The organism is Hydrogenophaga sp., from assembly GCF_018780385.1.
GTDB lineage: Bacteria > Pseudomonadota > Gammaproteobacteria > Burkholderiales > Burkholderiaceae_C > Hydrogenophaga.
Window position 1 is genome coordinate 1 of record NZ_JADMJO010000043.1, and the last position, 57,671, is coordinate 57,671.

General features: G+C 63.7%; 50 protein-coding genes and 4 pseudogenes (1 of these 54 running past the window's edge). 27 read left to right on the top strand and 27 right to left on the bottom strand.

The window, feature by feature from the left end; translation table 11 throughout:
• The first annotated feature begins 103 nt into the window (after positions 1-103).
• On the top strand, positions 104-883 hold the full coding sequence (locus IV113_RS15410) for a methyl-accepting chemotaxis protein (protein WP_291086714.1): 780 nt from the start codon (positions 104-106) through the stop codon (positions 881-883).
• A 21-nt stretch (positions 884-904) separates the two neighbouring features.
• On the opposite strand, the gene IV113_RS15415 is transcribed toward IV113_RS15410, so the two are convergent.
• From IV113_RS15415 to IV113_RS15435, 5 genes are all read right to left on the bottom strand, one after another.
• Positions 905-2,101 (bottom strand): CoA transferase, encoded by a 1,197-nt coding sequence (locus IV113_RS15415; RefSeq protein ID WP_056278389.1) that lies wholly within the window; start codon positions 2,099-2,101, stop codon positions 905-907.
• A 2-nt stretch (positions 2,102-2,103) separates the two neighbouring features.
• Positions 2,104-3,132 carry a tripartite tricarboxylate transporter substrate binding protein gene (locus IV113_RS15420; protein WP_291086717.1) on the bottom strand — a complete coding sequence of 343 codons (1,029 nt, stop codon included), beginning with the start codon at positions 3,130-3,132 and terminating at the stop codon, positions 2,104-2,106.
• Between the two features lie 61 nt (positions 3,133-3,193).
• Positions 3,194-4,342: an acyl-CoA dehydrogenase family protein gene (locus IV113_RS15425; protein ID WP_056278394.1), complete on the bottom strand. Its 1,149-nt coding sequence runs from the start codon at positions 4,340-4,342 to the stop codon at positions 3,194-3,196.
• Between the two features lie 44 nt (positions 4,343-4,386).
• A complete protein-coding gene (locus tag IV113_RS15430) occupies positions 4,387-5,319 on the bottom strand; it encodes an FAD-binding protein (RefSeq protein ID WP_291086719.1) in 933 nt (310 codons plus the stop codon).
• Between the two features lie 12 nt (positions 5,320-5,331).
• On the bottom strand, positions 5,332-6,081 hold the full coding sequence (locus IV113_RS15435) for an electron transfer flavoprotein subunit beta/FixA family protein (protein ID WP_291086721.1): 750 nt from the start codon (positions 6,079-6,081) through the stop codon (positions 5,332-5,334).
• A 94-nt stretch (positions 6,082-6,175) separates the two neighbouring features.
• Here IV113_RS15435 and IV113_RS15440 point away from each other — a divergent pair, with 94 nt between their 5' ends.
• On the top strand, positions 6,176-7,120 hold the full coding sequence (locus IV113_RS15440) for a LysR family transcriptional regulator (RefSeq protein ID WP_291086723.1): 945 nt from the start codon (positions 6,176-6,178) through the stop codon (positions 7,118-7,120).
• Positions 7,121-7,124: 4 nt separating this feature from the next.
• Here the strand turns inward: IV113_RS15440 and IV113_RS15445 are convergent.
• The 16 genes and pseudogenes from IV113_RS15445 to IV113_RS15520 all read right to left on the bottom strand — a co-directional run.
• Positions 7,125-7,429: pseudogene (locus IV113_RS15445) on the bottom strand (aminotransferase class III-fold pyridoxal phosphate-dependent enzyme); the annotation flags it as partial.
• Between the two features lie 71 nt (positions 7,430-7,500).
• Positions 7,501-7,917, bottom strand: a complete 417-nt coding sequence (gene panD / locus IV113_RS15450) for an aspartate 1-decarboxylase (protein WP_056278406.1) — start codon at positions 7,915-7,917, stop codon at positions 7,501-7,503.
• A gap of 11 nt (positions 7,918-7,928) precedes the next feature.
• Positions 7,929-8,954, bottom strand: coding sequence for a biotin synthase BioB (bioB, locus tag IV113_RS15455; protein ID WP_291086725.1), 1,026 nt, complete (start codon positions 8,952-8,954; stop codon positions 7,929-7,931).
• Positions 8,955-9,039: 85 nt separating this feature from the next.
• Positions 9,040-9,828: a citryl-CoA lyase gene (locus tag IV113_RS15460; RefSeq protein ID WP_056278412.1), complete on the bottom strand. Its 789-nt coding sequence runs from the start codon at positions 9,826-9,828 to the stop codon at positions 9,040-9,042.
• A 36-nt stretch (positions 9,829-9,864) separates the two neighbouring features.
• Positions 9,865-10,710 carry a CoA ester lyase gene (locus IV113_RS15465; protein WP_236944073.1) on the bottom strand — a complete coding sequence of 282 codons (846 nt, stop codon included), beginning with the start codon at positions 10,708-10,710 and terminating at the stop codon, positions 9,865-9,867.
• Positions 10,707-12,071 (bottom strand): MmgE/PrpD family protein, encoded by a 1,365-nt coding sequence (locus IV113_RS15470; protein WP_056278598.1) that lies wholly within the window; start codon positions 12,069-12,071, stop codon positions 10,707-10,709. Before IV113_RS15470 ends, IV113_RS15465 begins: the two co-directional genes overlap by 4 nt.
• Positions 12,072-12,087: 16 nt before the next feature.
• Positions 12,088-13,266 carry a CaiB/BaiF CoA-transferase family protein gene (locus IV113_RS15475; RefSeq protein ID WP_069047327.1) on the bottom strand — a complete coding sequence of 393 codons (1,179 nt, stop codon included), beginning with the start codon at positions 13,264-13,266 and terminating at the stop codon, positions 12,088-12,090.
• 11 nt (positions 13,267-13,277) lie between these two features.
• Positions 13,278-14,435: an acyl-CoA dehydrogenase family protein gene (locus IV113_RS15480; protein WP_056278421.1), complete on the bottom strand. Its 1,158-nt coding sequence runs from the start codon at positions 14,433-14,435 to the stop codon at positions 13,278-13,280.
• Between the two features lie 51 nt (positions 14,436-14,486).
• Positions 14,487-15,269 (bottom strand): enoyl-CoA hydratase-related protein, encoded by a 783-nt coding sequence (locus IV113_RS15485; protein WP_056278424.1) that lies wholly within the window; start codon positions 15,267-15,269, stop codon positions 14,487-14,489.
• A 31-nt stretch (positions 15,270-15,300) separates the two neighbouring features.
• Positions 15,301-17,283, bottom strand: a complete 1,983-nt coding sequence (locus IV113_RS15490) for an acetoacetate--CoA ligase (protein WP_056278426.1) — start codon at positions 17,281-17,283, stop codon at positions 15,301-15,303.
• Positions 17,280-18,503 (bottom strand): CoA transferase, encoded by a 1,224-nt coding sequence (locus IV113_RS15495; RefSeq protein WP_056278429.1) that lies wholly within the window; start codon positions 18,501-18,503, stop codon positions 17,280-17,282. The genes IV113_RS15490 and IV113_RS15495 overlap by 4 nt, the downstream gene beginning before the upstream one ends.
• 14 nt (positions 18,504-18,517) lie before the next feature.
• Positions 18,518-19,306, bottom strand: a complete 789-nt coding sequence (locus IV113_RS15500) for an enoyl-CoA hydratase-related protein (RefSeq protein WP_056278432.1) — start codon at positions 19,304-19,306, stop codon at positions 18,518-18,520.
• A gap of 208 nt (positions 19,307-19,514) precedes the next feature.
• Positions 19,515-21,107, bottom strand: a complete 1,593-nt coding sequence (locus IV113_RS15505) for an AMP-binding protein (protein ID WP_291086736.1) — start codon at positions 21,105-21,107, stop codon at positions 19,515-19,517.
• A gap of 99 nt (positions 21,108-21,206) precedes the next feature.
• The gene (locus tag IV113_RS15510; protein ID WP_069047330.1) at positions 21,207-22,145 is read right to left on the bottom strand and encodes an FAD-binding protein; all 939 of its coding nucleotides are present in this window, start codon (positions 22,143-22,145) and stop codon (positions 21,207-21,209) included.
• The gene (locus tag IV113_RS15515) at positions 22,145-22,894 is read right to left on the bottom strand and encodes an electron transfer flavoprotein subunit beta/FixA family protein (RefSeq protein ID WP_291086739.1); all 750 of its coding nucleotides are present in this window, start codon (positions 22,892-22,894) and stop codon (positions 22,145-22,147) included. The genes IV113_RS15510 and IV113_RS15515 overlap by 1 nt, the downstream gene beginning before the upstream one ends.
• Before the next feature lie 64 nt (positions 22,895-22,958).
• The gene (locus tag IV113_RS15520; RefSeq protein WP_291086741.1) at positions 22,959-23,564 is read right to left on the bottom strand and encodes a TetR/AcrR family transcriptional regulator; all 606 of its coding nucleotides are present in this window, start codon (positions 23,562-23,564) and stop codon (positions 22,959-22,961) included.
• A 151-nt stretch (positions 23,565-23,715) separates the two neighbouring features.
• Between IV113_RS15520 and IV113_RS15525 the strand changes: the two genes are divergently transcribed.
• From IV113_RS15525 to IV113_RS15635, 23 genes and pseudogenes are all read left to right on the top strand, one after another.
• Complete coding sequence (locus tag IV113_RS15525) at positions 23,716-24,852, top strand: acyl-CoA dehydrogenase family protein (protein WP_291086743.1); 1,137 nt, start codon at positions 23,716-23,718, stop codon at positions 24,850-24,852.
• 78 nt (positions 24,853-24,930) lie between these two features.
• Positions 24,931-26,139, top strand: a complete 1,209-nt coding sequence (locus IV113_RS15530; protein ID WP_056278449.1) for an acetyl-CoA C-acetyltransferase — start codon at positions 24,931-24,933, stop codon at positions 26,137-26,139.
• Between the two features lie 45 nt (positions 26,140-26,184).
• On the top strand, positions 26,185-28,317 hold the full coding sequence (locus IV113_RS15535; RefSeq protein ID WP_056278451.1) for a 3-hydroxyacyl-CoA dehydrogenase NAD-binding domain-containing protein: 2,133 nt from the start codon (positions 26,185-26,187) through the stop codon (positions 28,315-28,317).
• Between the two features lie 51 nt (positions 28,318-28,368).
• Positions 28,369-29,988, top strand: coding sequence for a carboxyl transferase domain-containing protein (locus tag IV113_RS15540; RefSeq protein WP_056278454.1), 1,620 nt, complete (start codon positions 28,369-28,371; stop codon positions 29,986-29,988).
• A gap of 8 nt (positions 29,989-29,996) precedes the next feature.
• Entirely contained in the window at positions 29,997-31,958 is a 1,962-nt protein-coding gene (locus IV113_RS15545) for an acetyl/propionyl/methylcrotonyl-CoA carboxylase subunit alpha (protein WP_056278457.1), read from the top strand.
• A gap of 55 nt (positions 31,959-32,013) precedes the next feature.
• Positions 32,014-33,189 carry an acyl-CoA dehydrogenase family protein gene (locus tag IV113_RS15550; RefSeq protein ID WP_291086747.1) on the top strand — a complete coding sequence of 392 codons (1,176 nt, stop codon included), beginning with the start codon at positions 32,014-32,016 and terminating at the stop codon, positions 33,187-33,189.
• The gene (locus tag IV113_RS15555) at positions 33,186-34,346 is read left to right on the top strand and encodes an acyl-CoA dehydrogenase family protein (protein WP_291086749.1); all 1,161 of its coding nucleotides are present in this window, start codon (positions 33,186-33,188) and stop codon (positions 34,344-34,346) included. The genes IV113_RS15550 and IV113_RS15555 overlap by 4 nt, the downstream gene beginning before the upstream one ends.
• Positions 34,318-35,286 carry a MoxR family ATPase gene (locus IV113_RS15560; RefSeq protein WP_069047335.1) on the top strand — a complete coding sequence of 323 codons (969 nt, stop codon included), beginning with the start codon at positions 34,318-34,320 and terminating at the stop codon, positions 35,284-35,286. The genes IV113_RS15555 and IV113_RS15560 overlap by 29 nt, the downstream gene beginning before the upstream one ends.
• Positions 35,270-36,724 carry a VWA domain-containing protein gene (locus tag IV113_RS15565; protein WP_056278469.1) on the top strand — a complete coding sequence of 485 codons (1,455 nt, stop codon included), beginning with the start codon at positions 35,270-35,272 and terminating at the stop codon, positions 36,722-36,724. Before IV113_RS15560 ends, IV113_RS15565 begins: the two co-directional genes overlap by 17 nt.
• 37 nt (positions 36,725-36,761) lie before the next feature.
• A complete protein-coding gene (locus tag IV113_RS15570; RefSeq protein WP_056278472.1) occupies positions 36,762-38,402 on the top strand; it encodes an MBL fold metallo-hydrolase in 1,641 nt (546 codons plus the stop codon).
• A gap of 38 nt (positions 38,403-38,440) precedes the next feature.
• On the top strand, positions 38,441-38,932 hold the full coding sequence (locus IV113_RS15575) for a PaaI family thioesterase (protein WP_082586013.1): 492 nt from the start codon (positions 38,441-38,443) through the stop codon (positions 38,930-38,932).
• 31 nt (positions 38,933-38,963) lie between these two features.
• Positions 38,964-40,745: an acyclic terpene utilization AtuA family protein gene (locus tag IV113_RS15580; protein ID WP_056278478.1), complete on the top strand. Its 1,782-nt coding sequence runs from the start codon at positions 38,964-38,966 to the stop codon at positions 40,743-40,745.
• A gap of 43 nt (positions 40,746-40,788) precedes the next feature.
• On the top strand, positions 40,789-41,982 hold the full coding sequence (locus IV113_RS15585) for an acyl-CoA dehydrogenase family protein (RefSeq protein ID WP_056278480.1): 1,194 nt from the start codon (positions 40,789-40,791) through the stop codon (positions 41,980-41,982).
• A 144-nt stretch (positions 41,983-42,126) separates the two neighbouring features.
• The gene (locus IV113_RS15590; protein WP_235501463.1) at positions 42,127-42,873 is read left to right on the top strand and encodes a TetR/AcrR family transcriptional regulator; all 747 of its coding nucleotides are present in this window, start codon (positions 42,127-42,129) and stop codon (positions 42,871-42,873) included.
• Complete coding sequence (locus IV113_RS15595) at positions 42,840-43,088, top strand: hypothetical protein (protein WP_291086755.1); 249 nt, start codon at positions 42,840-42,842, stop codon at positions 43,086-43,088. Before IV113_RS15590 ends, IV113_RS15595 begins: the two co-directional genes overlap by 34 nt.
• 338 nt (positions 43,089-43,426) lie before the next feature.
• A pseudogene (locus IV113_RS15600) lies at positions 43,427-43,657 on the top strand (ATP-binding protein); the annotation flags it as partial.
• Positions 43,658-43,824: 167 nt separating this feature from the next.
• Positions 43,825-44,667, top strand: coding sequence for an FCD domain-containing protein (locus IV113_RS15605; RefSeq protein WP_291086757.1), 843 nt, complete (start codon positions 43,825-43,827; stop codon positions 44,665-44,667).
• A gap of 236 nt (positions 44,668-44,903) precedes the next feature.
• Positions 44,904-46,196 (top strand): CoA transferase, encoded by a 1,293-nt coding sequence (locus IV113_RS15610; protein WP_291086759.1) that lies wholly within the window; start codon positions 44,904-44,906, stop codon positions 46,194-46,196.
• Positions 46,193-47,386 carry a thiolase family protein gene (locus IV113_RS15615; protein ID WP_291086761.1) on the top strand — a complete coding sequence of 398 codons (1,194 nt, stop codon included), beginning with the start codon at positions 46,193-46,195 and terminating at the stop codon, positions 47,384-47,386. The genes IV113_RS15610 and IV113_RS15615 overlap by 4 nt, the downstream gene beginning before the upstream one ends.
• Positions 47,383-47,544, top strand: a pseudogene (locus tag IV113_RS15620) (DNA-binding protein); the annotation flags it as partial. The gene IV113_RS15615 and the pseudogene IV113_RS15620, both read left to right, overlap by 4 nt.
• Before the next feature lie 21 nt (positions 47,545-47,565).
• On the top strand, positions 47,566-47,823 hold the full coding sequence (locus IV113_RS15625; RefSeq protein WP_291086780.1) for an OB-fold domain-containing protein: 258 nt from the start codon (positions 47,566-47,568) through the stop codon (positions 47,821-47,823).
• A gap of 15 nt (positions 47,824-47,838) precedes the next feature.
• Complete coding sequence (locus IV113_RS15630; RefSeq protein ID WP_291086763.1) at positions 47,839-48,312, top strand: MaoC/PaaZ C-terminal domain-containing protein; 474 nt, start codon at positions 47,839-47,841, stop codon at positions 48,310-48,312.
• Positions 48,313-48,339: 27 nt separating this feature from the next.
• Positions 48,340-49,497 (top strand): acyl-CoA dehydrogenase family protein, encoded by a 1,158-nt coding sequence (locus tag IV113_RS15635; protein ID WP_291086764.1) that lies wholly within the window; start codon positions 48,340-48,342, stop codon positions 49,495-49,497.
• 78 nt (positions 49,498-49,575) lie between these two features.
• Here the strand turns inward: IV113_RS15635 and IV113_RS15640 are convergent, their stop codons facing one another.
• The 5 genes from IV113_RS15640 to IV113_RS15660 all read right to left on the bottom strand — a co-directional run bounded on the left by IV113_RS15640 (position 49,576) and on the right by IV113_RS15660 (position 55,039).
• A complete protein-coding gene (locus tag IV113_RS15640; RefSeq protein WP_291086767.1) occupies positions 49,576-50,940 on the bottom strand; it encodes an MmgE/PrpD family protein in 1,365 nt (454 codons plus the stop codon).
• A complete protein-coding gene (locus IV113_RS15645; RefSeq protein WP_291086769.1) occupies positions 50,937-51,899 on the bottom strand; it encodes a tripartite tricarboxylate transporter substrate binding protein in 963 nt (320 codons plus the stop codon). The genes IV113_RS15640 and IV113_RS15645 overlap by 4 nt, the downstream gene beginning before the upstream one ends.
• Before the next feature lie 63 nt (positions 51,900-51,962).
• The gene (locus IV113_RS15650; RefSeq protein ID WP_291086771.1) at positions 51,963-52,316 is read right to left on the bottom strand and encodes an NIPSNAP family protein; all 354 of its coding nucleotides are present in this window, start codon (positions 52,314-52,316) and stop codon (positions 51,963-51,965) included.
• Complete coding sequence (locus IV113_RS15655) at positions 52,313-54,052, bottom strand: FAD-dependent oxidoreductase (protein ID WP_291086773.1); 1,740 nt, start codon at positions 54,050-54,052, stop codon at positions 52,313-52,315. Before IV113_RS15655 ends, IV113_RS15650 begins: the two co-directional genes overlap by 4 nt.
• Before the next feature lie 9 nt (positions 54,053-54,061).
• Positions 54,062-55,039: a tripartite tricarboxylate transporter substrate binding protein gene (locus IV113_RS15660; protein ID WP_291086775.1), complete on the bottom strand. Its 978-nt coding sequence runs from the start codon at positions 55,037-55,039 to the stop codon at positions 54,062-54,064.
• Between the two features lie 224 nt (positions 55,040-55,263).
• Here IV113_RS15660 and IV113_RS15665 point away from each other — a divergent pair, with 224 nt between their 5' ends.
• Positions 55,264-56,592 carry a hypothetical protein gene (locus IV113_RS15665; RefSeq protein WP_291086777.1) on the top strand — a complete coding sequence of 443 codons (1,329 nt, stop codon included), beginning with the start codon at positions 55,264-55,266 and terminating at the stop codon, positions 56,590-56,592.
• Between the two features lies 1 nt (position 56,593).
• Positions 56,594-57,028 carry a CoA transferase gene (locus IV113_RS15670; RefSeq protein ID WP_363318627.1) on the top strand — a complete coding sequence of 145 codons (435 nt, stop codon included), beginning with the start codon at positions 56,594-56,596 and terminating at the stop codon, positions 57,026-57,028.
• Here IV113_RS15670 and IV113_RS15675 read toward each other — a convergent pair.
• Positions 57,025-57,671, bottom strand: a pseudogene (locus IV113_RS15675) (IS5 family transposase); it runs 116 nt beyond the window's last position. The gene IV113_RS15670 and the pseudogene IV113_RS15675 sit on opposite strands and share 4 nt — an antisense overlap.

Sequence of the window (57,671 nt, forward strand, 5' to 3'; positions counted from 1 at the left end):
CGAAATTCATCGTCTCAGCTCACGCTGCAGCGGGTGTTTTGCAGACCTTCCTTAAGGCTTCAGTGCGCGTGTTCTTTTTATCCTTTTGAAGAGATTGTTACCCATGACCCGATTCACCCTGCGTCAGAAATTTCTATTCGGAATGGTGGCCGTACTCGCGGTGTCACTGCTGGTGTTGTTGGGCGGACGCTACCTTTCCAAGGCCGCGCGGTTCCACCACCTTGAGCGCGATCATTTGGCGGCCGTCATGCAGCTGACACTCGCGATGCAGCGAGCGGCCCCTGGTGACACGGTCCCGGCGGTCGGCAAGGACGTATTGCTCAAGGCGATCGAGCGTGGGCAGTGGGTTGCATCGCAGGTCGATGTCGAGTTGTTCAAGGTCGAGCAGGGGCTGTTCCGCTTGCTCGGCTTCAGCGACATCATTAACTTGCCGATCAAGGACATTCGCGATCTGGAGCGCATGCGCAAGATCATCGAGGCCGAACCTGGCAGGGCCTTGAGCCCGGCGCTGGTCGAACGACTGCGGCCCGACATGGCGGTCGTGCAGGATAACTCCGATCGTTTCGCTCCGTTGGTTGCCGAGGCGGTAGGCTTCATCCAAGTGCTTGTTTTCAGTATCAACCTGCTGGGAGGCCTGGTGCTGCTAGCCTCCTTTTGGGCCATCCGCAAGGCGGTCCTCGGGCCGCTGGAGGAGGCGCTGGGGCTGGCGGGGCGCATTGCCAAGGGTGACCTCACGGGGCAGATCGTGACGAGTTCGAACGACGAAGTCGGGCGCTTGATGGCCGCCCTTGCAGACATGCAGGGCAGTTTGTCCAGGATGGTTGCCCATGTGCGCCAGAACTCCGAGAGTCTGGACACAGTAAGACTAGATAATTCCTCATGAATTCGCTTGTGCGTAATTGGCTCATTGTTGAACCGCTGCCTCAGACAACAACGCTCGGATGTGTTCGTCGGAATAGCCAAATTCGCGCAACAGTTCCACCGTGTTCTCCCCCAATTTGGGTGCATGGTGCCTCTTTTCCGGCACTGAGTGCGACCACTCAGTAGGGATGCTTACATCTAGCATTTCCCCTTCGCTTGGATGAGTGACCTGCTGGATGTATCCGGTTTCCGCAAGATGAGGGTCGGCCAGGATGTCGTCAATGCTGTACATGCGTGCTGCGGGAATATCTGCGTGCTCCAGCAGCGCAAGCCACTCCCCAGTGCTTCGTGTTCGAAAGATTTCGCCGAGAAAGCCGTAGACGTGGTCAATGTGCTCGAGGCGCTTGCCCTGGCTGCTGAAGCGCACGTCCTGCGCAAATACCTCGGACTTGCCAATGGCATCGAAGAAGCTACGCCAATGCTTGTCGTTGTACACCAGGACGCAGATATGGCCATCGCTTGTCTCGTAGGGTCGGCGATCACGTGCGAGACTACGTTGATATCCGGAAGGTCCCGTCGACGGTCTATAGAGGTGCCCGGCAAGGTGCTCACCAAGCACTATGGAAAGCATGCCTTCAAACATGGGCACATCAATCCGCTGTCCAATGCCGGAACGCTCGCGATAGAACAGTGCAGCGGTGATGGCGTTGCACAGTTGCAGACCGACCACGCGGTCGACCAATACCATGGGGGCATACCGGGGCGTCTCTCCAGTGGCCTGCCCCGTAAGCCAAGGGATGCCGCACATGCCTTGGATGAGATCGTCGTAGGCGGGTTTTGCGGCGTAGGGGCCACGCTGACTGAATCCGTAGGCGCCAGCGTAGACGATCTTCGGAGACACCTTCTTCAGGTCTTCGTACCCGAGGCCCAGGCGAGCCATAGCCTGCGGCCGGATGTTGTAGAGCAGCACATCTGAGCTGGCTGCCATGTGCAGCAGCGCGTCGCGACCTGAAGGCTTCTTGAGGTCGAGAACGATGGAGCGCTTGTTGCGGTTGGTCGTCAGGTAGAAGTGGCCCATGCCAGGATTTCGCATAGGGCCGGCTTGACGCATCACGTCCCCGCCAGGCGGTTCGACCTTGATCACATCGGCACCCAAGTCAGCCAACTGCTGGCTGGCATATGGGCCCATGATCACACTCGTCAGATCGAGAACGCGAATGCCAGAAAGAGGTCCGCTCATTTTCAATCGACTTTCGCGCCGGAGAGTTTGACGACCTTTCCCCACTTGTCATACTCGATGTTCATGAAGGACTTGAACTCGGTGGGGGGCAAGGTCCATGCCTCGTAGGCCATGCCACGAATGGCCTGCTGAAGTTCTGGGGTCTGCATCGCTTTGAGAGCGGCCTGATACAGCCGGTCGACGACGGGTTGAGGGAGTTTGGCGGGGGCCACCAGACCGAACCACAGGTCGCTACCCGCTTCGTCGAAGCCTGGCACACCGGACTCGCGCATGGTGGGCACGTCGGGCAGATAACTGCTGCGCTTGACACTGGTCACGGCAAGCGGCCTGACATGGCCGGCACGGATTTGAGGCAGCGAGGTGATGGGGATATCGAACATGGCCGAGACGCTGCCGCCCATGACGTCCACCAGGGCGGGTGCACTGCCCTTATAAGGAATGTGCTCGAGCTTCGCGCCTGTCAACGCTTTGAGCAGCTCTCCGGAGAGGTGGTTGGTTGCGCCGTTGCCGCCCGATGCGTAGTTGGCCGAAACACCACTGCGCTTGGTCCATGCAATGAACTCGGCCAGCGTGTTGGCTGGCACCTTGGGGTTGATGACCAGCACGTTGGTGTACGAAACGATGGGAGTGATCGGAGTCAGATCGGTGCGCGGATCGTAGGGGTGGCGTGGGTAGAGGTGTGGATTGATCGCGGTCGTGCCGGTGTGAGCCATTCCGATGGTGTAGCCGTCGGGTGCTGCCTTGGCCACCCCGTCGATGCCGATGCTGCCTCCGGCCCCTGGGCGGTTGTCCACGATGATGGGCTGGCCGAGCACTTCCCCCATGCTCTTGGCGAGGGACCGTGCCAGTACGTCGGTCGGCCCGCCTGCAGAGAATGGCACGATCATACGGATGGGCTTTGATGGGTAGTCCTGCGCAAAGCTCGCAAGAGGGACGGCGAGAAACAGGCCAGAAAGGGTGAGGCCCAGCAAGGTTCGAATCGGGGTCATTGTCTTGTCTCCTAGGGTTATGGTCTTGTCGCGGCGAATCAAGGTTATGGGCTTCTTTCATGTGCTCATGAATTCGCCCTCCTGTTGGTGTTGCGTGTGATCCTCAGGCGTGCTCGCGGAGCAGTTCGCGCGCGATGATGAGCTGCATGATCTGGCTGCTTCCCTCGTAGATGCGAAGCAGGCGCGCGTCGCGGTAAAGGCGCTCGATGGCGTATTCCTTGATGTAGCCATTGCCTCCGTGCACCTGCAGCATGCGGTCGGCGATGCGGCCTGCCGCCTCGGTCGCGTAGTACTTGCAGCATGCGGCCTCCTTGGTGGTCTTCTTTCCAGCATCTTTCTCCCGCGAGGCCTTCTCGACCATGGCGCGCGCAGCGAACAGCTCGGTTTGACTCTCAGCCAGCATGGACTGGATCATCTGGAAATTGGCAATGGGCTGGCCGAACTGCTTGCGCTCCATCGCGTAGCGCGTTCCTTCGTCAAGAAGGCGCTCGCACAGTCCGGTGGCCACTGCGGCCATGTGCAGCCGTGCGTGGTCCAGCGACATCATCGCGTTGCGAAATCCCGTGCCTTCCGCGCCGAGCAAGGCGCTGGCGGGAACACGGCAGTTCTCGAAGATCACGTCGGACTCATGAGAGCCCGCGAACCCCATCTTCTTGTACGGCTTGGCCACAGTGATGCCGGGTGTGTCACGATCGACCAGAAAAGCGGAGATACCCTTCGAACCGACCTCCTTCGGAGCCGTGCGCGCGAAGACGGTGAACACGCCGGCATGGATGGCGTTGGTGATGAAGCGCTTGGTGCCGTTGATGACGTAGTGATTGCCATCGCGCACAGCTTTGGTGATCAGAGCAGCGGAATCGGAGCCGGAGTCGGGTTCGGTGAGACAGAAGGACGCCATCATCTCGCCGGTCGCGAGTTTGGGCAGGTACTTTCGCTTCTGCTCTTCGGTACCATCGTTGACGATGCCCAACGTGCCCACGCCATTGGTGGTGCCGAAGTAGGAGCGGAAGGCGGGCTGCGCGTAGGCGATTTCGAAAACGAGGCTTGCCTCCTCGAACATGCTGAGGCCGAGGCCCCCGTATTCCTCGGGGATGGTCATGCCGAAGAGGCCGAGTTCCCGCAGGCCCTTCACCACGTGGGGGGGAATCTCCTGCGTCTCCTCCACCACCGTCTCGGCGGGTAGAAGCACCTCGCGCGTGAAGCGGCGGGCGGCATCGATGAGAAGCTCGAGTGTCTGTTCGCGTTCTGTCATGGGTATTTCCGTGGAGTCGTTCGTAAAGAGAGAGGATGTAAATTTCAGACCACTTTGATCAACTCGGGCACGGCCACGAACAGATCGGCCTCCAGGCCGTAGTCGGCCACCGAGAAGATCGGGGCCTCGGGGTCCTTGTTGATCGCCACGATGACCTTGGAGTCCTTCATGCCGGCCAGGTGCTGAATGGCACCCGAGATGCCCGCGGCGATGTAGAGCTGCGGGGCCACGATCTTGCCGGTCTGGCCCACCTGCCAGTCGTTCGGTGCGTAGCCCGCGTCCACCGCGGCGCGGCTGGCACCCAGTGCTGCGCCCAGCTTGTCGGCCAGCGGCGTCATCACCTCGTTGAACTTCTCCGCGCTGCCGAGTGCCCGGCCACCGGAGACGATGATCTTGGCCGCCGTGAGCTCGGGGCGGTCGCTCTTGGCGATCTCGCTGCCCATGAACTTGGACTTGCCGTCGTCGGCGGCTGCTGCTGCCGTTTCCACCGTGGCGCTGCCACCGGTGGCCGCTGCGGGGTCGAATCCCGTGGTGCGCACGGTGATCACGTGCGTGGCGTCCAGGCCCTGCACCGTGGCAATGGCGTTGCCGGCGTAGATCGGGCGCTCGAAGGTGTCGGCTGCGATGACCTTGGTGATGTCGGAGAGCTGGGCCACATCGAGTGCGGCGGCCACGCGCGGCGCCACGTTCTTGCCGCTGGCGGTGGCGGGGAACAGGATGTGGCTGTAGTTGGCCGCGATGGTCAGCACTTGGGCTGCCACGTTCTCGGCCAGGCCGTGTTCGAAACCCGGGGCGTCGGCGTGGATCACCTTGCTCACGCCGGCAATCTGTGCGGCGGCAGCGGCAGCAGCCCCGGCGTTGTGCCCGGCGATGAGCACATGCACCTCACCACCACATTGGGCAGCGGCGGCAACCGTGTTGAGCGTGGCGCCCTTGATGGAGGCGTTGTTGTGTTCTGCAATAACGAGTGCGGTCATGACATGAATTCCTTAAATGACTTTGGCTTCGTTCTTCAGCTTGTCCACCAGGGCGGCCACATCGGCCACCTTGATGCCGGCACCGCGCTTGGGCGGCTCGCTGACCTTGAGCGTCTTGATGCGCGGGCTCACGTCCACACCGAGGTCTTCGGGCTTGAGGATGTCCAGCGTCTTCTTCTTGGCCTTCATGATGTTGGGCAGCGTCACGTAACGCGGCTCGTTCAAACGAAGGTCGGTGGTGATGACGGCGGGCAGCGTGATGGAGAGCGTCTCCAGACCGCCGTCGACTTCGCGCGTGACGGTGGCTCTACCGTCAGCGACTTCCACCTTGCTGGCGAAGGTGGCTTGTGGCAGGCCGGCCAAGGCGGCGAGCATCTGGCCGGTCTGGTTGCAGTCGTCGTCGATCGCCTGCTTGCCCAGGATGATGAGACCGGGTTGTTCCTTGTCCACCAGGGCCTTCAAGAGCTTGGCCACGGCCAGGGGCTGCAGCTCCACGGTGGTCTCCACCAGGATGGCGCGGTCCGCACCAATGGCCATGGCGGTGCGCAGGGTTTCCTGGCACTGGGTGACACCGCAGGAGACGGCGATCACTTCGGTGACCACGCCCTTCTCCCTCAGGCGCACGGCTTCTTCCACCGCGATCTCGTCAAACGGGTTCATGCTCATCTTGACGTTGGCGATGTCCACGCCACTGCCGTCGCTCTTCACGCGCACCTTGACGTTGTAATCCACCACGCGTTTGACGGGGACGATGACCTTCATGTTGGGTTGTCTCCTGTTGATATGGACTTCACTGTACGAATCGATAGATTCCACGTCCAATACCAAATGAGACGTCAGTGATATCCTTTTGATAATGAACTTCCGGCAGATCACCCAGTTCCTGGCCGTGGTGGAAACGCAGAGCTTTCGCAAGGCGGCGGAACGGCTGCACATTGCGCAACCGCCCCTGTCCACGGGCATCCGGCGCTTGGAAGCAGACCTCGGCGCACCACTTTTCGAGCGCAGCAAGCGCGGCGTGCGTCTTACCGACGCAGGTCGTGTCATTCTGGTGGACGCGCAGCAGATTGCCTTCCATGCTGAGCAGTTACGCAGCGCTGTCGTCGCTCTGCGTAACGGCGTTGGCGGGCGATTGCGCATTGGCTTTGTAGGCTCCGCCACCTATGCGATGCTGCCACGCGTACTGCCGCTTTTTCGCGAGCGCTACCCGAATGTGGTGCTCGACTTGCGCGAAGGCACGACCACACAGATACTTCGCGACCTGGAGGCTGGTGCGCTGGACCTAGGGCTCGTTCGATACCCCGTGGCAGAAGCCACACCGATCGAAATCAGACCGGTGGAATGGGACAGGCTGGTGGTCGCCTTGCCGATGCACCATCCGCTGACCCGGCGCAAACGCGTGGCGCTATCGGACTTGGCCAATGAAGCTTTCATCATGTACTCAGCGTCGAGCGCGGTAAACCTTAGAGCACAGGTGATGCTGGTCTGCCAGACCGCTGGCTTTACTCCCCGGGTCACGCAGGAAGCCGTGCAGGTTCAGACGTTGGTCAGTCTTGTGGAAAGCGGCATCGGGGTGGCATTGGTCCCTGCAGCATGCAGCACAGGTTCCACCAGGCGAGTGGAGTTTCGCGATGTGTCGTCAGAAGCATCGCTCGCGGTAGCGCTCGGCGTGGCAATGCAGCCGAGCGCCGACGGTAGCGCTGCACAGCGTTTCCGGCAGATGTTGGAAGAGAACCCTCCTCAAAACGGTGACACTGTTCTTTTGCGTCGCCGAAAGCCAGTTCCGCGCGGATCACTTTGACGCTCTCGGTGGCGCTGGCGCCGTCGCTCCCGTTGAAGGCGTGGCCCAGGCCAGTGAGCGCAGCCAGGCGCTCGGACAGTTCAACCGCCGGCCCGTGGGTGAAACCAGCCAGCATCACGTGGTCGAGCGTGTGCAACTGATCGATCAGCGCGGTGCGGATGGCGGGGTGGTTGTGCCCGAACAGGTTGACCCACCAGGAGCTGATCGCATTCAGATGGCACCAGCCTCCGTGGTCGCGCAGCCACACTCCTGGGCCCGCGCCACGGGAATCAGCGGCAGCGCAGCACCCTCGGACGCGTGCAGCTTCATCTGGGTGCAGGGGTGCCAAACCCCAGCCGGGCTGCGCTAGCGCCAGGCGTCGTTGGCCGACACAGGTAGCATCAAAGCTCGGCGCCTAGGGGCAGGATGACCGGATCGCCGGACTGCGGACCGGCGGGCTCGCTGCGGGTCTCGACGATGCGGTTGGCGGCGTCGGGGAACACCAGCTTCGGCACGGCCTCGTCGAGCTTGTCTTCATGGACCATGCCGAAGGCCGCGATGATCACCAGGTCGCCCACACTGGCGCGCCGGGCGGCCGAGCCGTTGAGCGAAATGATGCCGCTGCCGCGCGGCGACTTGATGGCGTAGGTGATGAAACGTTCGCCGTTGTTGACGTTCCAGATGTGCACCTGTTCGTTGGGGCGGATGTTGCTCGCCTCCAGCAGGTCTTCGTCGATGCCGCAGGACCCTTCGTAGTGCAGCTCGCAGTGGGTGACGGTGGCGCGGTGGATTTTGGATTTCAGCAGGGTGCGAAACATGGTCGTGGTCCTCAGGCGCCCATAGTGTGGCGCGCATGCAGGCCCAGGCGCTGCATCAGCGCCCGGTCGCGTTCGATGTCGGGGTTGCCGGTGGTCAGCAGCTTCTCGCCATAAAAGATGGAGTTGGCGCCGGCCGCAAAACACAGGGCCTGCACCGCATCGCTCATCTGCTGGCGCCCGGCCGACAGGCGCACCCGGGCCCGCGGCATGGTGATGCGGGCGACCGCGATCATGCGCACGAACTCCAGCGGGTCCAGTTCGGCCTGATCGGCCAGCGGCGTGCCTTCGACCTTGACCAGGTTGTTGATCGGCACCGATTCGGGGTAATCGGGCGCCAGGTTGGCCAGCTGGGCGATCAGCGCCGCACGCTGCACCCGCGTCTCGCCCATGCCCACGATCCCGCCACTGCAGACCCGGACGCCCGCCCCGCGCACGCGTTGCAGGGTGTCGAGCCGGTCCTGGTAATCGCGCGTGGTGATGATGTCGCCGTAAAAGTCGGGGGCGCTGTCCAGGTTGTGGTTGTAGTAGTCGAGCCCGGCGTCGCGCAGGGTTTCGGCGTGGCCCTCGTTGAGCATGCCCAGGGTGGCGCAGGCCTCCAGGCCCACGTCCTTGACCGCGCGCACCAGCTCGGCCACGGCTTGCACGTCGCGGTCCTTGGGCGCGCGCCAGGCCGCGCCCATGCAGAAGCGTGTGGCGCCGGCCGCCTTGGCGCGCACGGCCGCGTCGCGCACCTCTTCCACCGCCATGAGCTTGCTGGCCGCTACGCCGGTGTCGTAGTGCACCGACTGCGGGCAGTAGCCACAGTCTTCCGGGCAGCCACCGGTCTTGATCGACAGCAGCGTGGCAAGCTCGACCTCGGTCGGGTCGAAGTGCTCGCGGTGAACGGTCTGCGCGCGAAACAGAAGCTCGGTAAACGGCTGATCGAACAGCGCCACTACGGCTTCGGTCGACCAGGCTCCCACGCTCGATGCCTCGGCAGTCTGCGAAGGTGATTGCACCCAGTGAATGGGTTCTTCTCTCAGGATCGTGTCATTCATCGCGCAATACTCCAGTGGTGTCCAGCAAAATTCAATCGATAGATCGACGCGGGCGCATCGTGCCTGCAAGGCCAGCCACAGCGCTTCAGGCGCCTTGCGGCCTGATGTGCTGGGTGGCCTCGTCTTCGACCCGCTGCCAGATCTCGACCGCCATCGGGTTCTTGCTCTCTTCCAGGATGTGCCCCACCAGCCCGATGGCACGCGCCAGGACGCCGATGCCGCGCACGATTTTCCATGGCAGCCCGAGTTCGCAGCTGATGGCGCCGATGGCGCCGGTCGCGTTGACGGGAAGCGACTTGCCAGCGGCGCGTTCGGCCTCGTCGCAGATCAGTTGTTCCAGGCGGATGTAGTCGCCGGAAAAGCCGTTGTCTTTGGCGATCTGGAACAGGCGCGGGGCACGCGGATCGACCGGCTTGTGCAGCGGATGGCCGAGCCCCGGAATGATCTGGCCACGCTCTCGGTAGGCCGCCACGGTTTCGCGCGCAATGCGCTCCAGATCGGCGTCGCGTGTGCCCGGCGGCAGCGCCTCGTACAGCATTTTGGCGGTGCCTTCGGTGCTGCCGACGAACACGCTGCCCAGGCCGCACAATCCGGCCGCCACCGCCGCCTGCAGCGATTCGGGCGCACCGGCGTAAGTCAGTCGCGCGACCAGCGCACTCGGCGTGATGCCGTGTTCGACCAGCGTCACCGCGATCGCGTTGAATACGTTGGACTCCTGCGGCGTCGGCATGCGCCCGACGATCTGCAGGAAGGCCATATCACCCAGGTTGAGATGGCCAAGAATTTCGTCGGGCAGGCTTTTGCCGTGCACCTCGATGCGGTCGGGGGTACTCCACGCAATGTCGGAGCGGATGGGTTTGTTCTTGCGGGTCATGAGAAATTCCAGTCGGTTTGGGGTGGGCTTAAAAAATCAGGCGCTCAGACCCGCGTCGCGCAGCACGGCTTGTGCACGCTGGTACACCGGCAGATCGACCATCTGGCTGTCAACCGCCACAGCGGAACCACCCGCCGTTTCAAATGCTTTGCAGACGCGGCGCGCCCAGTCAAGCCGTTCGGGGGTCGGCGTGAACACCGCCTGGACGATGGCAAGCTGCTTCGGGTGGATGCACAGCTTGGCACCAAAGCCGAGTCGACGTGAGCGTTCAGTGTCCGCCTGCAAGCGTTGCAGGTCCTCGATCGCGGTGCTGACACCATCAACTGGCGCGGCCAGCCCGGCCAGCCGCGAGGCCAGCACCACTTGTGAGCGGAAAGCCAGCAGCTCTGACTCCGCGCCATCGGGCGCACAGTCAATGCCCAGATCGAGCGCCAGATCGACGCTGCCAAAAGCCAGGCGGATCACGCCCGGCACGCTCGCAATGCTGTGGATTTCCCTAAGTCCGCGCGCCGACTCGATGATCGGCAACACGTCCTTATAGGTGATCTCGACCACGGTGCACACGGCATCGATACCCTCGGCCTTGGGCAGCATCACCGCCGCCACACCAGGATGGCGACACAGTTCGAGATCGTCTTCAAACCAGGGCGTGCCAGCGGCATTGATGCGCACAACCAGCGGTGCCGACGCATCAAGCGCCGCCGCCAACGCGTCGCGTGCGCTCGCCTTCGCCTCGGGGGCAACCGCGTCTTCCAGATCAACAATCACCGCGTCGGCGCCGCTGGCGCGCGCCTTGGCAAAACGCTCAGGCCTGTCTGCGGGCACAAAAAGATAGGCACGCGGCAGGACATGGAGGCCGGGGGTGCTGGTCGCCATGCTCATGCCGCCAACCAGCGCTCGATGTGCGGCGCCTCGGCGACCGCCCAGACGCGCGCGATCAGTGCCTCCACCTCTGCAGGCGTGGCCCCCTTGCCGTAGGCCGCCAGGCGCTGCGCCTTGTCTTCCAGCTCGGCACGTGTCAGGGTGTTGCCAGGGTCGCCTTTGGGCTCATCGACCCGCGCGCCAAAGGTGTGGCCATCGCGCGTGCTCACCGTTACCTTGCCGATCCAGCGCTGCGGGTAGGCCTTATCGACCTCGGCGTCGAGCTGCATCGTCACGCGGTCGCGCAAGGCGGCCACGCGCGGCGCGAGGTAATGCGCTTCAAATTCATTCAGCCCGGCAAAGCCGTATTCGGCGGCCAGCGCCAGCACCGTGCCCATTGAGAATTTGGCCTGGTGCACGGTGGCGGGCACGGTGACGCGGCCCAGCACGTCGATGGCGCCCTGGTGCACATGGGTGGTCACCGCGGCAATATCGTCGGCCTTGAGCCCATGCGTCTGCATCAGCGCCAGCAGCGCGTCGGCGCTGGGGTGGGTGTGGCGGCACGAGGCGTGGTATTTGAACGAGGTTTCCGCCGTGGCCCAGCGCTGGCCCAGGCGGTCGGTCAGGCGCGCCGGATCGGCGTCGTTCGACATGCCCGCAGCCATGCCTTGCGCGCCTTCCAGAATCTGGCGCGCGCCGGTCAGCCCCTCGCGCGCCAAGTAGGCGCAAGCCAAGCCGCTGGACGCCGCATGCGCGGTGTGCAGTTGCTTGGAGTCGGCGGCGTCGCGCAAAAACTCCCACAGCCCGGCGGCTTGTGTGCCGGCGCTGCCGAAGGCATGCAGCATGGTGGTCGCATCGAGCTTGAGCAGCCGTCCGGCCGCCGCAGCGGCGGCCAGCGTGCCGGCGGTGGCCGTGGTGTGAAAGATGCGGTAGTGCGAGCGGCCCAGGAACTCGCCCACCCGAATGCCGACTTCATAGCCCGCCACTACGGCGGCCAGGAACTCGCGGCCGCTGGCACCGATGTCCTGCGCGATGGCCAGCGCCGCCGGGAACACGACGGCTGCGGGATGAAACACCGAGCCGTTGTGGACGTCATCCTGCTCGGCGAAATGCGAGGCGGCCGCGTTGACCATCGCAGCGAAATGGGGCGAGGTGGTGCGGCGCGAGATCAGCACCTCGGCGCGGCCGGAGGCCGGCCCCATGGTGCGGGCATAGGCTTCGATGGCCTCGACCGGCCGGGCGCCCTTGCCCGCCAACGCGGAGGCGTACCAGTCGAGGAACAGGTCTTCGGTTCGGCGCAGCACCGGCGCCGGAATGGTGTCGAATGACAGATCGGCGGCAAAGGCAGCCAGCGTCGCGCTCGGGTTTGTATCTGGGGTCATGGCATCGATCTCGCAGTCAGATGGCTTGGTCTGCACGCAGCCGGGCGATGTCAGTCTCGCCGTAGCCGAGCTCGGTCAGGATGGCTTCGGTGTGCTGACCCAGCGCAGGCACCGGCCCCATGGGCGGCGGCGGCTCGCTGCCCTGGACGTGGTGCGGCGGGTACAGCGCCGGCAGCGTGCCGCCTGGCGAACCGATCTCGGTCCAGCGCCCACGCGCCGCGAGTTGCGGGTGCTTCCACAGGTCGGCCATCTCGTTGAGCTGGCCGTTGGCGATTTGCGCCGCATCCAGCCGCGCCACCAGTTGCGCCGCGGTCAGGGTGGCGCAGACACCTTCGATGATGCCGCGCAGTTTCTCGCGCTGGGCCAGCCGGTTGGCGTTGCCCAGGTACTGTGCGGTCAGCTCGGGCAATTGCAACACCTGGTTGCAGAAGGTGGCCCATTCGCGGTCGTGCTGCACCGCCAGCACCACCTGCTTGCCGTCGCCGCAGGTAAAAGGGCCGTAGGGGTAAATGGCGGCGTGCGAGGCGCCGGCACGCAGCGGCGGCGGCTGGCCATCCAGCGTGTAGTAGAGCGGGAAGCCCATCCATTCGGACATGGCTTCGAGCATGGAGATTTCGAGCCGCTGGCCACGCCCCGTGCGCCCGCGCTCCAGCAAAGCGGCCAGCACGCTGCTGTAGGCGTACATGCCAGCGGCGATGTCGGCAATCGACAGCCCGGCCTTGGATGGCGTCTCCGGCGTGCCGGTCACCGACACAAAACCGGCTTCGCTCTGGATCAGCAGGTCATAGGCTTTTTTCGCGGTGTAGGGGCCGCCGTCGCCGTAGCCCGAGATGTCGCACACCACGATGCGCGGGTTGACCGGCGCCAGGCTGGCATGGTCCAGTCCCATGCGCGCGGCAGCACCGGGCGCCAGATTCTGCACCAGCACGTCGGCGCGCTCCACCAGCTTTTGCAGTACGGCGCGTGCGGCCGGGTGTTTGAGGTCGAGCGTCAGGCTTTCCTTGGAGCGGTTGCACCAGACGAAGTGGGAAGCCGAGCCGTGGGCCCGGCTGTCGTAGGCGCGGGCGAAGTCGCCCTCGCCCGGACGCTCGACCTTGATGACGCGCGCGCCGAGATCGGCCAACTGGCGGGTGCAGAACGGCGCGGCAATCGCGTGCTCCAGCGTGACAATCAGCATTCCTTCCAATGGACGCATGGCAATTTCTTTCAGAATGAGCGCGGCAACTCGAGCACATGCTCGGCCACGTAACTCAGAATCAGGTTGGTGGAGATCGGCGCCACCTGGTACAGCCGGGTTTCGCGGAACTTGCGCTCGATGTCGTATTCGCAGGCAAAGCCAAAGCCGCCATGGGTCTGAATGGCGGTGTTGGCCGCCTCCCAGGAGGCTTTGGCGGCCAGGTACTTGGCCATATTGGCCTCTGCGCCACACGGTTGGTGGGCGTCAAACAGCTCGCAGGCACGCCAGCGCATCAGGTCAGCGGCTTCGGTCTCGATGTGGGCCTCGGCCAAGGGAAACTGCACGCCCTGGTTCTGCCCAATCGGGCGGTCAAACACGCGGCGCTCGCGGGCATAGCGGGCGCTGCGCTCGACGAACCAGCGGGCGTCGCCAATGCACTCGGCGGCAATCAGCGTGCGCTCGGCGTTCAGGCCGTCCAGGATGTACTTGAAACCTTTGCCCTCCTCGCCGATCAGGTTCTCGGCCGGGATTTCGAGGTTGTCGAAGAACAGCTCATTGGTCTCGTGGTTGACCATGTTGCGGATCGGGTTCACCGTCATGCCCTGGCCAATGGCCTGGTGCAGGTCAACGATAAAGATCGACATGCCCTCTGACTTGCGCTTCACATCCTTGAGCGGGGTGGTGCGTGCCAGCAAAATCATCAGATCGGAGTGCTGAATCCGCGAGATCCAGACCTTCTGGCCATTGACCACATAGCGGTCGCCCTGCTTGACTGCGGTGGTCTTGATCTTGGTGGTGTCGGTGCCTGTGGTTGGCTCGGTCACGCCCATGGACTGCAGGCGCAGATCGCCGCTGGCGATTTTTGGCAGGTAGCGGCGCTTTTGCTCGTCCGAGCCATGGCGCAGCAAGGTGCCCATGTTGTACATCTGGCCGTGACAGGCGCCGGCATTGCCGCCGCAGCGGTTGACCTCTTCCATCACCACCGAGGCTTCGGCCAGACCCAAGCCAGCTCCGCCGTACTCCTGCGGAATCATCACCGCCAGCCAGCCGGCCCTGGTCAGCGCGTCCACACACGCCTCGGGGTAAGCACGGGCATCGTCAATCTTGCGAAAGTACTCGTCAGGGAAGCGTTTGAAAAGATCGCGCAGCGCGGCACGCAACTCGGGGTAACGTTCTTGGTTCATCATTTTCAGTCTCTAAAAGTTCCCCGCCGAGCCGCGCAGGACAAAGGTTACCGGTTAGCGGAATTTGCTGAAGTCGGGCTTGCGTTTCTCAAGAAAGGCGCTGGCCCCTTCCTGCTGCTCGCCGGTACTGAAATAGTTAGGTGCCACTTCCTGGATCAGGTCGTTCATGTCCTTGCCCATGATCGGGGCCATGTGGTGGTAGAACGAACGCTTGACAATCTTCAGGCAGGTCGGCGACAGCGACAGCAATTCGTCGCAGTACTTCTGCACCTCTTCGTCGAGTTGGGCCATGGGCACCACCGAGTTGGCCAGACCCCAGTCGAACGCCTGCTTCGCGCTGTAGCGGCGGCACAGCATCCACAGTTCGCGCGCCCGCTTGTGGCCAAGCACATTGGCCGCGTGCGAGACGATGTAGCCACCGGCCGGTGAGCCGACGCGTGGCCCGTTCTGACCAAAGATCGCATGCTCGGCGGCAATCGTGAAGTCACAAAAGTAGGCAATGTGGTGACCGGCACCAATGGCATAGCCGTTGACGCGCGCGATCACCGGCTTGGGACATTCGGCGATCTGGCGGTTGAAGTTGAATTCCAGGTCCTGCAGGCCGCTCTTGCCACCTTCGCCCTTTTCCCAGTTGACATCACCGCCGACACAAAAGGCGCGCTCGCCAGCACCGGTCAGCACGATCACGCCGACCTTCGGATCGTCGCCGGCCTGGGCCAGCAGTCGCTCCATGTCCTTGATGGTGTCACCAGTGAAAGCGTTGAGCGTCTTGGGCCGATTGATGGTGATGGTGGCAACGTAATTTTTGACGTCGTAAATGACTTCCTGATCGCTCATGGTGTTTCTTCGTGATATTGGTTGGGGGAAACTATCGGGTCTGCGTGGCACGCACGCGCGCAAACTCAAGAAACCAGTCAAGGCTGGCGGGGTTGGCCAGCGCATCGCGGTTGACCACTTTGTCGATGGGCTGGCCGAGCAGCAGCTTCTTGATCGGCAGTTCGAGCTTCTTGCCGGTGAGCGTGCGCGGCACCTCGGCCACGGGAAACACCTCGTCCGGCACATGGCGCGGCGACGCGGCCGCGCGGATGGCGCTCTTGATGCGCCCGATCAGCGGCGCGTCCAGCGCCACGCCCTGGCGCAGCACGACGAACATCGGCATATAGCTTTCGCGCCCCAGAAACTCAAGATCGACCACCAAACTGTCGAGCACTTCGGGCAGCGCCTCGACCACGCTGTAGATGTCGCTCGTGCCCATGCGCACGCCGTGGCGGTTGATGGTGGTGTCGCTGCGGCCGTAGATGATTGCGCCGCCGCGCGGTGTGATGCGAAGCCAGTCGCCATGCCGCCAGACGCCGGGGTACATGTCGAAATAACTGTCCAGATAGCGCCGGTTGCCGGGGTCGTTCCAGAAGTAGAGGGGCATGGACGGCATGGGCGCGGTGCAGACCAACTCACCCACCTCGTCCACGACCGGCTGGCCCTGCTCGTTGAAGGCCTCGACGCGCGCCCCGAGGCAGCGCCCCTGCATTTCTCCCACGACAACGGGCAGGGTCGGCACGCCGCCGACGAAGGCCCCTGCGAAGTCGGTGCCGCCGGAGATCGGGTTGATCCAGACATCGCGCCCGACATGCTTGGCAATCCACTGGTAGCTTTCCAGGGACAGTGGCGAGCCGGTCGAACCCACGGTGCGCAGCGGCCCCAGCGCGCCCACCTCGCGCGGCTCTACGCCTGTTTTCTGGCAGGCCGCATAAAACGCCGCACCGGCACCCAGAAACGTCACGCCGACTTCCCCCGCGAAGCGCCACAGCGTGGTGTAGTCGGGCCAGGCCGGGGCGCCGTCGTACAGGCAGACCGTCGCCCCCACCAGCAAGCCACCCACCTGGCAGTTCCACATGATCCAGCCCGTGGTGGAAAACCAGTGGAAGCGGTCTTCGGGACCGAGGTCGTTGTGCAGGCGCATCAGCTTGACCTGCTCCAGCACGATGCCGCCATGGCCGTGCACGATGGGTTTGGGCAAGCCGGTGGTGCCCGATGAATACACCACCCACAGCGGGTGGTCGAAAGGCATTGACTCAATGCGCAGTTCAGCTGGGCCGCTGACCACCTCGCTCCAGAGCACGCCACCGCGCAGCGCGCCCACGCTGGCGCTGCGCTCCAGGTAGGGCAGGAGCACGCAGCGCTCGACGCTGGGCAGCCCGTCGAGCAGCATGGCCACGGTGTCGCGCCGGTCGAAGCGCTTGCCACCCCAGCGGTAGCCATCGACCGCGATCAACACCTTCGGATCGATTTGCCGGAAACGGTCCAGCACCGTGGGCGCCCCCATGTCGGGCGAGCACACCGACCAGATCGCCCCCACGGAAACCGTGGCCAGAAAAGCCACGATGGATTGCGGAATATTGGGCAGGTAGGCCACCACGCGGTCGCCCGGCCCCACGCCCGCTGCGCGCAGCCACTGCGCCAGCGCCGCCACTTGGTCCTGCAGCGTGCGCCAAGACATGTCCGCCCGCTCGCCCGCTTCATTGCGAAAAACGATGGCCGGTCTGGCATCCGTAGCGTGCCGGAACACCTGCCGCGCATAGTTGGTGCGCGCGCCCACAAACCATTGCGCGCCCGGCATCTGCCGATCGCTCAGAACCGGGCCATTCCAGTCGTCGAGCGGAAGCTCAAAATAGCCGACGATGGCGCCCCAGAAACCCTCCAAGTCATCCACGGACCATTGCCACAAGGCCTCGTAGCCGGCAAAGCGCACGCCTTTTTCGCGTTCCAGCCATTGTTGGAAACAGGTCAACTCGGCACCCGCGATGCGATCCGCGCTGGGGATCCACAGAATGTCGGGCGAAGTTTTGCTCATGGTTTCCCTACTGCTGCGGTTGCCATGGCAGTTTCGTGCAGGCGCACGACCCCGTCGCGCACCAGTTGGGCAATCTCCGGCCCACCATAGCCCAGTTCGCCCAACACCGGCCCGGTATGCTGCCCCAGCGCGGGAGGTGCCAGCATGTCACCGATCTTGCGCATGCCCGCGGCAAGCTGCGCCGGAAAAGGGATTAGCGGCAGCCCCGGCATCTCAGGATGCTCCACGAAACGGGCGACCAGCACCGGGTCGGCCATGGCCTCGGACACCGTGTTCACCGGACCACAGGGAATATCGGCGGCCTCGAAGGCTGCCACCCAGGTAGCCGCCGAACGGGTGATGAAAATCGCCTCCAGTTCAGCCAGCAGCGCCGGCCGGTTGGCAATGCGCACCGCATTGCGCTGGTAACGCGGATCGTTGAGCCACTCCAGCCGCTCGATGACGGCGCAAAACCGCTTGAACGCACCTTCATTCACCACCGACACGCTGAACCAGGCACCGTCGGAGCCTCGAAAGTGACGGCTCGGCACAGCAATCGGCAGGTTCACCGCACGAACCGGCTCGCGCTGCTCAACCGCATATTCACCCACCTTGCTGGCAAGAAAATTGAACATGGTGTCCACCAGGGACAACTCCACGCGCTGCCCCTGGCCGGTCTGCTGCCAATGCATCACCGCGGCCAGCACGCCCAACGCGCCGCACATGCCGGACGCCACATCGATGATCGGCAAGCCGATACGAACCGGTGGATTGCCCTCTTCCCCGCTGGCGTAGAAGGCCCCCGTCATGCCCTGCACCACGCTGTCGACCGAGGGCCTGAGCCGGTAGTCGCCCTGCTCACCGAAGGCGCTGACCATGTAGTACACCAGCGTCGGGTTGATGCGCCGCACCGCGTCGTAGGTCAGCGCATGTGTCTCGGCAAAGTCGGGGCGAAAGTTGTGCACCAGAACCTGGGCTTTTGAAATCAGCCGCTCCAGCACCGAGCGCCCGGCAGGGGTGCGTATGTCCAGCGCGATCGACTCCTTGCCCCGGTTGCAGGTCATGAAAGCGACGCTGGAGTCGCCATAAAACGGCGGGCCAAAATGCCGCCCCTCCTCGCCGGTGATCGCCTCGACCTTGATGACGCGCGCGCCCAGATCGGCCAGCACCATGGCCGCGTAAGGCCCGGCAATCAAGCGGGACAGATCGATGACGGTGATGCCACTCAGAATGCCTTGCACGGCGCCGCCCTTTTTTACTTGCTGGCGCGCGAGCGGGTGCGGAAAGCCGCAATGCCGGCGCGATGCTCAGGCGTGTCTTCGAGCACCGCCATGTGCGAGGACACCATGTCCAAGTGCGTGGCGAGCGCCATGGTCTGGCTTTGGTAGACGGCGCGGCGAAAAAAGCGTACCGCCTGCTGCGGCTTGGCGGCAATGGTGCGCGCCATATCGTAGGTGGCGGTCATCAGTTCGGCATCGGGCACCACGCGATTGACCATGCCAATGCGTTCGGCCTCTTCCGCCCCCACCACGCGACCGGTCCAGAACAACTCAAGCGCGCGCGCGGTGCCAATCAGGCGCGGCAAGTACCAGGCACCGGCATCACCAGCCATCAGTCCGATGTTGATATAACTCTCGGCAAGCGTGGCTGAGCTGGCCATCAAACGGATATCGCACATCAAAGCCATGTCGCAGCCAGCGCCTCGCGCAGCGCCGTTGACAGCGGCAATGACCGGTTTTTCCATCCGCTCCAGCGTGAGCGCAATGCGATGCACGTGGCGGTACAGAAAATCCTTGCGTCCCATGCTGTCCATTTCGCTGAATTTGGCCATCTCCTCGAAATCGCCGCCGGCACAAAAAGCACGACCGGCACCGGTGACGACGATGACCTTGACTCGCTCATCAGCTTCGGCCTGCTCAAGTGCTGCGCGCCAAGCATCCACCATCTCAAGATCGAAGGCATTGAGCTGATCGGGCCGGTTGAGGGTCAGGGTCGCAATGCCGTCGGCATCAACCGCAAGCAAGATGGCAGGAACGACGGACATGGAAAACCTTTCTGACGGTGGGATGAACAAGGATCAAGGATCAAGGGCGACTGTCCGCGCCTGCCGGAAACCGGCTGGTTTCGATAAAGGTCATGCGAACATATTGACAGAACGGTGGTTAGTTAGGACCTCAAGCCGAAGCACGCCTTGCAAGCAGCCTGGTCACAGGCGCGGGCGTGTGTTGCACACCCCATGACCTTCCCGACACCTATCGTTCAATGTCCTCGTACAGGGCGCGATAGCTGTCACGCAGCGGATGCTTTTGAATCTTGCCGGTGGAGGTCATCGGCAAGGCATCGACGATGCGGATCGCCTTGGGCACCTCAAAGCCACCGAGATGCTCCTTGCAGTGGTTGATCAACTCGGCCTCGTCGGCCTGCGCCCCTGGCTTGAGCACCACGAAGGCGGTGACCGCCTCGACCCAGCGCGGGTGCGGCAAACCTACCGCCGCCACATTGGCCACCGCCGGGTGGCGCAGCAACGTGGCCTCGACCTTGATGGACGGCACGTTTTCGCCGCCGGTCTTGATCATGTCCTTCTTGCGGTCCCTGAACATCATCTGGCCATCGACCCACATGCCGAGGTCACCGGTGTGGTGCCAGCCGAAAGCGCGTGCCTCGGCGGTGGCTTCGGGATTTTTGTAGTAGCCCTCCATCACGTTCGGACCGCGGTGCACGATCTCGCCGACCTCGCCGGGGCCGAGCAGCTGGCCCGCGTCGTCCATCACCGCCGTGTCGTTGATCAATGCACTGACGCCCCAGTAGGAACCAAAGCGTTTAAGCTGCTCTTCGGGCCGGAAGGCCATGGTGAGCGGGTACATCTCGGTCTGGCCGGTGGCCAATGAGTAATTCGGGCAGAACTCGGCGATCAGGCGGCGCAGCAGGGTCTCGGCCATGGGCGCCATGGCGTACACGCACATGCGCAGGCTCGACAGGTCGCGCCCCGGGCGCGAGGGATGATCGAGCATGGCCTGGTGCATCAGCGGCAAGCCCACCAGCAAGGTCACCCGTTCACGCTCGATGGCGTCGAGCATGGCGGCGGGTTCGAAAGCGCGCATCACAATCACCGTGCCGCCGCCCGCCAGCACGCCGCACATCAGCGTGTGCTGGGCGCAATGAAAGAGGGGCAGCACGGCAATGTTCACGGCATCGCGCCACACCCCCAACTCAAGCGCGTTGTTCATCGCTGCCATCACCACCGACAAATGGCTTTGCATCACCCCTTTAGGGCGGCCGGTGGTTCCGCTGGTGTACATGATCTGGGCTACGTCGCGGTCATGAATTTCGACCTCGGACTCAGTGGCAGACTGCGCAGCAATCGCTGCAGCGAAGCTGCAGAAAGCCCCAGCCCCCTCGCCTTCCAGCACCCATCCGCGACCGGGCTGCGCCTCGATGGCTGCACGCAACTCCGGGCGCACCAGCAGAGCGGCATCCACCAGCAGGAAGCGCGCCTCAGAGTGGTCGATGATGTAGCGAACGTCATCCAGCCCCAGGCCGGTGTTGATCGGCACCCAGATTAGGCCGGCGCGATGGATGCCGAACATGGCCACCAGGAACTCAAGCGAGTTATTGCATAGCGTGGTCACGCGGTCACCTCGCACCAAGCCAGCGGCCAGCAAGGCATTGGCGCAGCGGGTCACGCGCTCATCGAGCTCACCGTAGCTCATGCTCTGATCGCCGAGCACGAACGCCGTCTTGGCGCGGTCTCGCGCTGCCGAGCGGCGCAGGAAGTCGCCGATGGCCACGCGGGCAATTGCGCCAGGGGATGGCACATCAGCGATGACGGAGGTTGATGGGCTCATGATCGATGTCTCCTACTTTTTGAATTGTTTGGCCGGTGCCGCCGACCATACTGCCAGGAACAGGCCTGGCCTCTGCTTTACCTCGGCATCCGCTGCAACCTATAACGCAGTCACCAATTCGGGCACCGCTGTGAACAGATCCGCCACCAGCCCATAGTCGGCCACCTGGAAGATCGGCGCTTCGGCGTCCTTGTTGATCGCAACGATCACCTTGCTGTCCTTCATGCCGGCCAGGTGCTGGATGGCGCCCGAGATGCCAACCGCCACGTACAACTGGGGTGCCACGATCTTGCCGGTCTGGCCGACCTGGTAGTCGTTGGGCGCGTAGCCGGCGTCGACGGCGGCGCGCGAGGCGCCGATCGCCGCGCCAAGCTTGTCGGCCAGCGGCTCCAGCACGGCGTGAAACTTGTCGGCCGCGCCCAGTCCGCGTCCGCCCGATACGATGACCGATGCAGCGGCGAGTTCCGGGCGCTCCAGCTTCACCACCTCACGCCCGACCAGGGTGGTCAAGCCGAGATCGCCAGCCGCGTCCAGCGTCTCGACCGCTGCCGTGCCGCCCGCACCGACCGGGTCGAAGGCGGTGGTGCGAATGCTCAGCACCTTGATGGCATCCTTCGATTGCACGCGGGCCAGCGCGTTGCCGGCATAGAACGGGCGCAGGAAGGTGTCGGGCGACTCGATCGCGATCACGTCCGACACCTGGGAGGCGTCCAGCAAGGCCGCCACGCGCGGCAGCACGTTCTTGCCAAAGGCGGTGGCTGGCGCCAGCACATGGGTGTAGCCGACATCGGCGCGCACGCGTGAGCGCACCAGCTCGGCCAGGTTCTCGGCCAGGTGGGCCTCTAGGTGCGCCGCGTCAACGTGCAGCACCTTGCTCACGCCCGCAACCGCCGCCGCAGTCTGGGCCACGGCAGCGCAGTTGCGGCCCGCCACCAGCACATGAATGTCGCCGCCGATGCGCGTGGCGGCGGCAATCGTGTTCAGCGTGGCCGCTTTGAGTACGGCGTTGTCGTGTTCCGCAATGATCAGGGTTGTCATCAGATCACCTTCGCTTCTTCTTTGAGTCGTTTGACGAGTTCGGCCGGGTCGGCCACCTTGATGCCGGCCTTGCGGGTCGGCGGCTCGCTGACGTTCAGGGTCACGGTGCGTGGCGCAATGTCGATGCCGAGCTCGGCCGCCTTGATCACCTCCATCGGCTTTTTCTTGGCCTTCATGATGTTGGGCAGCGTGATGAAGCGCGGCTCGTTCAGGCGCAGGTCGGTCGTGATCACGGCCGGCAGCTTCATGGCCAGGGTTTCCAGGCCACCGTCGATCTCGCGAGTGATGGTGGCCGTGTCGCCGCTGATCTGCACCTTGGAGGCGAAGCTGGCCTGGGCCCAGCCCATCAGCGCGCCAAACATCTGGCCAGTCTGGCCAGCGTCGTCATCAATCGCCTGCTTGCCGAAGATGGCGAACTGCACACCTTCTTTTTGGGCCACATGCTGCATCAGCTTAGCCACCGCGAGCGGTTCGAGCGCGGCGTCAGTTTCAACCAGCACGGCGCGATCAGCGCCGATGGCCATGGCGCTGCGCAGCGTTTCCTGGCAAGCCGCCGGGCCACAGGAAACAACGATCACTTCAGAAGCGACACCGGCCTCCCTGAGGCGCACCGCCTCTTCGCATGCGATCTCGTCGAAAGGGTTCATGGACAACTTCTGGTTCGCGAGATCGACTCCCGAACCGTCGGACTTGACGCGGGCCTTGACGTTGTAGTCCAGCACCCGCTTGACGGCGACCAATATCTTCACTTTATCTCCATGTGACTAAAATAAACAATTGAAAACGGTAAGATGGAAGCCGAATCCGGCCCGTTCAATCACTGCTCACTCCCGATGCGGCCACACGAGGAAACAGCATCGCGTACATGCGCTGCGCCAACGCATCGATGTCCAGACGCCCGCCAGGCCGGTACCACTGCGCCGTCCAGTTGAGGGCACCGAGAACTGTCTGGCGCACCAACACGACATCTGTATCGACCAGGCCCAGCGCCGCAGCCTCGCTGATCGGCGTCATCCACAAGGTCTCGTAGGCGTCGCGCGATGCCATCACCCGGGTCTGGGCGGCCGGCGAAAGGCTGCGCCACTCATAGAGCAGCACGGTCATGGCGTCGAGCCTCGTACCCAGCAAAGCCTTCAGGTGGCTGCGCACCATCGACAGCAGCCGCTCGGGCAAGCGAACTTCGCCAGCCAGCCCGTCGCGCACCGACCGCATGATGTCGCGAACACCCTCCTCCATGATCGCCACCAGCAGATCCTCCTTGGTCGCGAAATGGTAGAAGAGCGAGCCTGAAGTCATGCCCATGGCTTGGGCAATCTCGCGCACCGAAGTGCGCTCAAAACCCTGGCGCCGGAACCGGCTCGCCGCGGCCGCCAGGATCGCATCTCTGCGCGAGAGTGGGTTGTCTTGCTCCTTTGCCATGCCGTATACTATATCATCTAACAAGCGTTTGGTCGATTGGTTTTTCTATCGTGCGTTGGGTGCTTCCGGCGCTTTCCCACGTGGACGAGCAACTCTTCGCGACCGTCGGCCATGCCAGTGCCAATGCCAATCGAACTTCATGGACAGACCCATGCTCAACCGCACCCTCTTCGGTGAAGAACACGAACTCTTCCGGGACCAGGCACGTCGCTTTCTGGAAGAAGAAGTCATACCTCATCACGCCGGCTGGGAAAACGATGGCATCGTGCCGCGCGCCGTCTGGCGCAAGGCCGGCGCCGCCGGCCTGCTGTGCCCCGCCATACCCGAGCAATACGGCGGCGGTGGCGGTACGCGCCTGCACAGTGCTGTGCTCATTGAAGAAGTCTCGCGCGCCGGCACCAGCGGCATTGGCTTCGGCCTGCACTCCGACATCGTGGCACCCTACATCCTGGCCTACGGCACCGAGGCGCAAAAGCGCAACTGGCTGCCGAAGATGGCCACCGGCGAAGTGATTGGCGCCATCGCCATGACTGAGCCGGGCGCGGGCAGCGACCTGCAAAGCGTGCGCACCAGTGCGGTCCGTGACGGCGACGAACTTGTGATCAATGGTCAAAAGACCTTTATCACCAACGGCCAGAACGCCGACGTGGTGATCGTTGTCGCCAAGACCGCCCCGACGCAAGGCGCCAAGGGAACCTCGCTGGTGCTGGTCGAGACCAATCGCCCCGGCTTCACGCGCGGGCGCAATCTCGAAAAAATCGGCATGAAGGCGCAGGACACCTCGGAACTCTTCTTCGAAGACGTGCGCGTGCCGGCCAGCAACATCCTCGGCGGCGATGGCAAGGGCTTTTTCCTGCTGATGCAGGAACTGGCCTGGGAGCGCATGCAGATCGCCATCGGCGCGGTGGCGGGCGCCGAGGCCGCGCTCGAATGGACCCTGGCCTACACCAAGGATCGCAAGGCCTTCGGCCAGCGCGTGATCGATTTCCAGCACAACCGCTTCAAGCTCGCCGAAATGAAAACCGAGGTGCAGATCGCACAGGTCTTTGTCGACCGTCTGCTCGGCCTGCTGATGGACGGTCAACTTGATGCCGCCACCGCCGCGATGGCCAAGTACTGGACCACCGACCTGCACTGCAAGGTGATCGACCAATGCCTGCAGATGTTCGGCGGCTTCGGCTACATGTGGGAGTACCCGATTGCCCGCGCCTATGCGGATGCGCGCGTCGCGCGCATCTACGGTGGCGCCAACGAAATCATGAAGGAAATCATCAGCCGCACGCTGTAGCAACTGCTGCCAGCCGCCTGCCGCTCTTCCGCCCTCTTGCCTATCGCATCCCCAGATTCAGAAAGAAGGAAACCCAACATGACCGAAGCATTCATTTTCGACGCCGTGCGCACGCCGCGCGGCAAGGGCCGCAGCTCGGGTGCGCTGCACGGCACCACGCCCATCAGTTTGGCCATTACCGCGCTGCAGGCACTACGCGACCGCAACACCCTGGACACCGCCTTCGTGGACGACATCATCCTCGGCTGCGTCGAACCCGCCGGTGAGCAAGGCGCCAACATCGCGCGCGTTGCGGCCATTGCCGCCGGGTACCACGAAAGCGCTGCCGGCGTGCAGGTCAATCGCTTTTGCGCCTCGGGCCTGGAGGCCTGCAACATGGCCGCCGCCAAGGTGATGTCGGGTCAGTCGCCACTGGTCATCGGCGGCGGCGTGGAGAGCATGAGCCGTGTGCCCATGGGCACCAGCGGCGGTGCCTGGGCGATTGACCCAGCGGTGGCGATTCCGACCTATTTCGTGCCGCAGGGCATTTCGGCCGATCTGATTGCCACGCTTTACGGCCACAGCCGCAGCGACGTCGACAGCTACGCGGTCGAAAGCCAGCGCCGCGCCGCACTCGCCTGGGCCGAGAGCCGCTTCGCCAATTCGATCGTTCCCGTGAAGGATGTGAACGGTTGCATCGTGCTTGAGCGCGACGAACACATGCGCGCCGAAACCACGCTGGAGTCGCTGGCCAAGCTGGAGCCTGCTTTCAAGGTGCAGGGCGAGAAATACGGCTTCGACGCGGTGGCCATTCAGCGTTATCCCGAGATCGAGCGCATGGTGCACGTGCACCATGCCGGCAACTCATCGGGCATTGTTGACGGCGCGGCTGCGGTGCTGGTCGGCAACGCCGAAGTCGGCAAACGGCTGGGCCTGAAAGCCCGTGCCCGCATCCGCTCGTTCGCCTCCATCGGCAGCGAGCCCACCATCATGCTGACCGGCCCCTCCTATTCGGCGGAAAAGGCGCTCAAGCTCGCTGGCATGAAGGCCAGCGACATCGACCTCTATGAACTGAACGAAGCCTTCGCCTCAGTCGTGCTGCGTTTCATGGAAGTGATGAAAGTCACGCACGACAAGATGAACGTCAACGGCGGGGCGATTGCGATGGGGCACCCCCTGGGCGCGACTGGCGCGATGATTCTGGGCACCCTGCTCGACGAACTCGAGCGGCGCAACCTGTCGACCGGCCTGGTCACGCTGTGCGTGGGCGCCGGCATGGGCACAGCCACCATCATCGAGCGCGTCTGAAGCCTCGGCACGACGTGAACCTCATCACAGACCTGGATCACCAACATGACGATTGACTACAAGCTTGATGCCGATGGCATCGCCACCATCACCTGGGCCATGCAGGACGTGCCCATGAACGTCCTCAACGAGCAATCCATTCCTGCCTTCTCCGACGCCGTGCGCAGGGCCGTCGCGGACGCTGCCGTCAAGGGCGTGATCGTCACCTCTTCCAAGCCCGAGTTCATCGCCGGTGCCGACCTCAACATGATGCTCGCCATCACGGACGTTGCCGAAATGATGGACTTCGTCACCCAGTTGCACGCCCTGATGCGCGGCATTGAGAAAAGCGGCAAGCCCTTCGTCGCGGCCCTCAACGGCACCACGCTGGGCGGCGGCTACGAGGTCGCGCTGGCCTGCCACCGACGCATCGCCGCCGACAACCCCAAGGCCCAGATCGGCCTGCCCGAGGTGGGCCTTGGCCTGCTGCCCGGCGGCGGCGGCACGCAGCGTCTGCCGCGCATGATCGGTGTGCGCAACGCGCTGCCCTTCCTGCTCGAAGGCAAAAAGCTCGCCCCGCAAAAAGCCCTGGATGCGGGTCTGGTCGATGAAGTCGTGCCGGCCGACCAACTGCTGGCCCGCGCCAGGCAGTGGCTGCTGACTGACGGTGCCGCTGCCGCTGTTCAGCCCTGGGACCGCAAGGGTTTCAAGCTGCCGGGCGGCGCCGTGCAAAGCCCCATGGGCTACGACACTTTGACCGCTGGCAACGCCATGCTGCGCGCCAAGACCTTTGGCAACTATCCCGCACCTGAGGCGATCTTGAACTGCGTCTACAACGGCTGCCAGATCGACATCGACACCGGCTGCAAGGTCGAGATGCGCGAGTTCGTCAAGCTGACGACCGGCAAAGAGGCCAAGAACATGATCCGCTCGCTGTTCTTTGGCATCCCCGCCGCCAGCAAGCTGGCCTCCCGGCCCAAGGGCGTGCCTCAGGCCAGCTACCGCAAGGTCGGCATTCTGGGGGCTGGCATGATGGGCGCGGGCATTGCCTTCGCCGCCGCCGAGGTCGGCATGGAAGTGGTGCTGCTCGACAGCAGCACCGACAGCGCGGCCAAGGGCAAGGCCTACAGCGAGAACCTGTGGAACAAGCGCGTGGCCGCCAAGCGCATGACCGAGGCCGAGTGCACTGCCAAGCTAACCCTGATCAAGCCGACCACCGACTTCGCCGACCTGACAGGCTGTGACATTGTGGTCGAAGCGGTGTTTGAAGACCGCGCCATCAAGGCCGACGTGACGCGCAAGGCCGAGGCGGTGATCGCCCCCGGCGCCCTCTTCGCCTCCAACACCAGCACCCTGCCCATCAGCGGGCTGGCCGAGGCGTCCGCACGTCCGGCCAACTTCATCGGCCTGCATTTTTTCTCGCCAGTCGACAAGATGCCGCTGGTGGAGATCATTCGCGGCCAGGCCACCAGTGACGAATGCCTGGCCCGTGCCATGGACTTCGTCAAGGCGATCCGCAAGACGCCCATCGTCGTCAATGACAGCCGCGGCTTCTACACCAGCCGGGTGTTCTCGACCTACGTCGGCGAAGGCCTGGCGCTGCTGGCCGAAGGCGTGAAGCCGGCGCTGATCGACAACGCCGGGCGCATGGCCGGCATGCCGGTGGGGCCGCTGGCGCTGGCCGACGAAGTCTCGCTCGAATTGATGGCGCGCATCCGGAAACAGACCGCCACCGACCTCGGCAAGGCCTACCAGCGCAGCGCCGTCGACGACGTCTGCGACCGCATGGTGGACCAGCTGGGACGACTGGGTAAAAAAACCGGCAAAGGTTTCTACGACTACCCACAAGATGGCCAGAAACAACTGTGGGCAGGCCTGGCGCAGGCGTTCCCGCTGGCGGCCACGCAACCCACGGTCGAAGAGGTCAAGCAGCGCCTGATGTTCATCCAGTCCGTCGAAACAGCACGCTGCCTCGAAGAAAAAGTTCTGCTGGCACCAATCGATGCCGATGTCGGCGCGATCCTGGGCTGGGGCTTCCCAGCCTACCTGGGTGGCCCGATCGGCCAGATCCACAGCCAGGGGGTGTCCGCCTTTGTCAAAGTCTGCGAGAGCCTGGCAGAGCGGCACGGTGCGCGCTTCGCGCCGCCGCAGTTGCTGCGCCGCATGGCCGCCCAGGGTGAGCGTTTTTACGACCTGTAAGCAGGCCTGTGACCCCATTCGTTCACTGCGACCTTTCAGCGAGAACCGCCCATGCCCGCCATTCAAAGTCAAGTCGACCCGCAGTCAGAGAGCTTCCAGCGCGAGCGCGCACAGATGCTCGCGCTGATCGACAGTTTCCGCACGCTCGAAGACCGTGTGCGCAACACGTCGAACAGCCAAGAAGCCAAGTTCCGCGCCCGCAAACAGCTGCTGCCGCGTGAGCGCATCGCGCTGCTGCTCGACCGCGGCTCGTCGTGGCTGGAGTTTTCGACCCTGGCCGGCTTCAGGATGCACGACGACGACGGCGAGAAGAACGTGCTGGGGGGCGGGATCATCTGCGGCATCGGGGTGGTGTCGGGCATCCGTTGCGTGGTGATCGCATCCGACAGCGCGATCAAGGGCGGCACCATCACACCGATGGGCATGAAGAAGAGCCTTCGCGCCGAAGCCATCGCACTGGAGAACAAACTGCCAGTGGTGCGACTGGTCGAGTCCGGCGGCGCCAACCTGATGCATGTGGGCGAGGTGTTCATTGAAGGCGGCCGCGGCTTCGCCAACCAGGCGCGGCTATCGGCCAGGGGCATTCCACAGGTCTGCGTGATGCACGGCCACTCAACTGCCGGCGGCGCCTACCTTCCGGGCATGTCCGACTATGTGATCATGGTGCGCGGCCGTGCAAAGGCTTTCCTGGCCGGCCCACCCTTGCTAAAAGCCGCCACCGGCGAGATCGCCACCGACGAAGAGCTGGGCGGCGCCGAGATGCACTGTTCGATGTCGGGCGTGGCCGAGTACCTGGCCGAGGACGATGCGGACGGCATCCGCATCGCACGCGACATCTTGGCGCGGCTGCCGTGGAACGACCGCTTGCCGATGCGCGCGGTGAAGACCTGGAAAGAGCCGCGTTATCCGGTCGAGCAACTGGCGGGCGTGGTGCCGGTTGACTTTCGCCAGCCCTACGACATGCGCGAAGTGCTGGCGCGGGTGATCGACGACTCCGACTTCCTCGAATTCAAATCGTTGTACGGCTCCAGTACCGTGTGCGGCCATGGTGCCATCGAGGGATACCCTTGCGGCTTCATCGGCAACAACGGGCCCATTGATCCGCAAGGCGCCACCAAGGCGACCCAGTTCATCCAGTTGTGCTGCCAGTCGGGCACCCCGATCGTCTATCTGCAGAACACCACCGGCTTCATGGTCGGCAAGGATGTGGAGCAGGTCGGCATGATCAAGCATGGCGCCAAGATGATCCAGGCCGTGGCCAATGCCACCGTGCCGCAAATCACCGTGATGACAGGTGCCTCCTTCGGTGCCGGCAACTACGGCATGTGTGGCCGCGCCTACGATCCGCGCTTCGTGTTCGCCTGGCCCAACGCGCGGGTGGCTGTGATGGGCGGCGAGCAGGCCGCCACCGTGATGCGCATCGTCACCGAAGAAAAATTTGCCCGCACCGGCAAGGAGCCACCCGCCGAAACCATGGCCACCATGAAAAGCGAGATCCTGGCACGTTTTGACCTCGAATCGCATTCGCTGTTTGCCACCGCGCGCCTGTGGGACGACGGCATCATCGACCCGCGCGACACCCGCCGCGCGCTCGCCACCACCCTGGCGGTGTGTCGGGAAGCCGGGTTGCGGCCCTTGCTTTCGAACACCTTTGGCGTGGCACGGATGTGAGAACCCTGATGAACTTCACCAAAATCCTGATTGCCAACCGCGGCGAGATCGCCTGCCGGATCATCCGCACGGCCCAGGCGCTGGGCTACCGCACGGTGGCCGTTTACAGCGAAGCAGATGCCCAAGCGCTGCATGTTGCCCTGGCCGACGAGGCAGTGTGCATCGGCCCGGCGCCGGTACGGGAGAGCTACCTCAACGTTGCGGCGCTGCTGGCGGCGGCGCGCAGCACCGGTGCCGACGCGGTACACCCCGGCTACGGCTTCCTGTCCGAGAACGACGGCTTTGCGCAAGCTTGCCTGGACGCCGGGCTGGTGTTCATCGGCCCGGACCCGCAGGCCATCCTGAAAATGGGCAACAAGGCCGGCGCCAAACGCCTGATGCTGGCGGCGGGCGTGCCCTGCGTGCCGGGCTATCAGGGCACCGACCAGTCCGATGCCACGCTGCTCACGAAGGCTGCCGAGATCGGTTTCCCGATCATGGTCAAGGCGGCGGCGGGCGGTGGCGGGCGAGGCATGCGACTGGTCGAACACCCGCAAGACCTCGCGGTCGCCCTGGCCAGCGCCCGCTCGGAAGCAGGCAACGCCTTCGGCAGCGAAGAGCTCATCCTGGAGCGCGCGGTGATTGAGCCGCGCCATGTCGAAATCCAGGTCTTCGGCGACCAGCACGGCCACATCATCCACCTGGGCGAACGCGACTGCTCGATCCAGCGCCGGCACCAGAAGGTGTTCGAGGAAGCGCCCTCCCCGGCGGTCACGCCCCAGCTGCGCGAGCAAATGGGCGCGGCGGCGGTGGCGGCTGCGCGCACCGTGAACTACGTCGGCGCCGGCACGGTGGAGTTTCTGCTCGACAGCGAAGGGCGCTTCTACTTTCTGGAGATGAACACGCGGCTGCAGGTCGAACACCCGGTGACCGAGTGCATCACCGGGCTGGACCTGGTGGCCTGGCAGATCGCCGTGGCCCGTGGCGAGCACTTGCCGCTGACGCAGGAGCAAGTGCACTTGAACGGGCACGCCATCGAAGTGCGCCTGTACGCCGAAGATCCGTACAACGGCTTCCTGCCGCAAAGTGGCGATGTTGCGCTCTGGTGCCCGCCCACGGGCGAAGGCGTGCGCGTTGACCACGGCTTGGCATCAGGCCAGACCGTCAGCCCGCACTACGACCCCATGATCGCCAAAATCATTGTGCACGGCGCGACCCGCGACGAAGCCCGACGGCGCCTGATCGGTGCGCTGCAACGCACCCGCCTGCTCGGCCTGCCCCACAACCGTGCCTTCCTCGAAGCCGTGGCCAGCCACCCGGCCTTCGCCGCTGGCGAAACGACCACTGCCTTTATCGCCCAGCACTTCGGCGCTGCGGCGCTGGTGCGGCCCCAGCCCGACTCGCTGGCGCTGGCGCTGGCCGGCACGCTGTGGTTTGAAGCCAGCGCCACGCCGGTCGCAGCCGCGCCCTGGCGCTCCAGCGGACCGGCACGCTGGCCGATGCTGATCGGCGAGGGCGAACACCGCCATGCCGTGCACATCACGGTCACTGGCACCCACAGCTACACGCTCGAAGTGGGCGCGGCGCTGCACCACATCACCCTCAGCGGGCGCGAAGGCGAGTGCCTGCACCTGATCGCCGATGGCGTGCAGCAGCACGCGGCTGCGGTGTTTGCCGGCGGCGTGTTGCACTTGGAGCTGGGCGACCTGAGTGCCAGCTTTGAAGACCTGACCTATGACCCCCCGGCCGCGGCGGCAGGCAGTACGGAGTCACGCGTGCTCGCACCCATGAATGGACGGGTGCTGGCCGTTGACGTCCAACATGGCGACACGGTCACCAAGGGGCAACGCCTGGCGGTGCTCGAAGCCATGAAGATGGAGCATCAACTGCTGGCCCGTCGCGATGGCGTGGTGGACCAGGTAGCTGTGCGCGCTGGCGACCAGGTTGCCACGCGCGCATTGTTGGTGTCACTGGTCGAGCAGCCTGATTGAGGCGCGCACCGCTCGGCACGCGCGACACACGCCACATCCACGGAGAGTAAAACGCATGCCTGCCGAAACCCTGCCTGCCAAGAGTCCCTTCTATACGCCCGAGCATCTGGCGTTCCGCGACGCGATGCGCCGCTTCGTCGCCAGAGAAATCAGTCCGCACGTGGATGCCTGGGACGAAGCCGAGTCCTTTCCTGTCGCGTTGTACCGCAAGGCGGCCGAAATCGGCCTGCTGGGCCTGGGTTTTCCTGAAGCCTTCGGCGGCAACGACGGCGACCTGTTCATGACCATCATCGCCGCGCAGGAACTGGCGCGTTGCGGTGCTGGTGGTGTCCTGGCGAGTCTGCTGTCGCACACCATCGGCTGCCCGCCCATCGTCAACGTGGGCAGCGAGGCGCTGAAGCAGCGCGTCTTGCCGCCGGTGCTGCGGGGCGAGAAGATCAGCGCACTCGGCATCACCGAACCCTCCGGCGGCTCGGACGTGGCCAACCTCAAGACCACGGCGCGCAGGGATGGTGATCACTATGTCGTCAACGGCTCGAAAACGTTCATCACCTCCGGCATGCGCGCCGACTTCTACACCGTGGCGGTGCGCACTGGCGGGCCGGGGCCAGGCGGCGTGTCGCTGCTGCTGATCGAGAAAGGCACGCCCGGCTTTACGCAAACGCCTTTGAGAAAAATGGGCTGGTGGTGCTCCGACACCGCCGCCCTGTATTTCGACCATTGCCGCGTGCCAGTGGAGAACCTGGTGGGGGTGGAAAACCAGGGCTTCAAGGCCATCATGAAGAATTTCAACCGCGAGCGCATCTTTCTCGCCGCCGGCGCCAACGGCTTTGCCCGCGTCTGCCTGGACGAGGCGCTGGCCTGGTCGCGTGAACGCGAGATGTTTGGCGGCAAGCTGATCGACCAGCAGGTCACCCGCCACAAACTCGCCGACATGGCCATGCGCGTCGAGGCGACCCAGGCCATGCTGGAATTGCTCGCCTGGCGCGTCGAACAGGGCGATACGCCGGTGGGCGAAATCTGCCTGCTGAAGAACCAGGCCACCCAGACCATGGCCTATTGCGCCAGCGAGGCGGTGCAACTGCACGGCGGCGCCGGTTTCATGCGCGGCGTCAAGGTGGAGCGCATTTACCGCGAAGTCAAGGTCAACGCCATCGGTGGCGGCGCCGAAGAGGTGATGCGCGACCTGGCGGCGCGCCAGCTCGGGTTTTACGCCGGAAGCCCTGGATGAAGTCCGCCGCCTCACCCACACAGCACATGCCGCCTTCGGCGCTGCCCGAGGCCATGCGCCTGGCCTTGTCGGGCGCGCCAGCGCCTGACTGCGCGCACGGCTTCCCCCGTGCCTGGTGGCGTCATCTCGGCGCCAGCGGCCTGCTCGGTGTGGGCTTCGACAGCGACGGCGGGGCGCCCGTCACGGACGCCGTGCAGGTCAGCGCTGTGGCCGGCATCGTCGCCCGGGAATCCGCCAGCCTGGGTCTGGGCATGGCGTGGATGATGCAGCAGATGCTGGGACGCTTCGTGCTGGCGCCGAATCTGCGCAGCGACCGGCATCGTGCGCTGCTGCAATCAATGACGGTCGGCGACACACTACTGGCACTCGCGATCTCCGAGCCCGGCACCGGCGCACACCCCAAACACCTGAGCTGCCGGGCGATTCAGGACGGCAGCGACTGGCTCCTTGACGGCCACAAGGCCTTTGTCAGCAACGGCCCGGCAGCCGATGCCGTCATCGTGCTGGCCGTCAGCGGCGAACACGAGGGGCGCAGGCGCTTCGATGCTTTCGTCGTTGAGGTCAACACACCGGGCCTGACCCGCCAACTGGACGACAAAGTGCGCGGACTGGCGCCGCTCGGCCATTGCGGCATGCAACTTGTCGGCTGCCGGGTGCCGGAAAGCCAGCGCCTTGGCGAGCCTGGACAGGCTTTCGACACCATCGCTCGGCCGCTGCGCGCGATCGAAGACGCCCTGCTGCTGGGCCCCATGCTCGGCGCCATGCAAGCCGAGCTGGATACATTGGCGCGCTGGTTCCAAAGCTCCGCCCGGACCCCTGCATTGACCCGGGACCTGGGTGGCTTGCAACTCGAACTCGATGCCCTCTCGCCCGTTGCACGTCATGCCGCCCAGCACCTGGACCAGCACGGACCCAACGAGGCGTTGGCGGCATTCAATCTGGGCGCGCGCCGCCTGCTTGATCGCTGGCAAGGCACCTGTGAATCCTTTGCCGCGGCCCTGGACGACCGTGAACCGACCCTGCTCAACCTGGCGCGCGATCTGCGCCTGGTGCAGGGCATAGCCCGCGGCATCGCCGAATCCCGACAACTTCAAACCGGCGAAAAAATGCTGCTCTCCAAGGAACCCCGTGAAAACACTACACCAACCCCACTTTGACTCCATCGATGGCCTGGCGCAGCGGCTGGCTGCGGTCGACTACATTGCCAGCCGCGAAATCGCCACCTCGGTCTATCTGGGCTTCAACCTGGAAAAGCCGATCCTTGTCGAAGGCCCGGCCGGCGTCGGCAAGACCGAACTGGCCAAGGGCATGGCCGAGATTCTCGACGTGCCCCTGATCCGCATGCAGTGTTACGAAGGCCTGGACGAATCCAAGGCCTTGTACGAGTGGAAATACGGCAAGCAATTGCTCTATACGCAACTCCTCAAGGACAAACTGGGGGAGATGATGCAAGGCGCGGTGGGACTCGCGGCCTCCATCGAGCGGCTGCATGCGCACGACGATCTGTTCTTTTCCGAGCACTTTCTTGAGCCGCGCCCGCTCTATCAGGCCTTGCACCAGGAGCGCGGCTGCGTGCTGTTGGTGGACGAGGTTGACAAGTCCGACCCCGAGTTCGAGGCTTTCCTGCTCGAAGTGCTGTCCGACTTTCAGGTCTCGGTGCCCGAACTCGGCACCATCAAGGCCAAGGTAAAGCCCATCGTTTTTCTCACCAGCAACAACACGCGCGAGATGAGCGACGCGCTCAAGCGCCGCTGCCTGCACTTGCACATTCCATTCCCCGAGGCGAAGCTGGAGCGGCGCATTCTGGAGCGCCGCGTGCCAGGCCTGTCGGAAACACTGAACCGCGAACTGGTCGCTTTCATTCAGGCGGTGCGGCAGATGGACCTGAAAAAGCAGCCCTCGGTCAGCGAGACCATCGACTGGGCCAAAACGCTGCTGCTGCTGCACGCCGAACACTTGAGCCTGGACATGGTGAAGGGCACGCTCAGTGTCTTCCTCAAGTTCGAGCAGGACATCGCCTCGGCCAGCGAGCAACTGCCGGCCCTGCTGCAACAAGCGCGCAAGGATGCGGAGATTCCCCGTGCAAGCCACGCTTGAGGATTTCTTCAAGGCGCTGCGCGGCAGCGACCTCGAGATCAGCCTCAACGCCCAGGTCGATGCGGCGCGCGCCGTGGCGCTGGTCGGCTGGAGCGACCGCACCCTCCTGAAAAGCGCACTGGGCACGACACTGGCGAAAACCACCCCGGATCGCGCCCTGTACGACGAGGCCTTTGACCGCTTCTTCCGTTTCAATTCCTTCGAAAACATGGCCGCGCAAGGCAGTCCGGCCAAGCCCTCCTTCAGGCCCGACACCGACCCCAACGCCAACCCCGCTTCAGACGCCATGGCCGCGCAAGACCTGCCGGACCCAGCCCAAAACAAACAGACCGCAACCGGTTCCGGTGGGCCGGGCGGCTGTCAGGGCAGCGGTGGCCAGGCCTTGTCGCAGTTGTTGCTGTCGGGTGACTCTGCGGCACTGGCAAAGCGCATGCAGGAAGCCGCGCGCGAGGTGGGCCTGACCGACATCTGGTTTTTCACCCAAAAGGGCTACTACACCCAAAAGATCCAGCAGGCCATGGGGCTGGAGCTGCTGGACCGCGAAATCTCTGACGCCAAACGCCAGACGCTGGCGCCCGAGCGTGCCAAAGACCTCGAACGGATGCGCAAGAAATTGTTCGAGGAGGTGCGCAATTTTGTCGAACGCAAACTCGCGCTCTACGGCACGGCACCGACGCGCCAGTTGCACGACGACTTCCTGCAATCGCAAAAGCTCTCCAACATCGAAAAGCGTGATTTCGCGCGCATGCACGTCATCGTCAGCAAAATCGCCAAGCGACTGGCCGATCGCCACTCGCGGCGCAAGAAGAAGCGGGTGCGCGGCCAGCTCGACTTTCGCAAGACCCTGCGCAAAAACGCTGCCTACGATGGCGTAATGTTCGAGACCTTCTGGCGCTCCAAAGTGGTGGACCGGCCACGCGTGGTGGCGATCTGCGACGTCAGCGGCTCGGTGCGCCAGTACGCGCGTTTTTTGTTGCTGTTCCTGCACAGTCTGGGTGAGCAGGTGAGCGACCTGCGCAGCTTCGCTTTCACCAACCACCTGGTCGAGGTGAGCGACACCTTTGAGTCGCTGCCGGTCGAACAGGCGGTCGACAAAGTGATGCAGGCGGTGGGCGGCAGTGGCACCGACTATGGGCAGACGCTGCTCGACATCGAGGCGCAGTTGCTCGAGGACATCGATCGCCGCACCACCGTGCTGATTCTCGGCGACGCGCGCAACAACCGCGGTCAAGCCCAGGCTCAAGTCATGCAACTGCTCTACCAGCGCGCGCGCCGGGTCATCTGGCTCAACCCCGAGCCGGTGTCGTTCTGGGGCCTGGGCGATTCGGAGATGAAGCGCTACGCCCCTTATTGCCACATCGCGCGCGAATGCAATTCCCTCGCACACCTGGAAAGCACGCTCGACGCCTTGCTGCGCACCCACTCTGCCAGCGCCTGAAGCCCAAACCCACATCCTCGCTCAACAGACACTGCCCATGGTCCGCCCCACATTGCAGCTCCACCCCCACAGAGAGCCGGTCACCGCGCACCCGGCCGCCACCCTGCTGCTGCTGCGTGATGGTGCGCTTGGCGTCGAAGTGTTGATGACCCGGCGCTCGCCAAAAGCCAGCTTCTTGCCTGGCGCCTATGTTTTCCCCGGCGGGCGAGTGGACGCTGACGACCACCAGGCGCATACACTGGCACGCGCCCCCAACGCGGGCGGACGCTACCGCACGGCAGCACTGGCTGCACTGAGGGAAACCTTCGAGGAATTGGGCATCCTGCTGGCGGTGCAGGCCGATGACAAGCCCATCACCCGCACCCACCTTCAAGCGCTGGACCGCAGTGAAGCGCTGTACCCGCAACTGCAAAGCCAGGGCTGGTCACTAACGCTCGATCGGGCGCGCATGCTGGCCTGCTGGACCACCGATCGCAGCGTGCCCAAGCGTTTCAACACCGCCTTCTTCGTTGCGCTGATGCCCGACCAGCAGGAGCCGGTGGCCGACGAAATGGAACAGTTCGAGCCCGTCTGGGTCAGGCCCGAGGATGCGCTGACGAAACACCAAGCCGGCAACTTTTTCATGATCTTTCCAACCATCCGCACCCTGCACTGGTTGGCGGATTTCGAGCAAGCCGAGCAGGCCCTGGCGGCCTGTACCGAAGACGTGCCACTGTGGAACTCCTGCCCTCGGGGTGGTCTGGTCAGCGGTCAACTTCAGCGTTTCATGGAGCATGAAGCGCCGTACGGCGAACTCGCGCTGGTCTGCCCGGACGGCCAGCTCGAGCACCCGCTGGACTGGCAACACGAGCGGCCGGTGCCCTTGTTGCGGCACCTGCATCGTCTCACCGCCCCCAACGCCAGCATCATGACCGGCCCCGGCACCAACAGCTACATCCTTGGAGACGCGTCCAGCGGCTACATCGTCATTGATCCGGGCCCCTTGCTGAACGACCATATCGAGCGCCTGCTCGCTTTCACGGCAGGCCAGATCACGGCCATCGTCTGCACCCACTCGCACCCGGACCACTCCCCCGCCGCGCAGCCGCTGGCCCAGGCCTGCGCCCGCCTGGCAGGCCATACTCCGCCGGTGCTGGGCCTGGCTTGCGCCGCCACTGCCCGCTCCACGGCTGTCTTCGCCCCCGACCGAGCTCTGGCCGACGGCGAGCGCCTGATGCTGCACGATGGCGAGCACAAAAGCACCCTGCGCGTGGTCCATACACCAGGGTACGCAGCCAACCACCTCTGCCTCATCCTCGAAGAAGACGGTCTGCTGTTTTCGGGCGACCACATCCTCAGCGGAAGTACCACCATCATCGACCCGCCCGATGGCGACATGAGCGCCTATCTCGATTCGCTGGACCGCCTGGCGCAGATCTGCGAGAAGGACGGTATCGAGTTCATCCTGCCGGCGCACGGTCACGTCATTGGCTGGGCGGCGCAGTCCATTGCGCAGCTAAAGGCGCACCGCCTGCGGCGCGAGGCCAGGGTGCTAGCGGCCATGCGCGCCGTCCCGCAAGGCGGCTTGGACGACTGGCTAACTCTGGCCTATGACGACACCCCCGCAGCGCTCTGGCCACTGGCGCGCCGTTCGTTGGCGGCCCATGTGCAACGCATCGAGCAACTCGCGATGCTTTGAACCCCATACGCTTTTTAGACAACCCACAGGAGCTCAATATGAATACCAACGCCCCCAACCTTGACCGCATCGCAGCTTGCAAGCAAGGCTGGAACGATAGCCCTTTTCTGAAGGCGCAAGGGCTTGAAGTTGAAGAAACAGCTGTAGGCCGAGCTGTTGTACGACTTCCTAAGGCCCTTCCCACCCAACGCGGCGGCGGCGGTTCGGACACCGTGCTCAATGGCGGCGTCATCTCCTATATGTTCGACGGTGCGCTTGGCTGGGCCATCATCTCCTCGCTGCTGGCCATGCCCGAGGCGTCCGACATTGATCCCTTCGAGCTTCGCCAGTTCACGATCAACCTCGACATCACCTTCCTCAATGCCGCCGTGGGCGATAGCTTCGAAGCACGCGGCAAGGTGGTGCGCATCAGCCGCACGACGGCATTTGCCGAAGGGGAGTTCCTGGATGCCAATGGCACAGTTTGCGCCACCGCCAAGGGTATCTGGCGCGTGTTCTGGCCGCGCAGTATTGCATCCACCCCGCGCTGACCCCGCTCCCCCGAATAACCCGGAGACATCCATGAAAAAAATAACCCTTCGTATTGGCAGCGCCTCGGGCTTCTGGGGCGACTCCGAGTTCGCCGCCGCCCAACTGGTGCAGCGCGGCAACATCGACGTCCTGGTGTTCGACTACTTGGCCGAAATCACCATGTCGCTGCTCAGCCGCGCCAAGGCCAAAGACCCGGCACAGGGCTATGCACCGGATTTCGTGACCACCCTCCAGCCCCTGATGAAGGAACTGAAGTCGCGCGGCATCAAGGTCATTGCCAACGCGGGCGGTGTCAACCCGTCTGCCTGTCGCGCTGCGCTGGTGGCTGCAGCCCAGGCCGAAGGTGTCGATCTGAACATCGCCGCCGTGCTGGGCGACGACCTGATGCCCCAGGTTGAGGCCCTGCGCTCGGCCAACATCCAAGAGATGTTCGCGGGCAGCCCCTTTCCACAAAAAGTCATGAGCGCCAACGCCTATCTGGGCGCCTTCCCGATCGCCGCGGCGCTCGATGCCGGCGCCGACGTCGTGGTCACTGGCCGCTGCGTCGACAGCGCGGTCACACTGGCGCCGCTTATCCATGCCTTTGGCTGGACCGCCGCCGACCACGATCTGCTCGCGCAGGGCAGCCTGGCTGGTCACCTGATCGAGTGCGGCACGCAGGCCACCGGCGGCAACTACACTGACTGGGATTCGGTGCCGGGCTGGGACGACATGGGCTTTCCCATCGCCGAGTGCCGCGCCGACGGCAGCTTCGTCATCACCAAGCCCGAAGGCACTGGCGGGCTGGTCTGCCACTCCACGGTGGGCGAGCAGATGCTCTATGAAATCGGCGACCCGCGCGCCTACATCCTGCCCGATGTGGTGTGCGACTTCACCAGCGTCACGCTGACGCAGATCGGCCCCGACCGCGTCGAGGTCAAGGGCGCGCGCGGCCTCCCGCCGACCGATCAGGCCAAAGTCAGCGTCACCTACGCCGACGGCTTTCGGGCCATGAGCTTGTTCATGATCGGCGGCATCAATGCCGGCGCCAAGGGGCAGCGCGTCGGCGCCGCAATGCTGGCGCGCATGCGGCGACACTATGCACAGCGCGGTTGGCCCGACTTCACCGAAACTTGTGTCGAGGCCATCGGCGCTGAAGACACCTACGGCCCCCACGCTCGGCCCGATGCGCGCGAAGTGATGCTCAAGGTCGGCGTGCGCCACCCGGTCAAGGACGCACTCGAACTGTTTTCGCGCGAAGTGGCGCCGATGGCCCTGATGTCGGCCCCGGCCATCACGGGCTTCACCGGTGGTCGACCCAAGGTGCAACCGGTGGTTCGGCTGTTTTCCTGCCTGATCCCCAAGACCCAGCTGGCCGCGAGCATCGACATGGGCGACAAGACCGTGGCGGCACCGCCATGGCACGGCCAGGCGTTTGATCCGGCGACCCTGCCCCAGGTCGGCGGCCCGCTGCCTGCCGCCGACGCCTATGCGCGCGGCACGCGCATAGTGCCGCTGGTGAAGCTGGCCTGGGGCCGCAGCGGCGACAAGGGCGACGCCGCCAACATCGGCGTCCTGGCGCGTCAACCCGGCTACCTGCCTTTCATCCGCGCCGCCCTGACCGAGCAGGCCGTGGCGGCCTGGTTCGCCCACCTCGTCAAGGGCAGCGTGCAGCGCTTTGACCTGCCCGGCACGCACGCGCTGAACTTTCTGATGCACGAAGCCCTGGGCGGCGGCGGCATCGCTTCGGTTCGCATGGACTCGCAGGGCAAAGCCTTTGCGCAGATGCTGCTCGATTTTCCAGTCCCGATCCCAGCCGACTTGGCACTTTGACAACTTTCGCCCCTGCCCCCAATCCAAGACAGAGAAATACACCATGAACACCTCGGCCACTACCGCGATAGCCAACACGGCTTCCACCGCCTTGAGCGCGCGTATCCGCGACGTGCAGGAAGCCACCCGCGGCGTCACCACCCTGTACCCGCGCAGCTACATCCTCCAGTGCATCAAGGAAGATCGCTTCCCCGACGAGCTGTGGCAAAAGCTCGGCGAGTTCGGCCTGCTCGGCCTGTCCGTCCCGGAAGAGTATGGCGGCTCCGGAGGCGGCGTACTGGAGATCACCGCGCTCAATGAAGCGCTGGCTTTGGCCGGCGTGCCCACGCTGTTCCTGGTCGTCACAGGGCTGGGCCGGGTACCGATCATGCGCCACGGCACACCCGAGCAGATCAGGAAATACGTCACGCCGACTTGCACCGGCGAGAAGAAGTTGTGTTTTGCCATCACCGAGCCCAATGCCGGCACCAACAGCTTTGCCATGACCACACTGGCCACACCGGACGGCGATGGCTGGGTGCTCAATGGCCAGAAGGTCTTCATTTCTGGCGCGCGCGATGCCGACTACATGCTGGTGATCGCTCGCACCACCAAGGCAGGCGAGGTGAAGCATCGCACCGACGGCATCTCGCTGTTCGTGCTTGACATGAAAACGCCCGGAATCCAGCTGACGCAACTCAACATCCAGGTCGAAACCGCCGAGCGCCAGTACATGGTGTTCTTTGACAACGTCAAGCTGCCCGCCGACGCACTGATCGGCGAAGCCGGCAAGGGCGCCAAGCTGATGTTCGAAGGCCTGAACTCGGAGCGCCTGCTGGCCGCTGGAGCCGCAATCGGCTTGGGCGACTATGCGCTGGCCAAGGCGGTAGCCTATTCGAAGGAGCGTAAGCCCTTCGGCAAGCCAATTGGCTCCTACCAGGCACTGCAGCACCGTATGGCGCAGGCCAAGGCGCAGATCGAGGCAGCGCGGCTGATGACCTACAACGCCGCCGAGCGCTTCGACGCCGGCGAGGATGCTGGTGCCCACGCCAACATGGCCAAGCTGCTGGGCTCGCAAGCGGCGGTGGCCGCCGTAGAGGCCGCGCTGCAAACCCACGGCGGCTACGGATTCGACCGCGACTACGACATCATCACGTTGTGGCCCATGGTGCGCCTGCTGGAAATCGCGCCCATCAACAACGAGATGCTGCTCAACTACATCGGCGAACATGTATTGGGCTTGCCTAAGTCATACTGAGCCGATGGCCGTCATCCCCGGTACCGACCACCCAGACCGAGACCGATGTTCGCAATACGGTCGAGGCCTCCGTCCGCCGTTTTCGGGGTCGCCTGAGCTTTCGACCCGACATCATTGGCAGGCCTCGCTACTCGTTTTCGGATGATGTGTGCCGTGCGCTCCCTCCCCACTTTCGAAGCAGCCAAGCGGCCGCGAGGCCGCCCACGCAAGACGCCGCAGGAGCGAAATGAAGGCAATCGCCGCCAAGATGTCGTCAAGGCCGCGGCCAAACTGTTTCGACGCTACGGCTTCAACGGCACGAGCACGCGCGACATCGCCTGCGCCGTCGGCATGCATTCCGGATCACTGTTTTGTCACTTCAAAAGCAAGGATGCGCTATTGCATGAAGTGATTCAGGAAGGCATGCGCAGCGCGATGGCGCGCCAGATGATCGTGCTACTTGCCGAGCATGACGCTGTGACCACGCTGCGGCAATTGATCCGATCGCATTTCGAAACGATTCTGGGACCAAACAGCGACTTCATGCATGTGGTGCTCTACGAGTCGCGCTACCTCAATGCTATGCAGCACAAAGTCATCGCGAAGCTGCAAGGTGAATACGAAGCGACATGGACGTCCGTGCTCCAAGAGCTCTCGTTGACTGGCTGCTTGCAGGTCGAGGTTCCGGTTGCGCGCCATTTGATCTTTGGTGTGCTGAACGGGTCAGCGCAGTGGTTCAAGTCTGAAATGGGAATCTCGATTGATGACCTGACCGACGCAGTGGTGGCCCTGTGCATACACGTCCCCCCGGCAAAGCCGGACTTGATGTTGAACGCGCCTTTGGGCGTCAGGCGGTGTATCCGGACGACGCCAACACCGTGGCCGATCTGCCCAGCCAGGCCGAACTCGTGAAGTACAAGAGCCAGGGCATCAACATCATGGCGCCGCCGATCTTCGCCCTGCTGAGCACCGACACTTCAGAGCGGATCGCGCCCTCGCAGTACGCGCGAAACGCCCGCTCGGCCGGTCTGGACATCATTGCCTGGACCCTGGAGCGCTCGGGTCTGCTGGCCGATGGCGACAACGGCCTGTATTACCAGACGTTCGATTCGGCCATCAAGACCTAAGGCGACATGATGCGTGTGCTCGACGTGCTCGTCCGCGAGGCGGGTGTGATTGGCGTTTTCTCGGACTGGCCAGCCACGACCACGTCCTACGCGAACTACGCCAATCAGCGGTAGTCTTCATTGGCGCCCGGCGTTCTTCTCCATGGCGGAGATACGGCATGACTGTCGGCCGCAACCACCACAACAAGGTGGAGACAAGAAGATCGCGCCATGACACTACCTGAAAGCGAGTCACAGTCGTAGAGCCGAACAGCGCAGAAGGTGTTCCACTTGACGTCGCTGGGTCGCGCTGATCCTGCCGATCATGTGAATGTTGCTGACGGTTCAGCGAGCACGTCGCCGAGGTGCTGCAAGCCATCTTGCACCAGCGCTACAAGTTGCACCGATCCGTCGTCATCACCGCCAACCGCGTGGTGCAGGACTGAGGCAAATATCTGGGAGATGCCTCCATGGCCACCACCATCCTGGGCCGCCTTATGCACCGCTGCGTAATGCTGGAGTTCGAGGGCAAGAGCTACCGACTCAAAGAGGCAGCGGCACGCATCGCCGTCACACCCGACTCGTCATAATTCGGCGGTCCTGCCTTGGGGAATTTGAGGTGCCCAAGGGTGACGGGATTTGACCTGGCCATCGGGGATGGAAGAGCGCGTTCTCCGTGTGCGATGGCCCAGAGCTGTTTCACTGCGTGCGGGTTTGGTCCTATCATTGAATCCCCCTACAAATGAGCTTGAGCATCTTGGCAACCATCGAACTACCCAGAACTACGCCAGACGCGACCCTGCATGTCTTCCGACCAATTCGTTCTCAGCGTGCATTCGAGGAGATCGCTTCGCAAATCCGCGCCCAACTGTCGGAAGGGAAGCTCGTGGTCGGCAACCGCCTTCCGTCGGAACGGGCGCTGTCCGAGCAGTTCGGCGTATCACGCAACACCTTGCGCGAGGCCCTGCGCTCGCTGGAGCATGCCGGCCTGATACGACTGCAGAAGGGCGCCAGCGGCGGTGCTTTCATTACCGAGGCAAATGGGGACGCGATAGCAACCGGGCTTCTGGACATGTACCACAGCGGCACGATCTCACCCACGCAGTTGACGGAGGCGCGCATTTGGCTCGAGTCGGTCGTTGTACGTGAAGCCTGCCAGCGCGCCACCGCGGAGAAGATCGATCAGCTTCGCGAGAACGTGCGCCAGGCGGAAAATGCGAACGCGAGGGGCGATCTCAATGAGCGCGCCGAGGTGAACCTTGAGTTCCACAGGATCCTTGCACGCATGACGGGCAACCCCGTGGTTGTGATTGTCATGGACAGCGTATTGGCTGTGCTGAGGCACTTCGTTCAGACCATCGGTCCCTACGAGAACTCCTTTGTCCTGCCCTCACGCAAGAGATTCATCAAATTGATGGAATCGCGCGACGTGGATGGTGCGATTGCAGAGATGGAGTCCAGTCTCAAGAGGCTGCAGCGCAGCTATCTGTCTCTGGCAAAGGAGGCGGCTCCCGTCGCTGCCGCGAAGTTGGTGCAGGTGTCAGCCACCGGCTCAGTTCCGACTCGGGCGCGCGCAGCGAGTCCACGCAAACCAAGCTGATCCAAAGTTTTCCGGTAGTTGTGCTCCGCGCACTGATCGTCTGACTGCGTTGCCGCAGGGTGCTGTAGCGCCCCGCGTTCTTCCTAGGGATCTCACAGGCAACCGGCCGGTTGGGTCCGGTCTCCTTCCCCTCCGAATCACACCTACTCGCGCTTGCAAGCCGCTGCAACGGGATGCCTGGCCTTGCCTGATTTAAATCGCGCCGTATAATGGTTCAACCATTGATAGGAGCAACAATGTTTGATCAGCAACGTATCGAAGCCCTGCCTGTCCATCAGAGCGCGCCAGCCTGTGGGGCTGCTGTCCTGGGCGAACTACGGGTGATCGATTTCACCCATTTCGTCGCAGGTCCTCTGGCGACACAGACCCTGGCCGACTTCGGCGCCGACGTGATCAAGATCGAGGCCCCTGAGCGGGGTGACGACTTCCGCCATTACCCGACGGTGGATCCTGCGATCCCGGCCCAGGGCGGTCCCTTCCTTTGGGCCAACCGCAACAAGAAAAGCTTGGCGCTTGACATGAAGAGCGAGGCTGGGCTTCAGGTCGCGAAAGAACTTATCGCCCAAGCCGATGTATTGGTAGAGAACTTCTCCAGCGGTGTGATGGATCGCTTCGGGCTGGACTACGCCACGTGCGCCAGCCTCAACCCGCGTCTCGTGTACTGCTCCATCTCGGCATATGGGCGCGAAGGACCTTACGCCGACCGACTCGGCTTCGATCCGATTGCACAAGCAGAAAGCGGCTTCATCTCGATGAACGGCTACACCGACCGGCAAGGTGTACGCACAGGGGCGGCGGTCATGGACGTCGCGACCGCAATGTCAGCGACCAACGCCATTCTGTTGGCGTTGATGGCCCGCAACCGTGACGGCGTGGGACAGAAGGTGGAGGTGGCTCTGTTCGACACGGCCATCCTAATGACCGGGTTTGGCGCGATGCAGCACCTGACCACGGGCTACGATCCCAAGCGCAACGGAAACGTCAGCCCAGATACCTGCCCATCGGGCGTGTTCATGTCGCTGGACAAGCCTTTCTATATCAACTGCGGCAACGACAAGATCTTCCAGCGCCTGTTTGAACAGGTGCTGGAGCGGCCAGATATTGCATTCGACCCCGTGCTGTCACAGCGCGTCAGACGGCTCGAGCAGCGCGAAAAAATCTTCCAGATCATGGACGAAGCCTTCGCGAAGCAGCCCTGGGGCTACTGGGCCCCGCGGCTGCGCTCAGCGACCGTGCCACACGGACAGGTGCGTACCTTGGGGGAGGCACTCGCCTCGGACGAGGTGCGCTCCCGCGGTCTGGTCACGCGCATACCGCACCCGGTAAAGGGTTGGATTCCAAATATCGCGAATCCGCTGCGGTTGGACCGGACGCCGGCCGTTCAGCCCAAGGCTGCACCATCGATTGGTCAGCACACCGAAGTCGTGCTGCGGGAAACGCTGGGCTACGATGAGGGAGGCATTGCCCAGCTGAGGGCGCAGGGCGCGTTCGGAGTTCCATCCGCTGAACAGGTGAGGGTTGCCGCATGACCCGCCGCGTCGCCCTGATTGGCGCGAGTGCCATTCCCATCGGACGGCACCAGACTCCGGACGACGAGTCGCTGCAGGTGCTCGAGAACGAGATCATGACCCGGCTCGTCGCTGAGGCCGTGCAGGACGCAGGCGTCTCAAAGGAAGACATCCAGAGTCTGGTGTTCACACTCCCGCGGCCATACACGCGCCAGAAGTATTTCCATACCTTCGTGGTGGGCCAGTTGCGGCTGGCCTGCCGCGGCAGCGTGATGGAGGTGATGGGCAACGGAATGACGGCGGCGCTTGCCTTCGACAAGGCCTGCGACGAGATCCTGCTGGGCCGGGCCGAAGTCGCACTCGCGCTGGGCATCAACATGGAAAGCGCCGTATCTGCCGCCGAGCACATGATGAGCAGCATGCGAACCACAGGCGACGTGGACTTTCACACGCCCGCTGGATTTACGCCCATCGCGTGGTACGCGATGGACGCAATGCGCTACATGCACGAGACCGGCGCGACACGCGAGCAGCTCGGTGCCGTGGCGGTGAAAAACCGCCATCACGCCTCGCTCAACCCGCTTGCGCAGTACCGCAAACCGATCTCGCTGGACGACGTCCTGGCCCAGCGCCCCATCGTCGAGCCACTGGGTCTCTACGACGTGCCGCCGCGAGGTGATGGCGCAGCCTGCCTGGTGCTGGCCAGCGAAGACGTCGCGAAGTCGATCGGCCGCCCCTACGCGCTGGTGCGGGGTCGCGGCTTTTACCACGATGGGTCCCATCAGATCAACGATGTTCCCAACGACATGATTGCTTTCGACGCCGCCGCGCGCGCATCGCACGACGCCTATGCGCAGGCCGGTATCACCGCGGCTGATCTCGATCTGGCCGAGCTCTATGCCCCTTGCACGATCGTCGAGGTGCTGGTTACGGAGGCCCTCGGCCTGGTGCCGCGCGGTCAGGGCGCCCGAGCCGCTGCCCAAGGCGAAACGAGCCTGGGAGGCCGTATTCCGGTTTCCACCTCTGGCGGACTGACGTCACGCGGCCATCCGGCCTATGTGACTTCTCTCTACAACTACGTGGAACTGGCAGAACAACTGCGCGGCCGCGCCGGTGAGCGCCAGGTCAAGGGCGCCCGCTTGGGCATCTCGACCGGCGAACTGGGCAACTACAACGCCGCGCTGGTGCATGTTCTGGAGGCAATGACATGACGCAGCTTTCATTCGTGTCGGCCGCGGGCCGGCGGGCATACCCACCGCGAGTGTCCGCATTCACGCAGCCATTCTGGGATGGCCTCACACAGGGCTGCTGGCAGACCACCTGCTGCGATGCCTGCGGCCGCCAAACCTTTCCACCGCGACCCATCTGCCCACATTGCTGGTGTGACAAGGTGAGCTGGAGTCCGCTCTCATCCCGGGGAACCCTCTATTCCTGGACCCGCATCCATGCGGCGCCCGCCGTCTTCGAGTCCGAGGCGCCTTACGCGGTGGGCATCGTCGACCTGGACAGCGGCATCCGGCTGGCCTGTCGCCTGCTGGACTCTACCCACCCCGACTGGAAGCCCGGCATGGCGGTCGAGATGGCGGTCCTGCAGTACGAGGACGGGCCGCTGTTTGCTGCGCGCCCGATCCAGACAGCAACCGATTGATCCAAGGAGCACGATATGCGAGGCAAATGCATTGAAGAATTCGAGGTGGCCCAGGTCGACGAAAGCCGGGCGCGCACCATCACCGAGACCGACGTCGTCCAGTTCTCCTGGATTTCCGGGGACGTGAATCCCATGCACACCGATGCGGTTCACAGCGCCCAGTCGCCGATCGGGCAGCGCATCGCCCATGGCGCGCTTGGGTTGTCCGTCGCGACCGGCCTAAGCGCCAGTCTCGGCTACCTCGACGGCACAGCCATCGCGGCGCTGGGCATCGACGAGTGGAAGTTCCTAAAGCCGATCCTGTTCAACGACACGATCCGGCTGCGTGCCACGGTCGTTTCGGCCCGGCCGACGACCAAGCCGGATCGCGGCGTGCTGGTGCGTCGCATGGATCTGCTCAATCAGCGCGACGAAGTCGTGCAGACCGGACTCATGACCACCTTGGTCCTCACCCACACCGGCAGAGATGCCGTTCTCAACCAGTCTTGAACCCCCATTCATTCCCCGGAGTACGCCATGTCCCAGTCCCTGATCAACATCGCCGGTCTGACCGAAGAACAACGCATGATGCGCGAAGGCGTGCTCGACTTGCTGTCGCGCCATCTCCCCTGGGAGAAGGTGCGAAAAATGGACGAGGCCCGCGAGTTTCCGCACGAGGCCTACAACGCCCTGGCCGAAGCGGGCTACCTGGGCATCTTTTACCCTGAAGAACTCGGTGGCATGGGAGGCAGCTACAAGGACATCGCCGTCTTCCTGGAGACCTTGGGCTACTACTACACCGGCATTGCCCAGGCAGTGACCACCTCGGCAATCTACGCCGGCATGCACGTGGCGAAGTTCGGCTCGCCGGAGCTGAAGCAGGAAATCATCCCCAAGATCGTCAGCGGTCAAGCGAAACTGGCGCTCGCGATGTCGGAACCCGGCACCGGCTCCGACGTCGCCGGCATCAAGACGTCCGCGGTGCGCGATGGGGACGAGTACGTGATCAACGGCAGTAAGGTGTGGATCACTTGTGCACATGTGGCGGACTACCTCGTGGCGATCGTTAAGACGGACACCCAGGCCCGCCACAACGGCATCAGCACCATCCTTGTGCCGACCAAAGCCGAGGGCTTGACGATCCGCCCGCTGTCCATGCTGGGTCGACGTACCAGCCATGCCAACGAGGTTTTCTTCGACAACGTGCGCGTGCCGGCCAGCAACCTGTTCGGCGGCGAAGGCCAAGCCTGGAAGAACATCATGAAAGCCCTGGGTCTGGAGCGTCTGGGCCTGGCGGCGATCTCGGCCGGCCACTGCTTCAAGATCACTGAGTACGCGCGCGACTATGCACACGACCGCATCCAGTTCGGCAAGCCGATCTCGCAGTTCCAAGTGATCCAGCACAAGCTCGCCGACATGATGATCATGGCCGAGACCGCGCGCCAGATGACTTTCCGCGTGGCTGACCTACTGGACGGCGGCTTCCCGGTGGTGCAGGAAGCGTCGATCGCCAAGATCGTCGCGACCGAGAACAACTTCAAGTGTGCCGACATCGGCATGCAGATCATGGGTGGTGCCGGCTACTCCAATGAGTACGACATGCAGATGTTCTTCCGCGACTCGCGCGTCGGACCCATCGGCGGCGGCACCAGTGAGATCCAGCGCAACATCATCGCCAAACAGATGGCCCTGTGATCTGCGAGGAGCGCACAGAAAAGAAGGCCTGCCGGGAAACCGGCAGGCCTTTTCGTATTGGGGTGAGCAGCGCGGCTTTCAGGTCTGCAGCAGAGCGATCCACGCGCGCACGTCGTCCACGGCTTGCAGGTCCAGTGCCTGGTCGGCGAAGCGCCCAGCGCGCGCGCGCCCCAGGACGGGCTCGGCCAAAGAGTGGAACTTCTGTATCACCTCCGCATCCCGAAGCGGCTCCTGCGGCGAGCCGCGCGGCGCCGATACCGCTTGCACCCTGACCTGCCCAGCACCATCCGTCATTTCGATGCTGCACTGGTGGTAGTGTGTAAGCGCAGGGTCTGGGACCACGCGGATCCGTTCCATCATCGCGAGAACCTCCGGCCGCCGCAGTTGTTCAACCAGGGCGATGCTGTGCTCCGGCAGGATCACATCGGCGCCGCAGGCCACCAGGGCGAGGCAGTACTGCAGGTGAAAGCGCGCATCGTTGGGCGAAATCGGCAGGCGGTCCTTGCTCACCACGTCGGCCACGTACGGTGCCACGCGAAGTGTGATGCGCATCTCCTGCAGCGCGCTGCCCCTCGCGCGCAGTTTTCCCAGGGCATCGACTGGAGCGTGCAGGTAGCCGCAGCAGGCGTGCAGCTTGCGGCGAGGTTGCGCCAGGGCCCAGCGTCCTTCCCAGGCGGTTGCATCGAAGCCGCCGGCGGTAGACGCGGTGGCGAAATAGCCCAGCTGGCTGTCCAGCAGATCCGCCGGCCCAGTCATGCCGGCGCGTGCGTAGTGCGCCGCGGTGATGCCGACATCGGCGGGCTGGGCGCCGAACAGGAATGGCTTGACGGAGCCTCCGTTACCGAAGATTACCTCGGCAGGGCACCAGCCCGCCAAGGCTCCGGCGATGGCGAGGGCGTGCAGCGTCTGCTCCTTGTTCAGCGCGAGCAGGTGGGCTGCCGCGGCCGCTGAGCCGATGCAGGACGGTATGCCCACCGGGACCAGCGCCATCTCCGTGTAGCGGCGCAGTGACGGATAGACGGCTTCGTAGACACGCGTGGTTACCTCGACGCCCCGCACCACAGCTTCCAGCACGCGCGTCCCTGGCGCACCCGATATTTCGCCCAGCGCCAGAGCCGCGGTGACGTTTCCGATGCTGGCGTGCCCGCCGATCAGGTCATTCAGTTCGAGCACGTCACCCAGATAGCCATTGATGCGCACCGCGCCTTGCAGCGAACGCCGGTGCGGCGTGCCGAAGACCGTGGCGGCCTCGTCGGCGGAGGCCGGCTCGCACGCGAGGACCAGACGTGCCTCCTCTGTGCGGGTCCCGGCCAGCGCGCAGCCAACCGTATCGAGAATGCAGAGGCGGGCTTGGCGCTGGACCGACTCCGGAATGTCTGGAAAGGTCATGGCGCTCGACTGACGCGCGAGTTGTCGCAGAGTGGAGTCGGCGCTGGCGCTCATTCCTTCTCGATCCCCGCCTGCTGTGCGACAGCAATGTACTTGGTCATGTCCTTCTTCATCTCCTCGGCATAGGACTGTGGAGACAGCACGGTGCCCTCCATGCCCAATCGGGTGTACAGGGCCTGAAGCTCAGGCGACTTGGCGGCCTCGGCAATTTCCTTGTGCAACCGATCAACCACAGCTTGGGGCGTGCCTGCGGGGGCTAGGATGCCCAGCCAGCCATTGAAGGCGAAGCCCTTGTAGCCCAGTTCCTGCATAGTGGGCACGTCGGGTAGGCTGGGTGTGCGGTTCGAGCCGAGCATGGCCAGGGCGCGTATACGCTTGCCCTGCAGCAACGGACCGGCCGCGCCCAGCGCATCCGGGTTCACGGTAAGCCGTCCCCCCAGCAGCTCGGTGGCGGCTTGCGCGGAGCCCTTGAAAGGCACGCCCAGCAGGTCGATACCGGCTTGGTAGTTCACAGCTTCCATGGCGATGCGGTACAGGCCGGCCGAGTTGCCATAGGTCAGGGTGTTGGGCGCTTTCTTGGCCGCAGCGACCAGGTCGGCGACGCTGCGGATGGGCGAGTCGTGTGCAACCGTCAGCAGCAAAGGCGTATTGGCCATGGTTGCAACCGGTATGAACTCCTTGAAAAGGTCGAACGGCACGCTCTTGGAAATGATGGAAGGCACCACGGTCGAGGAGACAGTTGCTATGACCAGCGTGTAGCCGTCGGCCTTGCTTCGCGCCACTGTCTGCATGGCGATGCCGCCGTTTGCGCCCGGCTTGTTTTCCACCACCACGGGCTGCCCCAGCGCTGCTTCGATCTTTTGGGCGATCGCACGTGCTGTCACATCAGAACTGGAACCGGGCGAGAACGGGGCAACCAATCGGATCGGCTGGGTCGGGTAGGGAGCCTGAGCGTGTGCGCTGGCGGCCGCGAGGACCGTGGTCAGGACGAAGGTGCGTCGGGCTAATTTCATACTTGTCTCCTCTTTCGGGCCCAAAAAAGCCACCGGTCCCTGGCGGGTCCCGGTGGCGGGGTTCTATTTGGATGCGTTTGCAGGCGCCAGAGGCACTGCGCGGATCAATCGCGTCTCCTGCGCCGTGATCAGGTGGCCGGAAGCAGTCAGGTAGGCAGCAAAGGCGGGGTGCGTGTCGCGGGCCTGGCAGCGCCTTTCGTAGTCGGCCAGGTCCTCGTAGCCCCACAAGTGCACGAACTGGTTCTGCGGGCCGACCAGGCTTGTGTAGAAGCCCAGTGGATGCCCCAGCGTTTCCAGCAAAACCGGCATTGCCAAGCGCTGGAAGACCTCTAGGAACTCCGGCATCTTGCGCAGCACAATGGTGTATGTGCGGTGGTCGACCAGCGGCCAGGTGGGCGGAATCAGAGGCGTGTTCATGCCGCGAGTCGTTCCTGTGTGGCCCGCTGCGCAGCCTCTACCTGGCCAGCAGCGACGTCGGCAATGTGGTTGGCTGTGACGTAGCCGAAGGTCATGTTGGGACCGTGGGTTATGCCCGCACCCGGATAGTTGCCACCCATGATGCTGGCGCGGTCGTTGCCCACAGCGTACAGGCCTTTGATCGGTGTACCGTCACGGCACAGCACCTCGCCCACGACACTGGTTGTGATGCCGTCGAAGGTTCCGAGGTCGCCCATGACCACCTTGATGGCGTAGAACGGACCCTGCTTGACGGGTGCGACGCAGGGGTTGGGCTTGTGCTCCGGGTCAGCGAGGTAGCGGTTGAAGCTTGTGCTACCGCGACCAAAAGCGGGGTCCTCTCCGTGCACGGCATCTTGGTTGTACTCGCGTACGGTCTGCTCCAGACCGACAGCATCGATGCCGGCACACACCGCCAGTTTGGCTAGGGTGCTGCCTTCGAGCAGGTAGCCGTTGCGCACGAAGCCCCCGATCGGGATCGGCGCGGGTTTTACATACCCCAGGCCGTACTTCGACAGTGCTACTTTGTCACAGACCAGCCACATGGCCGTTTCCTTCATCCCTGCGCAAGCTTTCACCATGGCCGCGCCCACGTCGTGGTACGAGTTGGATTCGTTGGTGAAACGGCGACCATTGGCGAGCACGCCGATCATGCCCGGCTTGTAACGGTCCAGAAGGTGCGGAAAAACGCCTATTTCGCCATTGCCAAACTCGACGCGAGTCACCGGCATCCAGGCTGCAGGTTCGGGGAAGCGAATGTCCACCACGCCGCCCGCAGCCTCGGCCATGTTGAGCCCGTCACCCGTGTTGCTGGTGGGTGTGGGCGAGAGGTGCTCGTGGCCTCGCTTCACGTGCGGATAGGCCTTAGCGATGCGCTTGACGTCGTGCGGAAATCCGCCAGTGGCCAGCACAACGCTGTGACGCGCCGTAATGCGCTGATCCCCACCCGGGCCGGCCGCAAGCACCCCGACCACTCGCTCGGCCTCCATCAAGACCTGTTTGACTGGCGTGTCCGTGAGGATCGGGATGCCCAGATCGAGCGCAGATTTCGCAAGCCGAGCCGCCAGTGCATTGCCGCTGGTGACCTGTACCGCGCGTTGGTACAGCGCAAGGTCCTTGAGGTGGCTGGCAAGTCGCTTCGCCACATAGACGAAGGACGTCAGCGACTTGGTAGCCCGAAAGAAGTGCTTCAGGTCGGCATTGGATGAGTTGAACATCATCCCGATGAAGGTGATCGTCTTGAGCGGTGGCTTCAGCCGCGCCATGTGCTTGCCCAGACCGCGGATGTCAAAAGGGGCTGCCAGGATCGAGCGGCCAATGTCCGCGCCACCCGGGGCTGTCGGGTGGTAGTCCGGGTAGAGCGTGGGTAAGAACTGCATCTCCGTCTCGCGCTCGAAGAAGTCCACCATGCGCGGGCCGTTGTCGATGAAGCACTGCACGGCCTCCTCGTCATAGAACCGGCCCGTTTCGGCCTGCATGAAGGTGCGAACCGCTTCGGTTGAGTCGTCTGGGTTCTGCTTGCGTCCGTGGTGGCTCAGGGGAATCCACAGCACGCCCCCCGACAGCGCCGTAGTGCCCCCGAAGACAGGCTCCTTCTCCAAGACCACCACGTCAAGTCCGCGCTTCTTCGCAGTGATCGCGCAAGAAAGCCCGGCGGCGCCCGAGCCAACAACGATGAGATCGTATTCAGTCTTCACGCGTCGACCTCACTCCGCCTTGATGCCGAATTTGCTGATGACATCCCTCAATTGAGCGGATTCTTCTTTCATCATCCTCGCGAATTCGGCTGGCGTCGACGTCTGCGGCATGGCCCCGGTAGGCTGGAGCTTGTCGCGAATGGCTTGGTCGTCCATGACGGTCGTGACCGCGGCGTTGATCTTGGCCACAACTTCGTCTGGCGTCCCCGCAGGAGCGAGCAAGCCGAACCAGATTTCGGAGGTGAAGCCGGGTACGGTCTTGTTAATGGTCGGCACACCTGGGAGCAGGGTCGTGGGATTTGCGGTGCCAACGCCCAGCATTTTGATATTGCCCTGTTGCACCTGACCCAGCATCGCGGATGAGGGTGTGGTCAGAAGCATCTGCACCTCTCCTGTCCTGACAGCCATCGTGGTCACAGCCTCCCCCCTGTATGGAATATGCTCCACTTTTATGCCTGCCATCTGCGCGAAGCGGGCGGAAGCGACATGACCGAACGAAGCAGGACCAGCAGACGCGTACTGGATTCCTTGCGGTTGGCTGCGGGCGTACTGAAGGAAATCTGTCAAGCCATTGGCGGGGACGGATTTACTGGTCACCAGAACCATGGGAACGGTGGTCACCGTGGTGATTGGTTTGAAGTCCTTGAGTGTGTCGTAGCCAGCTTTGTCGTTGACCAGCGGTGCTATCAAAACGCCGGAATTGGGAAACAGTAGGGTGTACCCGTCGGCTTTGGATCGGGCGACAAATTGCGCCCCGATTGCCCCGGATGCCCCGGACTTGTTGTCCACAACCACTGGCTGCCCCAGAAGTTTGCTCAGCTTCTCCTGGATCATGCGCACCTGTCCATCACTGGTGCCGCCAGCGGGATATGGCACGACGATGGTGATGGGGCGGGAGGGGAATGTGTCGGCTTGAGCGAAGGCCGTGCCTATGCTCAGGAATGTCAACGCCAGGATCATCGTGTTTTTGCTTGTGCTCGTATTCATGTCTCTTGTCTCCTTGTGGTGGTGAGGTAAGGTTGTCGTCGAATTCGCAATAGTTCAATGGTTGATCCATTAATTGTATAGTAGAGCCATGCGGAATTCAAGCCACCTGAAAACCCTGGTCAACCGTCGAACGCACGCAATCCCCCGCCGTGAGGGTTAAGGTGCAGCCACGGACGCCACCTCCTTCGGTTACCGTTGACGTCGCATTGATGTGTGCCATCCCTGTGTTGACGCTCGTCGACCTGCTCAGCGCAATACGCTGGACGCTGTGGTGCATCGCTCTGGTGACTGCAGCGTTCATCGTGCGGCAGGCAGGTCATGTCTCAATGCCGGTGCGACGGACTTCTGCACTTTTGGCTCTCGTGACTGCGCTGCTGCTGCCGATGCTGCCTGATCCGGGTGCTGCGCTGGGGCGGGGTGTGCGAATCGGCGCGCTGATAGCTTCGCTTCTTGTCACTATCAACCTGCTGTCGCGAGCTGCCGCACGTGTGCCGCGCGTGCGCGTCTTGCTGGAAAGCCTGCACCACGTTTCGCCCAGCAGGCGATATGGCACCCTGAGCCTGGCCAGCCAGTTCTTCGGCGGATTCCTCGGTCTCGCAGGGATAGCCATGATGATGGAATCGGCCGCCGGGCAGAAGAAGGTCGGCTACCGGGAAAAGCTGTCGTCGTTTTCCGCAGTGACTCGCGGCTATGCAGCACTGAGCCTCTGGAGCCCGATGTACAGCAACATGAGCATCGTGCTGGCCATGTACGAGGGCGCTCACTGGGCCGGCGTGCTCCCCGTGGCGCTGGTTGTGACAACGCTTTTCATAGTGCTCGGTGTCGTGCTGGACAGACTGTCCGGAGCCCATCGGCACGCCCAAGCCGATGCTTCTGCCGTAACCGCGAAAGAACTCGTGCACCAAGGCTGGCCAGTGCTTCTGGGCATGCTCGGCTTCCTTTCCTTCATGGTACTCACCAGCCGCGGGCTGGGTCTGCCGATTTCTGCTGTGATTATTGCTGGCGCACCCGTCGCGGCTTGGTTGCTGAATGCCCACTTGCACGGCGGTGGCGCCCCGGCGTACGGCACGGCAGCGCGCCAGGTGTTGCTAGACATGACGAGCTTTCGCGTCATGGCCGGCGAAGTGATGATGTTCATGGCATCGGGCTGCGCGGGAATCGTGATCGGCAGCGCGATCCCGAACGCTTGGACCGCAACGATTGCCGCCGCAGTCGCAGGCTCGCCGGCACTTGCCTGTCTGACGGTCTCCGGAGCTATCGTCCTGATGTCGGCCAGCGCCCTCCACCCTATGCTGAGCGCCGTCATCGTCGGCGCGAGTCTCGGACCTGTGCAGCTGGGGCTCCCAGTGCTTGCACACCTAAGTGCAGTGCTCGTCGGCTGGAGCCTGGCGATCATCGTCACGCCCTTTTCGGTAGTGAGTGCTCTCGCCAGTCGCTGGTCGGGTATTCCTGTTCTCGTGATCAGCCTTCGGGCCAACGCCACGTTCGTCCTGCTGGCACTCGGCCTCTCGGCTTGCATGCTGGGGTTGCTTGCCTGTTGGATGCAGCGTTGAAATGAAAGAGCAAATGCAGAGCAGTCTCTCATCGTCCGTCAGCGGTCCGCTGGCTGGCGTGCGCATCGTCGAGTTTGCTGGACTCGGGCCTGGGCCTTTTGCCTGCATGCTGCTGACAGGCTTGGGCGCGGACGTTGTGCGCATCGACCGTGTGGACGCGCCGCCAGTCAACCCGCTTGACATCGTGGGACGGGGTCGCCGCACCGTGCTTATGAATCTCAATGACCCCGAGGCGATCGAGCAGGTGCTGCAGTTGCTCGAACACGCCGGTGCGGTCGTGGAAGGCTTCCGACCCGGTGTCATGGAGCGTTTGGGATTGGGGCCCGAAGTCGTAGCCCTGCGCAATCCGCGCCTGATCTATGGCCGTATGACCGGCTGGGGCCAGGATGCCCCCTTGCACAGGCAGCAGGGCATGGCATCAACTAGGGCCTATTAACACAACCGCAGACCATCAGCGACGTGCGCGAAGCTGATGAAGCCCAGGAACATGAGGTCGAGTTTCTCGAACCGCGAGAAGATGCGGCTATAGCCTTTGAGCCGACGGAACAAGCGTTCGACCTCGTTGCGGCGCTTGTACATCTCGCGGTCGTACTCCCAGGCTCAATGCGCGTCTTCATTGGTGGCACTACAGGAAGGAAACCCAGATCCAGTGCCAGCTGCCGCGTCTCGTTGCCTTCGTAGGCACGGTCCCTCAACAAATGCACCGGCCTGCTGGTCGTCCCAAGACTACTGAGCAGGCATCGGCTTTCAGGAGCATCGTGCGCTTGTCCAGGCGACAGGTAGAACGTCACGGCCGTTCGAGCATCCGCTGCAACCATATGAATCTTGGTGTTCCATCCGCCTCGGGACTTTCCGATGGCTTGTGGGCCGTTTTTTTTGGTGCCCCCGTGCCATCGGGATGGACCTTGATGCTGGTGAAGTCCAGCGAGACCGCTTCGATCTTGACATGCACGACCTGTGCACGCTGCAACTCCTCGAACATGCGATCCAGGACGCCGGCTTTGGTCCAGCGATTCATGCGCGTGTAAATCGTGTGCCAGTTGCCGAAGCGTTTGGGCAGTCCGCGCCACTTGCAGCCA

Excerpts from the sequence above, each read along its gene's own strand:
- IV113_RS15410 (WP_291086714.1), top strand. The coding sequence starts at position 104 with ATGACCCGATTCACCCTGCGTCAGAAATTTCTATTCGGAATGGTGGCC.
- IV113_RS15415 (WP_056278389.1), bottom strand. The coding sequence starts at position 2,101 with ATGAGCGGACCTCTTTCTGGCATTCGCGTTCTCGATCTGACGAGTGTG.
- IV113_RS15425 (WP_056278394.1), bottom strand. The coding sequence starts at position 4,342 with ATGACAGAACGCGAACAGACACTCGAGCTTCTCATCGATGCCGCCCGC.
- IV113_RS15430 (WP_291086719.1), bottom strand. The coding sequence starts at position 5,319 with ATGACCGCACTCGTTATTGCAGAACACAACAACGCCTCCATCAAGGGC.
- IV113_RS15435 (WP_291086721.1), bottom strand. The coding sequence starts at position 6,081 with ATGAAGGTCATCGTCCCCGTCAAACGCGTGGTGGATTACAACGTCAAG.
- IV113_RS15440 (WP_291086723.1), top strand. The coding sequence starts at position 6,176 with ATGAACTTCCGGCAGATCACCCAGTTCCTGGCCGTGGTGGAAACGCAG.
- panD (WP_056278406.1), bottom strand. The coding sequence starts at position 7,917 with ATGTTTCGCACCCTGCTGAAATCCAAAATCCACCGCGCCACCGTCACC.
- bioB (WP_291086725.1), bottom strand. The coding sequence starts at position 8,954 with ATGAATGACACGATCCTGAGAGAAGAACCCATTCACTGGGTGCAATCA.
- IV113_RS15460 (WP_056278412.1), bottom strand. The coding sequence starts at position 9,828 with ATGACCCGCAAGAACAAACCCATCCGCTCCGACATTGCGTGGAGTACC.
- IV113_RS15465 (WP_236944073.1), bottom strand. The coding sequence starts at position 10,710 with ATGAGCATGGCGACCAGCACCCCCGGCCTCCATGTCCTGCCGCGTGCC.
- IV113_RS15470 (WP_056278598.1), bottom strand. The coding sequence starts at position 12,071 with ATGACCCCAGATACAAACCCGAGCGCGACGCTGGCTGCCTTTGCCGCC.
- IV113_RS15475 (WP_069047327.1), bottom strand. The coding sequence starts at position 13,266 with ATGCGTCCATTGGAAGGAATGCTGATTGTCACGCTGGAGCACGCGATT.
- IV113_RS15480 (WP_056278421.1), bottom strand. The coding sequence starts at position 14,435 with ATGATGAACCAAGAACGTTACCCCGAGTTGCGTGCCGCGCTGCGCGAT.
- IV113_RS15485 (WP_056278424.1), bottom strand. The coding sequence starts at position 15,269 with ATGAGCGATCAGGAAGTCATTTACGACGTCAAAAATTACGTTGCCACC.
- IV113_RS15490 (WP_056278426.1), bottom strand. The coding sequence starts at position 17,283 with ATGAGCAAAACTTCGCCCGACATTCTGTGGATCCCCAGCGCGGATCGC.
- IV113_RS15500 (WP_056278432.1), bottom strand. The coding sequence starts at position 19,306 with ATGTCCGTCGTTCCTGCCATCTTGCTTGCGGTTGATGCCGACGGCATT.
- IV113_RS15505 (WP_291086736.1), bottom strand. The coding sequence starts at position 21,107 with ATGAGCCCATCAACCTCCGTCATCGCTGATGTGCCATCCCCTGGCGCA.
- IV113_RS15510 (WP_069047330.1), bottom strand. The coding sequence starts at position 22,145 with ATGACAACCCTGATCATTGCGGAACACGACAACGCCGTACTCAAAGCG.
- IV113_RS15520 (WP_291086741.1), bottom strand. The coding sequence starts at position 23,564 with ATGGCAAAGGAGCAAGACAACCCACTCTCGCGCAGAGATGCGATCCTG.
- IV113_RS15525 (WP_291086743.1), top strand. The coding sequence starts at position 23,716 with ATGCTCAACCGCACCCTCTTCGGTGAAGAACACGAACTCTTCCGGGAC.
- IV113_RS15530 (WP_056278449.1), top strand. The coding sequence starts at position 24,931 with ATGACCGAAGCATTCATTTTCGACGCCGTGCGCACGCCGCGCGGCAAG.
- IV113_RS15535 (WP_056278451.1), top strand. The coding sequence starts at position 26,185 with ATGACGATTGACTACAAGCTTGATGCCGATGGCATCGCCACCATCACC.
- IV113_RS15540 (WP_056278454.1), top strand. The coding sequence starts at position 28,369 with ATGCCCGCCATTCAAAGTCAAGTCGACCCGCAGTCAGAGAGCTTCCAG.
- IV113_RS15545 (WP_056278457.1), top strand. The coding sequence starts at position 29,997 with ATGAACTTCACCAAAATCCTGATTGCCAACCGCGGCGAGATCGCCTGC.
- IV113_RS15550 (WP_291086747.1), top strand. The coding sequence starts at position 32,014 with ATGCCTGCCGAAACCCTGCCTGCCAAGAGTCCCTTCTATACGCCCGAG.
- IV113_RS15555 (WP_291086749.1), top strand. The coding sequence starts at position 33,186 with ATGAAGTCCGCCGCCTCACCCACACAGCACATGCCGCCTTCGGCGCTG.
- IV113_RS15570 (WP_056278472.1), top strand. The coding sequence starts at position 36,762 with ATGGTCCGCCCCACATTGCAGCTCCACCCCCACAGAGAGCCGGTCACC.
- IV113_RS15575 (WP_082586013.1), top strand. The coding sequence starts at position 38,441 with ATGAATACCAACGCCCCCAACCTTGACCGCATCGCAGCTTGCAAGCAA.
- IV113_RS15580 (WP_056278478.1), top strand. The coding sequence starts at position 38,964 with ATGAAAAAAATAACCCTTCGTATTGGCAGCGCCTCGGGCTTCTGGGGC.
- IV113_RS15585 (WP_056278480.1), top strand. The coding sequence starts at position 40,789 with ATGAACACCTCGGCCACTACCGCGATAGCCAACACGGCTTCCACCGCC.
- IV113_RS15590 (WP_235501463.1), top strand. The coding sequence starts at position 42,127 with ATGTGTGCCGTGCGCTCCCTCCCCACTTTCGAAGCAGCCAAGCGGCCG.
- IV113_RS15610 (WP_291086759.1), top strand. The coding sequence starts at position 44,904 with ATGTTTGATCAGCAACGTATCGAAGCCCTGCCTGTCCATCAGAGCGCG.
- IV113_RS15615 (WP_291086761.1), top strand. The coding sequence starts at position 46,193 with ATGACCCGCCGCGTCGCCCTGATTGGCGCGAGTGCCATTCCCATCGGA.
- IV113_RS15630 (WP_291086763.1), top strand. The coding sequence starts at position 47,839 with ATGCGAGGCAAATGCATTGAAGAATTCGAGGTGGCCCAGGTCGACGAA.
- IV113_RS15635 (WP_291086764.1), top strand. The coding sequence starts at position 48,340 with ATGTCCCAGTCCCTGATCAACATCGCCGGTCTGACCGAAGAACAACGC.
- IV113_RS15640 (WP_291086767.1), bottom strand. The coding sequence starts at position 50,940 with ATGAGCGCCAGCGCCGACTCCACTCTGCGACAACTCGCGCGTCAGTCG.
- IV113_RS15645 (WP_291086769.1), bottom strand. The coding sequence starts at position 51,899 with ATGAAATTAGCCCGACGCACCTTCGTCCTGACCACGGTCCTCGCGGCC.
- IV113_RS15650 (WP_291086771.1), bottom strand. The coding sequence starts at position 52,316 with ATGAACACGCCTCTGATTCCGCCCACCTGGCCGCTGGTCGACCACCGC.
- IV113_RS15660 (WP_291086775.1), bottom strand. The coding sequence starts at position 55,039 with ATGAATACGAGCACAAGCAAAAACACGATGATCCTGGCGTTGACATTC.
- IV113_RS15670 (WP_363318627.1), top strand. The coding sequence starts at position 56,594 with ATGAAAGAGCAAATGCAGAGCAGTCTCTCATCGTCCGTCAGCGGTCCG.